The sequence below is a fragment of the Deltaproteobacteria bacterium genome (assembly GCA_019308905.1).
In the GTDB taxonomy this organism is placed as follows: Bacteria; Desulfobacterota; BSN033; order WVXP01; family WVXP01; genus JAFDHF01.
The window spans coordinates 1-57,671 of sequence record JAFDHF010000015.1 but is presented as its reverse complement, the minus strand read 5'-3'; the positions used below and the strand labels follow the sequence as shown (position 1 = coordinate 57,671).

Genomic DNA, 57,671 nt, shown 5'->3' with positions numbered 1-57,671 from the left:
GCTAGCCGTGCTCCATGAAGCCTTTCGCCCGGACAAGTGCCCGCCGTGGCTCGCCACGCGTCTACTTGAGGAGGTTGCTCGCCTGACGGGCGACTCAGATCCCTATGAGGATATCAGACAGAAGGAGATGGCAGCGGCAGAGGAGATTTTCAAGAGAGTCAGGCCCTTGTACGGGGATGATTTCAGATCCTGTGTTGAACTGGCCGTGTTGGGCAATAACCTCGATTTTTTTCGTGATGTCCGGGACCTCGAGGCCACACTGGTCAAAGAGCAGGGCAGGCACCTGAGCTTTGCCGTCGACCATATCGAGAGGACCAGAGCTCTGCTCTGCTCGCCGGCAAATGGAACCGTCCTCTTTCTCGCGGATAACGCTGGAGAGGTGTTCTTCGATATTCCTCTGCTGGAAAAAATCACCTCTCTCGGAGTGAGAGTCGTTTACGGGGTGAAAAAGAACCCCTTTATCAATGATCTGACCTGGGCTGACCTCGAAAGAAACGGTTTGCTGCCACAAATTCCCGGTGCCCTGTCGACCGGCACAGGGGCCCTGTTGGATCTGCCTTCACTTTCGGCGGTCTTCCGTAAAGAACTCGAGGGATGTGATCTGGTCTTTTCAAAAGGCCAGGCCAATTACGAATGTCTGGGCGAGCTTCCTCTCAAGAAGAAGGTCTTCTATCTTCTAAAAGCCAAATGCCGTCCCATAAGTGAAGCACTCGGTGTTCCTCTGGGCAGCTATGTTGCACTGCTGCATGATGGGAGTGAGCCGGAGGGCTCAACTTGAGATGACCAGACGGAGGACGGGCTTGGCCGAGCTCTCCAGGACCCTGTTGGTGGTCTTTTGGGAGAGGGCCTGGGCGAGCCTTCCCCTGCGTTTCACCCCCATGACGATGAGATCGATGCCCTCCTTGTCGGCGTACTGGTTGATGACAGAGTGGGGAGAACCGATTCTCACGGCTGTTACGAAGTCCGAGAAATCTCCCAGGTTTGAGGCGGCGTAAAGGCGAAGCTGCCTGTCTGCACGTCTCTTGGCCTCTTCATGAACCCTATCCATGGCCACGTGGGGCGTGGAAAAGCCTGAGGCCTCTCCAGGCTCGTGGACTGCATAGAGCAGGTGGAGCCTCGCGCCGAATCTCCGTGCCAGTTCCAGACCGTAAGTCACACAGGGGCTCAATATGTCCGAAAGGTCGATGGGAACCAGTATGTTCTTGATCTCTTTCAACGAATCCCCTCGTTGAATCGATCCGAAGGCGCTAGTTACTGCTACCCTAGTAGCGGGTCGGCTGTCAAGCTTTTTCTCGCCTCTTTTGCCCTCTGCCATCCCGGGTTACGTTGATGCAGCCATTCCTTCCCGGCAAGGATGCCGGGGAATCCGGCTGGAGCAATGCCTGGGGTGAAACCAGGGTCACCCGTACCGGCCCAAGGACTGAAAAGCGTGAGCGCCACGAAGTACGGTTGCATCACCGAACTGCCGCCCGATGAGCATCATTCCTATGGGAAGCCCGTCTGACTTTGCGCACGGTACATTCATAGCCGGGTGTCCCGTTATGTTAAAGGGAGCGCAGTTCCAGTGGTGCCTCCAGCCCAATCGGAAGTACTCCTCGGGCGTTGGATTCTCCACGAGGGGCAATGCCTTGCCCTCCGGAGCAACCGTCGGCATCACGAGCAAATCCACCTCCCGGAGGGCCTGGTCATAAGCCTCTCGCAACAGGCGTACCTGGTTCTGGGCCTTGGCATAGTATCGACCGTGATACCGGGTCAACATGTAATGGCCAACGAGAATGACCAGTTTGACAGTATTAGAGAAGTTATCAGCCAACATTTTTCGGGATTTTCCATAGTAGTTCAACATACCTGTCGGATAGTAACCCTTCCAGCCTGTGCCGAATCCGTTGCCGCGGATCATCTGGGCGGCAGCACCTTCTACGAAGATGGGGGAAAAGATATGGATCCCATCTCTATGAAGAGGAATGGAAAGCTCCCTCACCTTCGCTCCCAGCTTCTCAAAGCTGAAAGCGGCATCCTTGACAGCCTGGTCCACATCCGGCCCCGACCCTTCCGGCCAGCCAAACCCTTCTCGGACCACCCCGAAAGAGAGGTCTCTTACGCTTCCGGTGAGTGCCTTTGTGTAGGATATCTTCTTGATTTCTTCTCGCTGCCGGGGATCGAGCGGGTCCCTGCCTGCGATGACCTCCAACAGGAGCGCAACATCCTCAACGGTCCTGGCCATGGGGCCGGTATGATCCAGGGTATTCTCGATGGGGAAGATTCCCGTGTATGGGACCAGTCCATAGGTTGGTTTCAAGCCATAGGCGCCGCAGAGGGCGCTGGGGATACGGATAGACCCCCCTTGATCGCCTCCTATAGCCATGTCGCAATCTTCGTTAACCACCAGAACAGCGCTCCCGCTCGATGACCCGCCTGCTGAGTACCTCGGATTATGGGGGTTGAGAACAGGGCCTGTCACCGAAGTGTGAGATCCACCGGTCAGGCACAGGTCTTCACAGACGGCCTTGCCGATGATCTCCCCGCCTGCATCGAGGATACGGGTCACAATCGTGGCGTCCACGTCTGGTACAAAACCTTCCAAAATGGCAGAGCCGTTCATCATGGGAACCCCAGCCACGCAGACGTTGTCCTTTATCGCAATCGTCTTTCCTGCGAGTTTCCCCCTTGACGCTCCTTTGATGGAGCATCGCCAACACCATGCGTTTAGAGGATTCTCGTCTCGGGGGGGACGATAGCCCGGCACGCGTGGGTACTTGACCTCGGGCCTGGGCTCGGGGAGTTGCCCAACTCTCCGGTATGATGCGAGGGTTCCCTCGATTTCCGCGGCAAAGCCCTCCAGGTCCTCAATGCTCATTGTCATATGGTACTCCTGGGCAATGCTCCTCAACTCCTCGAGCGTGGGCGGTATGATGCCGCGCCTTGTGCTCCCGACCGCTCTTCCCAAAAGCTCTTTAGCCATCGCCGGTGCCTCCTTTCTCGTGAGTCCTGGGTAGCTCTCTCTCGGCCCTTCCCGGTCTAACGACTTTCTTACCGAGACGAGCGGTTGAACCCCCGTTAGCTCTAGCTGCTCGATTCTTTCCGAGTGACCGTTTTTTGGTCTCTCGATCAAATGGTCAGATCTTGCTGGCTTGTTCGAGCGTAAGAGGGCTATCGATCAATTCCAAGATTATTCCTTCAGGTGTGGTCAGGTAAACGACCTTTCCGCCTTTATGGGGTCCAACAGTCACGGATTGCGGAGGAGATTTGAAATTGACGTTTCTCGTTGCCAGCTCTGCCTGGTATCCTGCGAGGTTCTTGACTGCGAAAGCCACATGGGTGAATCCAATGCGTTCCATCTGCCAGGGACGGGCCGGGAGAATTTCTGTGTTCAGGGGTTGAATCAGCTTCAGACAGATGCCGGCAGGGGACTCCAGTAACACCCACCGCACCGGAATCTCAGACTTGCGTGGCTGCACGCCGTCTCTTTCAGGGATAGGAGCTCCTTGGCTGGCTATTCTTAATCCCAGTATGTCCCGGTAGAACCTGACCGAGGATTCCGTGTTGTCAACAATCAACGCCGGGTATAGCAGTGCCCTTTCAGACGAGTCTTGTCTATCAGTCTCCTCCTTGCCCGCCTCGACGACTCTCAGGATCACCCCATTGGGATCGAGCAGTGTGACAACTTCACATTCTCTATAGGGCTCTTCTCCAATATCCAAGATCACGTCAGGTGATGGCCGATCTCTTGCAGTCTTTGTAAGCCCAGCTAACCTTTCCAGGCGCCCTGTTATTAAGATTCCGTAACAGATTCCAACCCGCGGGGCGGTTTCTTTTTCCGCAGGAATCGCCTCTGGATGGTAGAACCCGAATAACTCTAGATGTTGGTACGGTGTCACCGACAGGTACACTGTTCGCGTATGAAAACCCGGTATTCCGGTGATCTTGTCGATCCACTCTCCTTTTCTTTCCGCATCGCTCAATACGTCGAAACCAAAAGCCTCTTGGTAGTACTTTACGGATTCATCCACCTCACTGACGGTCAGAGCGATGTGGCTCAGCCCCAAGATCACGGCCATCTACCTCAAAGGTTTAGGGGTCAGGTACTGTGGATCCTGTAACCCTCGATCTGCATAGCTGACTCCATGAGGATTTCACTGAGGGTTGGATGAGGATGCATCGTAAACGCCATCTCTTCAGCCGTGCACTCCAGATTCATTGCAAGGCCGGCCTCCGCGATCAAGTCGGTGACACGCGGGCCCACCAGATGAACGCCTACGATTCTTTTATACTTCTTTTCGGAGATCAATTTTGCAAACCCGAACCCTCCCAGGATTCGGGCCTTTCCCGTGGCTTGAAGAGGAAAACGTCCAATCAGAATCTCCCCGTACGCCTCCCTTGCCTCCCTCTCTGTCATCCCCACTGAGGCAGCCTCCGGGTAAGTGTAGATGCATCGAGGAACCGCTGTGTAGTTCATGGGCTGAGACTTTCCCAGGATGTTCTCCGCTGCAGTCAAACCCTCCGCCGTGGCAACATGGGCCAGCATTGAACCTCCGGTCACATCACCGACCGCGTAGATCCCAGGGACTGTTGTCTTCATCTGATTATCGACCACGATCCGACCATTCTCTGTTTTAAGACCGACTTTTTCCAGAGCCAACCCTTCGGTATTGGAACGGCGGCCGACCGCCATCAATACGCAAGAAGTCTCTATGGAATAATCTTTTCCTTGAACAGCGTAATGAACGGTCTTGTGCCCCTCAATCCCCGATATATCCCTTACGGTCGCTCCCGTACGAATCTTGATACCCTCCTGGTTGAGAGCCCGAGCCAATGCTCCGGAAACGTCGGCGTCCTCGTTTGGCAGCACCTGATTCAACAACTCGAGTACCGTGACCCCGGAGCCCAAGGCGTGGAAGATCTGGGCAAACTCCAATCCGATGTACCCTGCCCCGATGACCACGATGGAAGGGGGAATCTTCTCGATTGACAGCGCCTCGTTGCTGTCAATAACACCGACACCATCGCTTCCTTTGATGGGTACTGTCGCTGGAACCGATCCAGTGGCAACGACAATCGCATCTCCCTCGATTAGTTCGCCACTCTCCCTGACCCTGACTCTCCGGGGTGTTTCAAAAAAGCCGGTCCCTTTGATGACCCGGATCTTCCTTGCTTCACACAGTCTTTCGACGCCACTTACGAGGGAGCCGACTACCTGATCCTTACGCTTCCTCAACCGGCTGAAGTCCAGCCCTACATCTCGAGCCGTGATGCCGAATTCTTGGGCATTTCTGATTTCCCGTATCAGATTTGCGGCATGAAGCAGAACTTTGGTGGGAATACACCCCCTGTTCACGCATGTTCCCCCGAGCTTATCCCTCTCGATCAGGGTAACCTTCGCTCCTTTTTGCGCCAGTAAGAGGGCTGCGGGGTATCCGCCCGGACCGCCGCCGATGATCACAACTCTCTTGCTCATCTCCAAAGCCTCATCCATGGAATCAATCAGAACAGCAGGTAGGGATTCTCAAGCGCACTCTTGAGATCCCGAAGAAACCGCGCTCCCACCGCACCGTCAACGACCCGGTGATCCACGGCCAGGGTCATCGCGACCATGGGTCGGATGACAACCGACCCATCTCTGACAATGGGCCTGTCCATGGTCTTGCCAATAGACAAGATACCGGTCTGGGGCGGGTTGAGAATGGAGGTAAAAGCGACAATGTCATACATTCCTAGGTTCGATATCGTGAACGTTCCTCGCTCCAGTTCGTGTAAGGACAGACGGCCGTTGCGGGCCCGCTCCACCAAATCCTTTCGTTCAGTGGCAATCTGCCAGAGGCTTTTCCGGTCCGCCTTTTCGATGGCTGGGACAATCAACCCGTCGTCAAGAGCCACCGCCAGACCGATGTTGATGTTTCTGAACACTTCGATCTGATCACCCTCCAATCTGGCATTGAGACGGGGATAGTCTCCAAGCACAGCGGCTACCGTCTTGATGTAGATGTCATTCAGAGAAAGCTTCACACCGGTTTTCCACTCGATCTTCTCTCTCACGATTTCACGCAGCTTTATGGCCTCGGCCATGTCAACTTCTGTAAACAGATTGAAATGAGGAGCGTCATGAGAGCTCTGAGAGAGCCGCTGGGCAATGGTCCGGCGAATGGGTGTCATGGGAATAATCTCTGCGATTTCGCCCGGCTCGTTCGTGGGGGGTGCTCCGGCTCTGGCCTGCTTGAACTCCCTAAGATACTTCTCCAGATCGGCCATCCGAATTCTTCCCGAACGGCCCGATCCCCTAATCAACGAAAGGTCAATCCCCTTATCCCTGGCGACCTTTCTAACCAATGGTGAGGCCGGTACGCCGTTCCTCATTGGCCGCGGAGCGGTCGGGGGAGCCCCCTGGGGTAGTCGAGCCCGGCCGACCTCGACGGCCGGCTTCTCCTTTTCACCGTTCCGGTAGAGGCCAACGTCGATCTCTTCGTCAGCCGCGCCGACGATCGCCACGACGCCTCCCACGGGCACTTCCTCTCCCTCATTCACAACGAGTGCCTTGACGATCCCGGTGGCTGGAGACTCTATGCCATAGGTCACTTTATCTGTCTCGATCTCCAGCAGGGTTTCCCCGGCTTCCACCGTATCGCCAACAGATTTCAGCCATCTCAATATCTTGGCTACGGTCATCGTGTAACCCAGGTTGGGTATGGTTACCTCAGTTGCCATCGCGTACCCCTTCCAACCGCCCTGGTAGACAATCCCACCGAACTTCTGGTTCAGAACGACATCAAGTCCCTGACGACTTCGACCACTCTGTGCGCGTTCGGGAAAACAGAGTCCTCTAAGGCCGAATTGAAAGGAATCGGTGCATCCAAGGCTGCAATCCGGCGGATCGGCGCGTCCAAAGAGTCCAGGACCTCTTCTGCAATCAAGGCAGCGATTTCCCCCCCCACTCCCCCTGTCTTGGGACCTTCCTCAACGATCACGGCTCGATGGGTTTTTGTCACCGATTCAAGGATGGCCTTTTTGTCAAGGGGAATGAGGGTTCTCGGATCCAGGACCGTCGCGGTGACTCCCTCTCTTTCGAGTACCTCGGAGGCCTCCAAGGCTATCCCCACCATGCGGCCGATAGCCACAATAGTCAGATCGCTACCCTCCCGATGAGTTCTCGCTTCCCCAAAAGACACAATGTACTCCTCTTCAGGAACCGGCCCGGGAATCTGGTAAAGGAGCTTTCGTTCGATAAACAATACCGGATCTTCATCCCGAATAGCCGCCTTCAAGAGGCCCTTAGCATCGTACGGCGTTGCCGGCACAGCCACCTTGAGCCCCGGAACATTCATGAACCAGGCATCGAGTGTCTGTGAGTGCTGGGCCGCAAATCCCCCCCATCGACCGGCAGGGCTCCGGACGACCAGAGGGAAAGAGACCTGTCCTCCGGACATGTAACGAAGCTTGGCCGCCTGATTACATATCTGATCCATGCACAGGGGAAGCAGGTCACAGAACTGGATCTCGGGAACCGGCCGCATGCCCATCATGGAGGATCCCACAGCCACGCCCACAATCGTCTGTTCACAAATCGGTGTGTCAAAAACCCGCTCGGGACCAAACTCGTCGATCAATCCCTTGCACACGGTGAATGCATAGCCGAGTTCAACATCCTCTCCGAATACGAAAACCCTTTCATCCCTGCGCATTTCCTCGGCCAGGGCCTCACGGAGCGCCTCTGCATATTTGATCTCTCTCATGACGGGCTACACCTTTCCTGGACATAGATGTCTTCGAGTACCGTTCCGGCATCAGGCTCAGGACTTTTCTCTGCATAGCGGACGGCTTGCTCAATCATTTCGGAAACTTCTTTTTCGACTTCCTTAACATCCTCAGGACTCAGCCGGCCGTCTTTGTTAATGACCAACAGAGGGTCTCTCTTCTTCCACGCTACCAGTTCCTCCTTGGAGCGATATGGCCCGTAGGCCGGATCGCCTCTTGAGTGGCCCAGGAATCGATACGTCTTGCACTCCAGAAGCGACGGCCCCTTTCCACGGCGGGCCCTTCTCACAGCCTTCCTGGCTTCGTCGTATACAGCCAAAACATCCATGCCGTCCACTACAATCCCTGGTATATCATAGGCTTTTGCCTGGACGGCAATGTCTTCGACGGCTGAAGTCTTTTTCAGCGGAACCGACAGACCGTAGAGGTTGTTCTCACAGACGAAGACTACCGGGAGCTTCCACAAAGCCGATACATTGAGGGACTCATGAAATGGCCCCCCGTTGGACGCATTGTCTCCAAAAAAACAGACACAGACCTGCTCCCTTTTCTGCATCTTGAGTGCCAGGCCGACTCCCGCCGCGATCGGCATCCCTTCACCAACAATCCCCATGGCGCCCAACATTCCGCGCTTCGCATCCACAATGTGCATCGATCCGCCCTTGCCCCCGCACAGCCCCGTAGCCTTTCCTAGAAGCTCAGCCATCATCAGCCTGGGATCGGCTCCCCTCATCAAACAATGGCCGTGGCCTCGATGGGTGGCGATCACGAGATCATCCGCGCGTAATGCCTCAGCAACCCCGACCGCCACAGCCTCCTGCCCGACCGAAACGTGGACCGTCCCGTATATTTTCCCCTTTCTGAACAGTTCGTCCACCTTTTCTTCGAATCGGCGAACCATCAATAGCCTTTTGTACAACTCTCGGAGGCGGCTTTCTGATATCTTCCGAATCTCACTCATGTTCCCTCCTGTTCGCCACGGTATGGGTTGCTACGGGTGAGTAGCTTCAAAGCAGGCAACAAAGTGGCCTTCTCCCAATTCCTGCAGTTTAGGAAGTGACTCATAACAATGGGTTTTTGCCAGTGGACAGCGTGGAGCCAAATTGCATCTGTTGTCGGGCAGGTTCACAGGGCTCGGTACCTCTCCCTTCAATACGAATTCCACCTTTTCTTGGTCTGGGTCTGGCAGCAGTCCTGCAGCGAGTAAGGCACGTGTGTAGGGGTGTAGGGGAGATCCGAAAACTGCGTGTGCTGGTCCCTCTTCAACGATTCTCCCCAGATACATTATCGCCACCCGGTGGCTGAGCTCAGATATGACAACCAAGTCGTGGGTGATGAAGAGATAAGAAATGCCTAGTTTTTCTTGTAATTTTTTCAGAAGTACCACGATTTCTGCACGGAAACGTATATCCAACAATGATGTAGGTTCGTCAAGGACGACGACTTTTGGATTTGTGATAAGAGCCCGGGCGACTCCGATTCTCTGTTGCTCGCCCTGAGTTAACTGAATAGGGTACTTATTCAGACGGTCGTCGGTCAGTTCCACCATTTCCAAAGCTTCTCTCACCCTTTCCAAACGTTCAACCTTATCAAATCTCCCACTCACCATCAACGGATCTTCCAGTATCTGTCTTACCTTCTTTCTTGGATTCAAGGCATCGTAAGGCTCCTGAAAGACAATTTGAATTTCGGACCTCAGATTTCTAAACTCACGCTCGGAAACTCGAGTTACGTCCTTACCGTCATAAATGACCCTGCCCTCCGTTGGTTCGATCAAACGAACGATGCATCGGCCTGTTGTCGTTTTACCACAGCCGCTTTCTCCAACGAGTCCGAGAGTTTTCCCCTTGGGGATCGAAAATGTGATACCATTGACCGCACAAACAGCCCCTCCTTTCTTAAGAGGGAACCGCTTATGTAGGTTTTCCACGTTTAGTATATCCGGCAACCTATTTACCCTCCGAAATTCTGTGACATCTCACAAAGTGATCTGGATTGAGGAATGTTTCCGGTGGGTTGACAGACCAACAGAGATCTTTCATCTCTTCCGCGTGGGCGCATCGACCCGCAAAACGACAGCTGTTTTCACTCCTCATTTCCATCTCGCTCCGGGTCGCCACTTTCTTCGAGTCTATTCGAGCGGTCATTCCATGAGAGGCGAACGCGGCCTCCAAAAGGTAGTGGCTATAAGGATGGACTGCGTTTTTGAAAAACTCCCGAACCGGCGCCAGTTCAACGACCTGTCCATTGCACATGACTGCAACCCTTTTGCAGTAGTTAGCCACGATGCCGAGGTCACGTGTCGCAATGATGGCGCTTGATTGAAGGTCCACAAGGAGTCTTGCCATCAAATCGAGAACCTGTTTTTGAATAGTTACGTCGAGACCCATGGTGGGCTCGTCGGCGAGTAAGACCTTGGGCAACATGAATAGAGCTATAGAGATGACAACCCTCTGTGCCATGCCTCCACTCAGTTCATGGGGATAGCTATCCAAGTTTCGTTCGGCGTCGGGCATCTGAACCAATCTGAACGTTTCGATCGCCTTATCACGAGCTTCCTTCGGGGAAAGGCGGGAATGAGCGCAAATGATGTTGGAAAATTGCTCCCCGATCGTCAGAAGGGGATTGAGCCTGTCTCTGGCATTGGGAGGAATAAATGCTATTCCTTTCCCCCAGATCTTTGCCATTTGTTCTTCGTTTTTGTCCAGGAGGTTCTCCATGCGCCCGTCGAGATTCACGGATAGGGTCTCCGCCTCGAACCACAAGGGGGGCTTTAGGTTACGTCCGATTGCGTCGATAAGGACCGATTTTCCCGCACCGGTCTCGCCGACCAGTCCAAGGATATCATTTTCGCTTAAGATGATACTAACATTGTCGAGGATTCTTTGTGCGCCTTTCCCGAGAGAAGAAGGACAAAATGCATTGAGGTTTTTCACAATTAGGATTTCTTGATCCACAAATTATCCTTCCTTCGTCTTTTGTCTCTCAAAATCAGAGGGGTACGGCCCGGCAACTATCCGGATGGCCAATGTTATCTCTTCTTGTATTCATATATACACGGACCATCTTCAGAATAATGAAAAGCAAAATTGAAACCCGCTTCCTTCAACATCTCCTCCCACCACAACGTGCAGTGATAGCAGTAATAGGGGGTGTTATCCTTCCTCCGCTGGGTAATCAAGCCCTGACGTTTCATTCTGTCACCACTCGCGCAATTTACAACCACGAGCCGCTTGCTCTCCTCGTCCTCCTCGACCTTGACTTGGCTACCCATCAAACGGTGAAACATCTCCAACCCGTCTATTACTTTCTCTCCCTCTTTGCCTGCATTCTCAACGACCGGCCTGACCAAGGCGTAGCCGCACTCCCGGAGATACTCGACGGCTGCCCTGTCGCCATACGCTTTTGCTACATATTGGACGCCGGAGTTCCCCCAATTCGTAAAACTCTCCAGAGCTGCATGGACGACTTCCTTTTTGAATGTGTTCTCGCTCATCTTTGCAGTCTCCCTAGTCGAAGATCCTTGCCACGCTGATAGGAGCCCCGGGCTTCCCCACTCCAGATCCCGGCGCTTTTGTGATCCTTCCTGTTAGAGAATCTCATCTCATGCCGGTTTTTGCGGGAGAGCCTTGAGCAACGCGTGTTGCTCCCGTGCCCTCCCGCATGAACGGATGAGTGGCTCCTGGCAGTAAGCGATTAGTGGGGTATCTCTATACTCGGCTGTTGCGCAGCGGGAAAGAGAAAATCATATCTCACGTTGTTACTGACATCCCAATTGAACCCCTTGATATTATCCCTTATCGCACAGGTATAGTTCTGTTCCACAGCCCAAGCTACCGGCACATCCTCCAGTAGCAGCCTTTCCAGTTTCTTTGCATACTCGTATCTCTTCTCCGTGTCGACGATGTCATTGCCTTCCAGCATCATACGGTCGGCCTCAGGGTTGTTGTAATTCTCGTAACAGTGATAGTTGGTACTAAGATACATGAGTATGTAGGAGTAGAAGGGGTCAGCGATGCACGGATAGTCGTTCCAGAGGGAAAAGGGGAACTTCCTGGCCAAGACACCGGCGTTAAAGGAGCCGGCCGGTGTTTTTCGCAAATTGACTTTGACGCCAATTTTGGCGAGGCTATCCTTGATCAGCACCGCGGTCGTCTCATGGGCTGCAAAGTCGGCGTTATAGTACAGATCTACCTGGAATCCTTCGGGATACCCACCTTTCTTCAGGCACTCTTTGGCTTTTTCCAAGTTGTAGGAGTATGGAAAGCCTGAGGTATCGACACCGGGATACATCGATGGAATGGTGGCCTTCCATGGAATAGCCTGTCCATAGTAAGCGAGTTTCACGATGTCGTCTTGAGGCATAGCCCACTGGATAGCCTGTCTCACATGCTTGCTCTTGAACGGCTCAAATGCCTGGTTTGTGATAACATGCAGATCCAGGTTGCCCTGGAGATTAATGACCTTTACACCTGGTGCATCTCTCAGCGCATCGATTTCCCTGGGAGAGAGTTTCATTGCCACATCAATGGTACCATCTTTGACCATGGCTACGCGGCTGGAGCTCTCCGGGATAACCTTGAAGATGAGTTTCTTGAAAGCAGGCTTTCCTCGCCACGCGTGAGGATTGGCTTCTAGAACTATGTGCTGGCCCGCCTTCCAATCCGTGATATAGTAGGTGCCAAATCCATCACCATGTGTGGCGACCCAGTCATGAGCCCACGGGTCTTCCTCTGTTGCGTGTTTCCTGGCCTCTGTTGAATCCCAGATCGGGAAATAGAGGTTGCTCCACATTTCATCTATGAGGTGGGCCGGTCTGTTCGGGGTCACTTTGAATGTGTACTTATCGATTATCTCCAGATTGTTCATGCTGTCACAGTTGATGACCCCTAGCATAAACGCCCCGTTACCTTTCAAAGCGATGTTTCTCTCCGTCTTCCAGCGAATGTCTTCCGTGGTAAGCTCGTTCCCCCAGGCACTTTTCACCCCTTTCCTCAGGTGAAACGTGCAACTGCTGTAGTCAGGTGCCACTTCCCAGCTCTCAATCAACGCAGGCTGTAATTCCGCGTAGAAGTCTGGGACCATGACATCCCCCATTCCGGTTTGAGCCGATGGCGTAAATTTCAGACTTATCCCCCAATCGTAGAGATTTCCCTGGATATCGGAGCCCGCAGGTTCGGCATTGACGTCAGGATCAATGCCAGTCGGTGTTGATGGGACACCGATGATGAGAGTATCCTTGGCTCTTGCCTCTCCCTGTAATAGAGTAAGGCCAGCTATCAAAGCAAGGGCCGTTCCAAGGAAAAAGAATCTCGTTAGTTTCGATCTCGATCTCATTTCTTGCCCTCCCATATTTGTTTCATTTCTTCCCTTGTTTCGGGAAACGACTAAGCATCCCTGTTTGTCCTCGTGGATTTTCTTCCTCGTCACCTCCTTTCTTCATGGGCCACTGATGTCTCTTGCATCGTACCAATGGTCCGTGGGGATAATTGACTTCGAAATCTTTCGGCCCACCTCCTTTCTGAAAACTGTTTTTCTTTCAATAACACGCTGACAAATCTCGGGCGGTTTTTTCTCCCTAATCGCATCAACGTGAAAACCCGAGTTTCACCCGCTCTAACGGATCGAGTAAGGCGGTGATGGCTTGTCCGATCATCGAAAATGCAAAGATCGTGAGTCCCATAACGAGACCGGGAAAGAAAGCAGGCCACCATTGGCCGGTTATCATCGACGACGCTCCTATAGCAATCATCGAACCCCACTCTGGTGTCGGAACCCTTACCCCCGCGCCGACGAAACTCAAGCCTGCGGTCAATAGAATGCCGAACCCCATGACCAGAGATAGCAAAGCGATGACAGGTGTCAGCGCATTTGGCATTACATGACTGAACGCGACTCTGAGCTCTTTATTCCCCGCGGCCCTGGCCGCTTCGACGAAAGACTTCTCCCTCAGCGAGAGTACTTCAGACCTGGCCAGCCGCAGGTTAGGGGGGAGGTTGGTAATGCCGATCAAGAATATTAGGTTCAGAGGGTTCGGGCCGAAACCGGCCACGAGAAGCAGCCCCAAAACGAAGATAGGAAACGCCTGGATGATATCCATGATTCGAAGGATGACCATACTCAGAACACCATACCCCCCTTTTCTCCCGTCGAAAAAACCCGCGAGTACCCCCAGTGGGGCTCCAACCACCAGAGCCAGCAGCGCGCCGCATAGCGATATGAACAAATCCGTGCGAAATGCAGAAACGGTCCTCGAAAAAATGCACATGCCGTTTATGTCTGTTCCAAACAAGTACCGGAACGAGGGAGGAAGTAATTGAGCACGGGGATCCGGGGTCGTTGGCGAATGGGGGACAACTATCGGTCCGATCAAGGCGAGAACGATCGAGAGGATCATATAGCCGGCTGCGAGTAACTGTAGACGGTTATGCTTCAGATATACTAGAACGAAGCTCCTTCTAATATCCCCAAAGGATCCGCGAGATATGGAGATGCTCCCGACATCCATCCATTCCCTCCCTCCACAGACCGTGCGTTTTCGGCTTCAACCAAGGCTCTTTATTCGAGGATCCACCCAAAAATAGACCATGTCGACGAGCATATAGATAAACAGATTCAGTACGGCAGATACCAAAACGACTCCTTGGACCGCAAAATAGTCTGACTGGACAACTGACTGAACCGCATACTGTCCAAATCCTGTCCAGCTGAATACCGTTTCGACAAGCACCGCCCCACCCAGGAGAAACCCGAAAACAACAGCCGTCATCGTAGCCACAGAAGGATAGACTGCTCTATGGACATATTTCTGGATTTTGGCCGGGGGCAGGGCACATACTTTCGCAAAATCGACGAATTCTGATTTTTGGACTTGCATAGCTGAGACAATTGCCACCTTTAGGATAGCCCCGCCGTACACAAAGGCGAGCACGAATACCGGCAGTACCAGGTGTTTTACACTCGAGACGAGAGCGACCCAGTTCCCCGTGACCAGACTATCCAATACGTACATCCCCGTTATACGCGTAGGCGGAAGAATCGCTATGTCCAGCCGGCCTGTGGGGGGCGGAACCCACTTCAAAACCGCATAAAAGACGAAAACCAGGATGAGAGCCAACCAGAAATCCGGGAAGGCGCCGGCTGCCATGCCGTAACCGAACAGTCCCTTTTGTGCAATGTTGCGTATCAGCCCCTTCCCACCGGAAACGGACTTTAGAGCGACTGGCAACATCACCAAGAAAGTGACCAGAAGAGCGAAGACAATAAGTTCAAGCGTCGCCGGCAATCTCAGTTTGATATCATCCATGACCCTGTTGCCCGTGAACCATGACTTACCTAAGTTTCCCTTACAGACATTCGTCACGTACGTGATGAACTGACGATACAATGGCCCGGTTAAACCCATCCGGCGCCGTATTTGTTCTACCCCCTCTTCCGGTGCCAAACCGCCCGCTATCAGTCTTGCAGGGTCGCCTGGAATCATCCGGACAACGATAAAGGTGATGAGCAGGACACCAAAAAGCTGAGGTACCAGGAAAAGGGCTCTTCTCCTTAAATAGCTTAAGAAAAACTTCATTGTTTATTATTCACCTCATCTTGGTTGGAATCTCTTGTGTCTTCCAAATGAGGGCGGCTAGATTCCTATTTTCCCGCGGGCCGGTAACCTAGGAGGCTATCGTAGACGTCCGTGCGTCGGTCGGCCAGCGGACTTGCCAGACTGGTCCAGTGCCGGTAACGGGCCTGTACGACGTTGATCTCTGCGACGATAACCTCCTCCTTTTCAAAACCGGCAGGACCGGAGACAAAGCCGGCGGGCCCCGCAATGCAACTGTTCCCCAGGAACACACAGTCACGTTCCGTCCCGCAACGGTCTGCACAGATCATGAAAACCCCGTTGACGTGGGCACTGGCCATATGAACGTACGCTGAGACGGGGTTTTCCGGGGTTACGATATCTGGAACCAAAACCCAGCATGTTGGATCACAGATAATGTCAGCTCCTTGCAACGCCAAGATGCGGGCGACTTCCGGATGCCACCCGTCGTAACAGATCATGATCCCGACACGACCAAAGGGAAGATGAAAAACGGGTATACCCAGATCTCCTGGTTCAAAAAAGAGTTTTTCCTCGTCCCAGAGATGGAGCTTTCGATACTTGCCGATGAAACCGTCCGGCCCGACGAGGGCAGCACTGTTGTAAAATTTTCCGCCTTCACGTTCGGCAATACCGGCACAGATGTAAACGCCCAACTCCTTGCATGCCTTGATCCAAGCGTGAGAGCTGGGGCCGTCGGGAACCTCTTCGGCGAGTTCGCTGACCTCATCCCGGGTGTTGAATATGTAGCCGGTGTTTCCCAGTTCGGGAAGAACCATCAGGCGGGCACCCTGTTTTGCAGCCTTTTCGATAAGGTCAAGTTGTTTTTGAATATTGTATTCCTTGTCCCCGATATGTGGCTCCATTTGAATAGCCGCCACTTTGATAAGGCTTTCCCTTCCACGTGTCCGTTCTTTACCGTATCGCCGGGTATTGCCGCGCTCCATCTCTTTCTCCTGTTCGTTTGCCGGAGTGGCCTATAGCCTTTTCAAATAAAGACCGCTTCGTTGCCAACGACATGAGGGTATCCTAGAAGAGCCGTTTTGGTTATCAACCTCCAGATACCCCTCTCGTTCTTGTTGTCCTCCAGGACTTCCCGTCCTCTGGGAGATTCAAAATCATTTAGGGTCGCTTCCCAATCTCGCCAGCACAGTTCTGTGAAACGGACGAACCCGTGATCTAATCCGAGGCCATCGGCCGGGGTGCAGGTAACATACCGCACGAGGTTGAAGTTTCTGGCCGCAACGAGGGTATGATGGTTCAAATACCAATCTTCACCTTTCTCCAGGCCCAACTCATTTAGGTAGTTAAAAGCCCAAAGAGTCTTCACATGCGGCTTCCCGTTGAGCTCATTCATGGTCATCTGAAAATTCCCGGTCATTTCGGGATGCAGTACGTTTATCTCTTTCTCGAGCACGGCACGCCTCAAATTGACTATCCGTGGTCCCCTTTTTGGGTCATTCACGTCTTCAGCCAGGTCTCTTCTCTCGTCAGAGGCCTGAGCTATTTCGAAAGATTTCCTATCCGGCCACCAGAGCTCCTCCATACGCTGAAACTGAGGGGCAGGGAAGAAATCGTTCTCAGGGAGATAGAGGGCTCGGTAACTCACATACTTGATCAGATGGGGCAGCTTCTTGGCCAATCGAGAGTGCTGCTCAAAAAACCACCTATCGGTTTCTTCATAGGGTATCGTCTTTGAAAAATCGAAAAAAGATATCTCTTTTATCATTTTTCGGCCTCCCCCCTTTGGGAGTTGAAATCTGTAAGTCCTAACTCCGTTTTGCCTGCACTTTTTTCTTTGGCTCGAAGCACATCGGTGATAAGTTCTGCAGCTTTCTTCAGGTCAAGTGTGAGCCACTTGGTCACCTTTTTCGGATCCCTTTCACGCATACCCTGCAATATTCCTTCATGGTAATGAATTTTGAGGGTCTTGTAGTTCGGCATTTCCGATACATAGATGTGAAGATATGGGCTGAGTCTTCTCCAGAGAGAGTTAATGATCTCTTGAAGGAGCGGCATGTTTGCCTTTTGATATATTGTGTGGTGAAAAAGTTTGTTTTTTTCCAGGAACTCTTCCGGGCTCTTTGCCGATTTCACTCCTTCCATGAGTTGTTCAAGTTCTCTTATTGTTTCGTCTGGGCAATTTTTGACCGCCTTCGTGGCTGCCATGCCCTCCAATTTCAGACGAATCTCGAGGAGTTCGCTCAGATCGGCTACGGAAAGCTCATTTATCATGATTCGTCGGTTTTTGCGGACAGAAACAAACCCGCCGGCCTGCAGCTTCTTCAAGGCTTCACGAACGGGCATTAGGCTCACTCCAAATTGCTCGGCCAGCTGGGTTGTCGTGATCTGCGCTCCCGGAGGCAGTTTAGCCGAGACAATGGCGTTCAGCAGTTCCTTGTAGACTGTTTCATTTATGGTTAGAACATTGAGACGGCCTAAATCGGGATGCATTCGAGACACTATCCATTCTAGATTATTTGACGATTTTATATATTTGATCAAAAATAATATATTGTCAACTCCAGTGGATGGCGATATGGGCTTATCTTCCGCCGGACGTGACAAGAACGGATGCCAGAGCGTTTTGTTTTTTCCAATATCAGCGAATGCCGCGACGAAACTTTGTCTTACAGCTGATTTCTATCTCTCCAAGGTGATAAAGACACTGATCTCCGACGAACTTTCGGCTGGATTCGCATTTTTCGTTTGATTCCTCCAGACGTTCCGCATCCGAATCGCGGTGCAATGAGAGTGGTTTCGAGGCGGCTGAGAATGAGGATTTTGAAAATTCGCCGTTGATTCCCCCGGGCTTCTCCATTGCTGGAAATGAAGCGGTTGGTTGGCCCGTGTCTGGAGCGCCTGAAAATGGCTTGACTTGCCAAGGCAATTTGCTAATATTGGGCTGAAAGGTATGGACGGCGAGCCGATTTCGGGGGGTTTTGAGGAGGATAGAAATGACCATCAGATTTCGATGTGAATGCGGCCGGGTGTTGATGGCCTCGGATGAGCAGGCCGGCATGGAGGGCCAGTGCCCGGCCTGCGGGCGGGTGGTTCAAATACCGGTGAAAGAGACACCGAGTCCCAAGGAGACAACGGGCGACCTCTCGGGGGAGGGTTCCAGGGGCCTGGAGCCCGGCCAGGAGGGGTCTGCAGGGATCGAGGAGTTGGGGGAGCCGGAGGAGCCCGGGGGAGAGGAACCAGAAGGCGAACGTGAAGAGAGAGGCTGGATAAGGTCGTCACGATTCGCCATGCTGGCGAGCATCATCGTGGTTGTGGTTGTTGCCCTTGTGGCCTTCATGGTGGTCAGGAAGGAGAGGGAGCCATCAGGAGGAGTCGCGACGATCGAGAAGAGCGAGCCCATTGCCGAGACGGATGTGGCTCTTGAGGGCGAACCCGTTGGAGCTCGACTGGAGGAGGAAGGAACGGAATCATTGAGCCAGGGAGAGACCGAATCGAGCCTCTCCTCCTCTGTGCAGGCAGAGCCGGGTGTCGGCATCTCCACCGAGGAGCCGGTCCCGGGGGAGACCGAAGCCCTCCCGTCCGAGCCAAAGAAACCGGTTGTCGCCAGCGTGAGACAGGAGACCGGCCCACCGGAGGCGGCCAAGCCGGAAGGTACCTTCACCATCAACATAGCCTCTTTCAGAAAGAGAGAGAGCGCGCTGCGCTATGTCAGGGAACTTAACAAGAAGGGCATCCATGCCTTCGACTGGGAAGTCGATCTACCTCAGAAGGGCAGGTGGTACCGGGTGTCGGTAGGTGGGTTCTCTTCCCGCCAGGAAGCTCAGAGCTACGCCGATGATCTGAAGAGGATGGGAATATCGGATATTTTCATCACCAGAGGGCCCGGGGCCTCATGACAGGTGGTGGAGCGGGATCTGCGGGTTTTCCCCCTGATGGATGCGGAGACATGGCATCGGATATGCAAAGAGCCAGTCACTGCTCATGGGGAGGCAAGAAAGGCGGGATGGAGATAAGAAGGGCGCTGACGATCCTGTGTGTGGGACTGCTGTTCGGGTGCGCCGGCACGCACCCTAGCGGTCATCTGGGGCCGTCTGAAGAGGCCGTGGGCTATTACAAAGAAGGCGTTTCTCTCAGCAAAGAGGGGAGGTCCGAAGAGGCTCTCTCACTCTTGAAGAAGGCCGTGCGCATCTATCCGGATTACGGCGATGCATACTACAATATGGGGATCCTCTATCTGGGCCAAGGTCAGCTTCAAGAGGCAGCTGAGGCGTATACAAGAGCCATAGAGATCAATCCAGGGGATGCGGCTGCTCACATGAACCTGGGGAACATCTACATGCGGCAGGGCCGGCTGAGCGCTGCGATTCATGAACTCGAAGAGGCTGTGAAGCTCGATCCAGCTTACGGGCTGGCCCACCACAACCTGGCGCTGGCATACTACCTTGCCAGAATGTACCACAGGGCGTGGGACCATCTGGATCGGTTGGAGCGTCTGGGGATCCCCCCTGATCCGTCTCTGAGGGACGCAGTGGCTGGTGCACTCCACCCGGGCGGGGGCGGTCCGGGAGATAAGGAATAGCTCTTATCATCGGGAGCTTTGCCGTGATCAATCTCGACATCAAGAATGCCACGGAAACACTCAACATTCTGAGGTCCAAGAGGGGCTACACCCCTCCTTTCGAGATCATCGACCGGTATCGATTGATCGACACGGGGGACTGCCCTGAGGCCACCGTGATGCTGCGAGCCCGGGGAAGGGAGATGCATGAAGCAGACACGGGCGTAGGACCGGTTGACGCTCTGGCTAAGGTCCTGAAGAAATCGCTGAAGAGCATATTCCCGGTCATCAAACGGGTCAGACTCGTTGATTACAAGTCACGGATTTTTGATTCCAAGACGGGTACTGCAGCCAAGGTGGAGGTGGAGATCATATTCAGCGATACCAGGGAAGTCTGGCGGGTGACAGCATTTTCTGAGAATATCAACAAGGCCTCCTTTCTGGCCCTGATCGACGGATTCGAGTACGCGATTCTTAGCTCTCAGCAGGAAAGCTCTCGAGAGGAAAAACCATCAGGCCGACCTGCATGACGCGATTCGGCTCTGTTTTCGTATTCTGGGTTGTCAATCCGATGCGGTTGCGTAGATCCTGTCTCGTTTCAGAACCTTCACGACCACCTTCCGCTCCATGAATCCCGTCTGCTTCTTATACTCCTGAGCCATCTTTCGGGCGATTCTCCGGACGCGTTCCTTGGAGGCGTATTTGTCAGGCGGGAGGCGGACCCAGATCTGCCAATCGGACTTGAACTCGATATAGGTGACCGGGATCTCATCGAGGGCCCAGTTTTGGAATTCAATCTGCCTCTCCTCGAAATCGGGTGGCTTACCTACGAATTTGAGGAGATTTCTGAAGATCCAGGTCTCGCTCACGCCGGAATCCACACCTCCCTTGGTTTTGTGGATCCTGACCCGTTCGAGGGTCTCCTTTCCGATTTCCACCTGGACCCAGAGACCCTTGACCTTCAGGACAGGGAAACGATCCCCCTGCTTCACCCTTGCCACGATTTCGTACCCTGTGCCGGGGCCGCTTCGTACGTTGACAACCGGATGGCTCACGATGACGTCCTGGCAGAGGCCCGTACCGTACCCTGAAAGAATAGTGAGCAGGAGCGTGAGGACGGGATATCTCGTTGCCGCCTTAGCGATCAATCTCTTCTTTCTCCCATGTCATGATCTTGAGCTGGGGCTCTACGATCGTTACATGACTTCCCGGAGGGACGGAACTTGTGAGCCAGACGTTTCCACCGATGATCGATCCGGCTCCGATGACCGTATCGCCTCCAAGGATCGTCGCCCCTGAATAGATGATGACGTTGTCCTCAATGGTGGGGTGCCGCTTGTATCCCCGCTTGAGGGAACCGTCCGGCTCTTTCAAGAAGCCGTGGGCTCCGAGAGTCACTCCCTGGTAGATCCGCACGTTGTTGCCGATTTCGGTGGTTTCTCCGATGACTACACCGGTGCCGTGATCGATGAAGAAGTGTTCTCCGATGACGGCCCCGGGGTGGATGTCGATTCCGGTGACGCTGTGGGCGTATTCGGTCATGATCCTGGGAAGAAGAGGAATGGACTGGACATAGAGTTCATGGGCGATTCGGTAGGTGGTAATCGCCATGATAGCAGGATAGCTGAATACGATTTCGTCGAGGCTCTTCGCAGCAGGATCTCCGTTGTAGGCGGCCCTCACATCCTTCGCAAGGGTCTTCCTGAGAGCAGGGATCTTCTCCAGAAACAGCAGAGCTTCAGCCTGACTCCTGTTCAGGCAATGGGTACAGATGAGGTCGGTTCTATGACACTCGTGCCGGATGGCCCTGGCGATCTGGTGGGAGAGTTTTTCGAATATCCTGTTCAGTTCACTTCCGATGTGATAGGGGAGGTAGTCGCGATCGATTTCCTGGTTGCCGAAGTATCCCGGGTAGAGGAGGTCTCTTATGTCGTCGATCAGTTCGATTACAGACCACTTGTCCGGGATGGCCACAGCAGCGATGTGGTCGATCGTATCCTCCTCCTGACAGCTTTCGACGATCCCTCTGACGATTCGAGGAAGACGGGCCTTGAAGTTCTCGGACGTTTCAAAAGGCGAGTAACACTCCTCTGTCCGTCCCTCCCGGGCTTTCTCTGTATCGGTCATGAATGGCTCCGCTGGAGTCGAGATAGATCCCTGTTGCCGCCTTCAAGTTTATGGATCTTTCTCCCTCTTTGTCAAGTTCGGCGCTGCCCATTAGGTTTGCGGCCACGTGACACCGGCGGCCACCGGTGATTGAAACCACTCCCGGTCTGTGCCATATAATATAGTCAGGATCTGTCGGAAGGGTTTGAGCTCTACGCTCCTTCGCGGGGAGAGGATCTGAAAGGGCGGCCGGGGGGCGTAGGCTCGGGCGTTGCTTGTTCCTCTCCGGTTCGGGAGGGACGACCTGGGGACGGAATCCGGGGAGGCTTTTGTGCCGTGATCAGGGAAACCTACCTTGCAGCGGTAAAAGACGCAGTCTCTCCGGGAGATACGGTATTCGATATCTCTCGGCTGGAAGAGGAGAAGGGAAGCGTAAGTCCTCTTGCGCCCAGCAGGGAGCTTCTGGAGGACTGGAATAGCGGGAGAATCGTGTGGAAGGTCTATGTGGAGAGATACTACCAGGAGCTGAGGGAGAGCAAGGCGGCGAACTCTCTTATCGCAGAGATTGCCGAGTTGGCGGCCCGAAAGGACGTCTGGCTCGTCGGGGAAGAAAAGGAATATCCCTGCCACCGGTTTCTGGTCAAACAGGTCATCGAAAGGATTCTGGTCGCCCGGGGCTTTCTCTCAGGACTGGAAGACTACAGCACCCACTACGATCTCTTCAAGAACCGTACGAGACCGGAGATACTGGCACTGACGAGGCGAAACAGTCAGGGGCCGGCCGGGACCCGCAGGCAGAAGCAAGCCCTTCTCCCCCTTCTTGGGCGTGAAACCGACGAGTGACGCAGTGGGCCCCGAAAGCACGGCCGGGGACCCGATCGTGTCAGGATGCCTCGGCTTTGTGGGAGTTCCTCTTGACGTAGTCGATGAACTCGGTCATGAGGTCTTCGACTACATCCGGGACGTTTTCGTATTCGATTCCCATGCCCTGACTCGGGTCTCCGGGCCGAGTCGACCATGCGACCCTTCCCTGGATGTTGCCTAGCTTGACCGGGATTCCAGTGAAAGAGAATTCCAACCAGATTGGTGTTCCCTCTGGCAGAAGCGAGTCGGTCTGGATGAAACACCCTCCTCTGCTCACGTTCCGTGTCACCGCTGAAAAGACCGCATTCACGTTCCGGTAGTTGACATGGACGCAAAAGCCGTAGCGGGGGTGTCGCCGCCTTTCGCCGGACCCTTGGTACGGTTTGTCTGCCATAGCAGACCCAGACAAAAGCAATTTCCCTGCCAAAGTTTCCAGGGGGCCGGACCTCGGGCGGTGTCGCCTCCTTCCCCCTGGGAACGTATTCCTGGGGAGAGGTGTGCCGGTCTCTTTTCGGGCCTGGAGAACCGGGCGGCCTGAGGCATGGAGGACGATTTGGAAAGCCTGGTTGCGATTATGTCCTGGTGCCTCTTTCGGTGGATTTCTTGCAAGGGAAGGGTGTCTTGACAGAGAGAGAGACTGTGATACTCTACTCCTGGATAGGATGGCGGAGAAGGGGGCTGGCAGAGAATGGAAAGGCTTTTCAGCACAAGAGACATCGAGAGACTCACCGGGCTCAAGCAGGGAAGGATTCGCTATTGGAAAAAGATCGGGCTTATCCGGCCGAGCGGCCGAGCCGGAAACGGACGCGACTGCTATACTTTTATGGATCTGGTCTGTTTCAGAACAGCCAAGGAGCTTTTGGATGAGGGGATCTCTCTGAAGAGGGTGACCTCCGGTCTGAAGAACCTGGAAAGGATTCTCCCCTCTGTAAAGCGACCCCTTGCCCACCTGAGGATTCGACCCGATGGAAAGGGGGGACTGGTGGTGAGCCAGAGAGGGGTCACCTTTGAGCCGGATGGACAGATGCTCTTGGATTTCTGTCACCAGGATCAGAGAGGTGGTCCGCAGATAAAGCCCTTCCCCCGCGGCTTGGGCCCACGCCATTGGTTCGAAAGGGGATGCAGCCTTGATTCGTCTGCCGGAACCCTGGACCGGGCGATCGAAGCGTACAGGAAGGCTCTCGAGATTCGGCCCGATTTCCCCGATGCCCTGACCAATCTCGGCAACATTTACTACCATCAAGGAGAGAGCCAAAAGGCCAAGGAGTGTTACCAGAAAGCGATCCTTCTCGATCCCGGCCACGTGGCGGCGAATTTCAATTTGGGCAACCTCCTCGAAGAAGAGGGGAGTCTGCTTCCGGCTGTCTCCTACTATGAAAAGGCCCTTTCCGCGGATCCCCTCTTTGCCGATGCCCACTTCAACCTGGCACTTGTCTATGAGAAATTGCAGCTCAAGATGCGAGCCAGGCCGCACTGGAAGAGGTTTGTCGAACTCCGCCCAGATACAGAAGAGGCTGCCCTCGCCAGGAAGTTTCTCGACAACTAGTGTGAAGGTATCCGGTTCTTGCTCCTTTCCGTCTTCGATCCGCCTTGCCCATGCCTGACCATCGGGATCATCTCATGGAACCGGGAAGAGCGGATCAATGCAGAGGAGGTGAGAAGGATGAAATCCTGGAGAGAAGAGCTGTGGTTCAACACTCCATCGAGGAGGGATTACGTCAACATAACCTCAAAGGTGGAAAAGATCGTTGAGAAAAGCGGTGTAAGAGATGGGCTCTGTTTGGTCAATGCGATGCACATTACCGCCTCTGTATACATCAACGATGCGGAAAGCGGGTTGATTCACGACTACGACCGATGGCTGGAAGAACTGGCCCCCCATGAGCCCACCTCGCGGTACCGGCACAATCGGAGCGGTGAGGATAACGGCGATGCCCACCTCAAGCGTCAGATTATGGGACGGGAGGTTGTGGTGGCTGTGACGGACGGGAGGCTCGATCTCGGACCGTGGGAACAGATTTTCTACGGCGAGTTCGACGGGGGCAGAAGAAAACGAGTGCTGGTCAAGATCATCGGAGAGTGATCGAGTCCGAACCCGGCAGGTTGTAAGCCTCTCCCGGGTCTTTCTCGACCGGCTATGGGAGGGATGCCCCCAGGGGGCAGGCAGGGGGGGCGTGGGCCTCTTCTCCTCCCTGCCCTCGGGGCTTTACGAAAAGGCTACCGGGCGGGCGTGAAGATCCAATCGTTTCCCTGCTGCACTCGATGGCAATCGATGCAGCCTTTCAACTTGCCGGAAGCCATGGCTTGGCCCTTGGGACCGTACTTGGCCCACCACCAGTCACCCGCCTCGGAGTTGTATCCCTTCATCTTGAACATGGGGGTAACGGCCATCAGGGTCTTCTTGTCCTTCCCGTAGTTCTCCTTGACCAGGATGGCTCCGTCCGGCATGGGCCTTCCCTCCCTGGCTGCCTTCAGGGCAGGGCCGTTGGCATAGATTTTCACATACGCCCCGTGAGGGCTCTTGCCCGGATAGATCCCGTAATGGCCGGGCCAGTAACCCCATCCCGCGTAGGGATCGGTCTCGGTGATGTGGGTCCAGAATTTGGAAGCATACTCCTCCCCTGCGCCCGACAACGCCGCAAAGGCAACCAGGGCAACAGAGACCAGAACGGCAGCCGTGAGACTCTTTTTCATGGGTCCACCTCCTGTGGTTTGAATCGACATTGGTACTCGATACGGGCAGAGACGATCTTTCCGATATTCCCCTTCCTCCCGAGGGGTCCCTCGGCTCTTACGAAGAGCCTTAGTTTAGCATCGCTTTCCGGCAGGGAGGAGTAAATGGGGTGAAGAGTGTATTCGTGTGGTAGAAAGGGTGTATTTGCTCCCTTTGGGTGGCGGGCCACGGAGGTGCCTCGGGCGTGGACGGGGGAGCCGAGCGGGAAGGGGAGAGGTCGTGTTCGTGATTCGTGAGTCGTGTCCGCGAGGAAGGGGCAGGAACTGCCGGCCCGCGAAACCCGAGGGGCCACCACGTGAGCTCAGGAGGTAGGAAACAAGAGGTTCCCCTTGAGAATCGAGAAATATCGTCAGAAATCAAGACACCTTGGAACATGTGCCCCGAAAGGCGGGGGGACCCCTGCGTATTTGGCCCCTTGTCTGGTAGTGCGAAACCCTGTATAAGTATTATGAAGAGTCGGCCCTTGATTGGGTCTTGCCTTGCCGGGAGAGAGCCGGTGCCTCCGTAGCTCAACGGTAGAGCAACTGATTTGTAATCAGTAGGTTGGCGGTTCGAATCCGTCCGGGGGCTTGAGGTGGATACGGGGGTTGCGGGTTTTACCAGCAACCCCCGTTTTTCTCCGGCATGAACGGGAAGGCCTGCTCTGCCAGGGATTCAGGCGACTACCCGCCGTATTCTGTTGATCACTTCATCTGAAAGAGGTGGAGCCTCGCCCGCGACGGCGTTCTGGCGCACTTGGTTCTCCGTCTTTGCTCCGGGAATCGCAACACTCACTGCCTCCTGTGCCAGGATATATTGGAGAGCCAGTTGAGCCAGTGATATTCCGAGGTCGGCGGCGATCGGCTTGAGCCTGTCCGTCTTGTCCACCCACTCGGCTATCTTTTCGGGGGAGAGGGTGTGTGAGCGGTGGTCGTCCCGGCCGAAACGGGTCTCTTTCGTGAACTTCCCTGTAAGGAATCCATAGGCGAGGGGCACGCGCGAGATTATCGCCACCCGGGTCTGGACGGCCCTGGGAAAGAGCTCTCTTTCTGCTTCCCGCTCCAGGAGGTTGTAGTGTGTCTGGATCGAGTCTCCGAAACCGGCTTCGATCTGCTTCAACCCGTCCTCGGGTTTAGCCACCGAGATACCGTAGGCCCGCAGTTTCCCCTGTTCGATCAGCCGGTCCAGGGCCTGGGCAGCAGAGAGAGCCTGCTCGAGCTGATCGTCCGTGCGCGGGGTGTGGAGCTGGTAGAGATCGATATAGTCGGTTCGGAGCCGCCTGAGAGACTCCTCGAATCTGCGAACCAGGAAGTCACCACGGAAGTCTTTACGCCACTCTCCGTTGGCGTCGGTGATATTGCCGCCTTTGGTGGCAATCACCACCTGCGATCTGCGTTTCGCGAAAGCCTCTGCAACGAGTTCCTCACTGTGTCCCCCCCCGTAAGCGTCGGCCGTATCATAGAAGTTGATCCCCGAGTCAAAAGCGGTCTGAAGAGCCCGAAGCGAATCCCCGTCGTCGACTCTTCCCCAACCGATCTGAGTCTTGCCAAGGGCCGCGGGTCCTCCTATGGCCCAGCAACCGAAACCGATCTCGCTCACCCTGATACCGGTCTTCCCCAAGGTCCTGATTCTCATCATCATCCTCCAGCGTCCAGAAATGAAAAGGCCCCAGCCCTGCCGGCAGGTCGACCAACCGGCCCTGCAGCCCTGTTCGACTCCGCTCCGAATCCCGCGGCTTTCCGGTCTTGATGATTGATACTAATTCAATCCCGTCTCCTGGGTCAATAGGTTCCTTTCACGGAGCTTCCTCACTTTCGGAGAACCCCATTGTTCACCTGCGGCCTTGCCGAGGCCGCAGGGTACCTATCGAGTGCCGGCGGACGCCGTCCTGAGCGCGGCCGAAGGGAAGGGCAGAGGAGGGGTCTCCTGTCAAAAAGAGACGACTCGACGGTTGGCTAGTTGCAAGAAGTCTCGATCAACAGATGAGGCAACCCCAGCTTCTTTTCAACGAGTTACCCTGAATGGGGCTCCTGGCTCGGAGCCCATTGACAGGCCGGTCCATATTAGTATATTAGTAATTACTAAATTAGGAGACGGGAGTTGAAGGACGTTGAGAAACTCGTTCGGCTCTTTAAGGCCCTCTCTGTGGACACGAGGGTCAGGATCGTGGCTCTGCTGAGGGAGCGAGCCCTGTGCGTTGGTGCGCTCTCGGCCAGATTGAAGGTCACCCAGGGAGCGGTTTCCCAACACTTGAGGGTGCTTCGGGAGGCGGGACTGGTTCTGCCTGAGAAGAGGGGCTACTACGTCCATTACCGTTTGAACAAGAAGGCCCTTTACAGGTGGAGAGAGGCGGTTGAGCGGCTCCTCGAAGGGGAGGAGGAGACGGCATGCCCTCCTTTTTTGCATGAGGCCCGGAGGGGATCGAAGCGGAGATCCGGTATGGAGAAGAAATGGAAGTAGGAGACAGAGACGAGAGTATCATCGAGGTGAGGGGCTTGTCCAAGCTGTACGGGGAGGTCCGTGCCCTGGAAGATGTCGGCTTCGCGGTGAGGAAAGGAGAGGTTTTCGGGTATCTCGGTCCCAACGGGGCGGGTAAGACGACCACCGTCAACATACTGTGCGGGCTTGTCGAGCGTGACGCCGGGGAGGTGAGGATCTACGGCCTCGACATCCGACGTGACCCTGTGGAGGTGAAGGAGCGCATCGGAGTGGTTCCCGAAGAATCCAATCTCTACCCAGAGCTTTCCTGCCGGAGGAACCTGGAGTACCTGGGCGAGTTGTACGGGCTTTCGCGAAGCTCCCGGCGGACAAGGGCCGGGGATTTGCTCGAGATCTTCGATCTCGCCGACAAGGGCTCGATCCCTTTCCGCTCCTTATCCCGGGGTATGAAGCGGCGTTTGACGGTGGCTGCAGCCCTGCTCCATCGGCCCCAGGTGATCTTCCTGGACGAGCCGACAGCGGGGCTCGACGTGCCAAGCGCCCGGGCCTTGCGCTCCCTTATTCAGAGGGTCAACAGAGAGGGGACCACGGTATTCCTGACCACCCACAACCTGGCCGAGGCCGAATCCCTCTGTAGCCGGGTCCTTATTCTCGTGAAGGGCCGGGTCATGGCTGAAGGGACTGCGGCCGAGATTCGGAGCCATGTGGAAAGGACCAAGGCGGTCTCGCTGGTCTTGTCGGGTCCTGTCGAGGAAGCCTCACTCCGCAAGGCATGCCCGGAGATCAAGGAGGCTTCCTTTACGGACGGTTCGTGGCGGCTTGAAGTGGCCGACATCCATGCCGCTGTGGCCCAGGTCGTGTCTTTTGCCGATCGGCAGGGGGTCAGAATCCTGGAGATCGGATCGAGCGTGCCGAGCTTTGAGGACGTCTTCATGAGGATCCTGAAAGAGAGTACCAGTGGAGGGGGGGCGAATCGGTGAATCAGTTGAGCAAAGCCGTCTCGATCAGCCTGAAGGACATTGAGAGCTACTACGGCAAACCACCCCTGATCACGTGGGGGCTCCTTTTCCCGGCTGTGCTGATGTTTGCCGTCTACGTAAAGGATCCGGCCACGTATCTGGCCGTGGCCCCTGGAATTATCGCCATGACCCTGCTTTTTGGAAATACATCAATGGCAGCCATCGTCGTAACCTTTGAGAAACGGTCCGGCACCTTGCAGAGGCTCCTGCTGGCGCCCGTCACCAACGGCACTATCGTCTTGGGCAAGGCTGCCAGTGCGGCGGCCTATGGCGTCGCCACCTCTCTTGTTATCACGTGGGGGCTTGCCTTTCTGCTCGGCATGAGAGTGGCCAATCCTCTGGTCTTCGGCGCCGGCCTCCTCCTCGGAGCAGGGATATTCTCCCTCATGGGGCTCATCGCATCTGTGATGGTGAGGGAGGTCTTTGAGGCGATGACCCTGATGAACTTCCTGAGATTCCCGATCCTCTTCATCAGTGGTGTCTTCATGCCCCTGGATCTCCTGCCGGCCTGGGTCCAACCCGTCGCCATGGCCTCACCCCTCACCTACGTGGTGGAGCTCCTCCGGTACGGCATCGAGGGACGGTCGTATTTTCAATCGCTATGGATACCCGTTGGAGCCGGGGTGGGGTTCTTGATCGGCACCTTGCTGGTAGCGGGGCCCCTGTTCGGGCGGTATGCAAACAGGTAGTTCGTCCGGCCCGGCCCCGGGTACGACAGAAGGGGGGAGAGGGTTCTCATGGTCTTCTTCTCAGGCAGCCCCTTCCTTGTCCGTGCCGGGCTTGTCTCCTCTCGGTTCGGAGCGGCGCTGTCTCGATCTGTTCTTGTCCCTGTACATCCTCTGGTCGACCAGGCGGACAAAGGCCTCTGTGTCGAAATCCTTCCGGAACTGTGCGACTCCCATGCTGAGGGTCATCCCACCCGGAGATTTCTCTTTGAAGTTCCTCCTTATTCGGTCCCCGATCGATCGGGCTATTTTCCCGTCTGCCTCGGGGAGGATGACGATGAACTCGTCTCCACCGTACCGACAGGGAGAGTCCACGTGTTCTCTGAGGGAGGATCGAAGAACCCGGGCCACGGTCTGGAGAAGGACATCCCCCTTCAGATGGCCGTATCGATCGTTGAATCTCTTGAATCCATCCACGTCGAACATGATCAAGGAGAGCACGCGGCCCTGCCTCTTTGCCCTTTCCATCTCCTGTCTCAGCTTCTGGTAGAAGAACCTCCGGTTGTAGAGACCCGTCAACTCGTCGGTGATGGAACTGAGGTAGAGTTTCTCTTTCAAGGCCTTTTCCCTTTCGATCTTGTAGAGCTTCGCGGCGAGCTGCTCCACGGTGAAGGGCTTGACCAGGTAATCACTGGCTCCTGACCGGACGATCCTGAGAGGGGAATATCTGTCCTGGTACCCCGTAATGATCAGGACGTCCGTGTCAGGATGCTCTCTCCTGATAAGCTCGAGCAGCTCCAGGCCGTTCATCTCGGGCATGGCGATGTCGAGGATGACGATGGGGAAGTGGGTTCGGTCTACAAGCTCGAGAGCGGCCCGGGCCGAATCGGTTTCGCTGCAGGAGTATCCCATCGATTCGACGATATCCCGGATGGTGCGCCGGACGAGCGGTTCGTCATCCACGACAAGGATCTTCTTTCCTGAATTCCCGTCTTTTTCCGAAGTTTCCATGATCCCCCGTGGGCGCCTTTCCCAGCCTGCCTTACTCCCCTGACCAGAGCGAAAAAGAAGGGCTCCCTCTCCAAAGTCACCCTGAGGAGCATGTTGGACTATTTGAGAGCCTCTTTCTTCGAAGCATAGAAATCGCGGTAGAGGCTGAGAGTTTCAAATGTGTCCTCTGCTATCAGCGGGCTTCCGTGGACGATGAGGTGGGCCATGTTTCGGCCTATGCCGGGGCCCATCATGAATCCCTGGCCGCACATGCCCACGGCAAGATACAGGCCCTCCGGTTCCCGCACCTTGTCGCATATTGGGAGGCCGTCCGGCGTCATGGGATAGAGTCCCCGCCATACGCGGCGTACCAGCATGTTCTTCAGGCGGGGCAGCAGACCGATCAACCGCCTGGCAACCACCGGCAGGAACTCGGAGGTCGGCTCCCGGTTGGTTCCACAGACGGGTTCAATGGGAGTGTAGCAGAAGATCAGGACCCCTTCATGATTCTGTGCAAAATAGAAGTTGGAGGTTTTGCCTTCCGGTCCTGGCCGGAGATCGACGACCAGGGGGCCTAAGAACTGTTCCATAGGTGCAGAGATGCCTGCTTCGTGACTGTCCGGCATGACGGGAACGTCGATTCCAGCCAGCTTCCCCACCTCCATTGCACTTGCCCCGGCCGCGTTCAGTACAACGGGGGCATTGTAGGTCTCCCTGTCTGTCGTGATGCCCTTCACCCGGCCCTTCTCGGTCACAAGGGCGACCGCCCTCTCCCCGAAACGATAGGCGCACCCTCGTTCTTTCGACAAACGGAACATTGCGTCTATCGCCAAAAGAGGCGAGACCTGGGCGTCGTCAGGTGAAAAGGTACCCCCCATCAGTCCCTCTGCCCTGATACCGGGTACGACGTCTTCGATCTCCTCCGGGTCGAGCCAATCGATTTTGAGGCCGTAGGATTTCTGAATCGGGAGGAGGCCTTTGAGGGTGTTTTCCTCTTTGTGGGTGTATGCGGGGAAACAGTATCCTCCTTTCTTCCATCCTATATCGTGGCCGTACGTCTCCTCCCACTCGCCAAAGATGCGGAGGCTCTCCTGGCAGAGAAGGATCTTTGCCGCATCCGAGTGGGTGGCCCGGACTCCTCCAATGGCTGCCTTGTTCTGCCCCTGGCCTACCGACGGGTTCGCCTCGACAACCAGGACCCTGAGGCCCTCAAAGGTGAGAAAGAGTGCTGCGGGAACACCTACACTTCCCCCGCCGATGATGATCGCGTCGTAGTTCCTGTTCACCCCTGGTTTCTCTCTCTCCTGGTGTTCGCCCTTTTTTCCGATCTGAGCTTCACTCCTGCAAAAACCCCGAGGGGGACTTCCGTTTCAGGCGGTCGGTGGACCGGCAGGGTCACCTCTTTCAAGTCTATGCCCTCTTCGCGGAAGAGTCGAAGGATAAGTTCCGTGCACGTCTTGCCGCCACAGGCTCCCATTCCGGTACGGAGAGCGGCCTTGATCTGGTTCATGTCGCGATACCCCGCCCGGATCAATGCGAGAATCTCCCCCTTGGTCACCCTTTCACACCGGCAGATAATGGTATCTTCCTCTTGTTCCGGGGGATCGGCCTTTTCGGGTTCGACCGTTTCTCTGAGCCGAACCCCTGCGACCCTGAGGCGATCTTCAAAGGGTACCTCGAGAAGCATCAATCTCCTGCGATCCTGGGAGGGCGCGTCCCGGAAGGCGACGACCCTTCCCGCCCCTACGGGCTCCCCCTCCATCCCTACGGTCCTCACCTCGTCCTCCACGTTGACGGTTCCAGAGGGCATTTCAAAGGGTAGGGTTAGGAGGGCCCGTCTGCGAGCCGGGTCGTAACGCTCGTCCACAAGGACGATCGCCAACCCCGGGCACGCAAGAACACACTGGGCACATCCCAGGCAGGCGTCACCGGTAAATGAGGGGACCCCTGTAAGTGTTCCCTCCTCGATCCTGATGGCGTGTTTGGGACAGGCCTCCGTACAGGGATTGCACGGTATCTCCTGGGTGCAACGTATCAACGGGTAGACCGAGCCTGGAAGGGTGCGGATCTTCAACTCCTTCTCCACCCCCGGTTTGCTCCGCAGGATGGTGAGGATCTCATCCCACTCCCTGGGGATCAGACAGGGCCTGTCGAGTTCCCTGGCGATTCTCCTTCCCTGGATCCGGCCGCTGAACATGGCTGCACTCGCCTCGGCGATCTCTTCCGCGTCTCCGGCGGCCCATACCCTGTATCCATACTCCTTTGCCTTGGTGTAGATCTCGTTGACGGGTGAGAGACCCACGGCGATCAGGAGGGTATCCACCGGGAAAGACCTCTCGGTTTGGGCGATCGGTCGAAAGGACTCGTCTATCCTGCAGATGGTCACCCTTTCGACCTTTCCGTCTCCTTCTGCCCGGAGGATCGTGTGGGACGTGAAGATGGGAACGCCGAGCCTCTTCAATTTGTCCAGGTGGACCTTGTATCCCCCGCACCGGGGGAGGGCCTCGACCAGCCCTACCACGTCGATACCTGCCTGGAGGGCGTGATAGCCTGCGATAAGGCCCACGTTCCCCCCGCCGCATATGAAGAGCCGGTCGGTGGGACGGACGAGATCCCGGTTGACAAGAGTCTGAAAGGCACCGGCCCCATACACTCCCGGCAGGTCGCAACCCGGAAAGGCCAGGGCTTTCTCCCGTGCTCCTGCGGTTACGAGCAAGGCCTCCGGCTTGACCAGGACATACTCGCCCTGTTTCACAACACCGAGCTTTCCATCACAGAAGACCCCCACCACCGGAGAGTCGAGCCAGACCTCCACGAGATCTCGGCCTTCTTCACTCAACCGGTCCGCGAGGAGGGTGGAGATATCGATACCCCGCGTTCCTGCATAACAATCCCTTCTGGAACCGAAGAAGTTGTGGGTCTGAAGGGTGAGCTTTCCGCCCAGTCTCTGTTTGTCGTCTGCAAGGATGGCGGGGACCCCGAATTTGGCGAGTTCTATGGCGGCGGAAAGCCCGGCAGGTCCGCCGCCGACGATGAGGACAGGCACCTCCACGGTGGGTACATCGGCCATTTCCGGCAGCGTGTCGTCCCGGGGGTTCTCTGGACTCCCCTCGCACCTCTGGACCACCATTCCCGGTTTGACCACGGTCATGCAGGCTTTGACCGGCAATCCGTCGGCGATGACCATGCACTGGGAGCACTGCCCGTTTGCACAGTAGATACCCTGAGGCGCTCCGTCCCGGGGGTGACGGCCGAATACCCGGATTCCATGGGCGAACAGGGCCGAGGAGATGACCTCGCCGTGTCTTGCCGTGATGGGGCGCCCGTCGAACACAAATGGGACGTCCCTCCCCTCGGGAATCGGCAGAATCGGGTGTTTTTCTATCCTTCCCATGCCTGTCAATGCAGCCGTGACGCAAGGAGACCAAGGAGATCCTTGACCTCCACAAAGACCTGGCGCCAGGCCTCGGGACGCGTGGCACAGCGGAAATGCAGGATACACTCCCAGCAGGTCGTGACAAGGGACTGAGCACCGGCTGCAGCGGCCTCTCTGAGCCGGTTGACCTGAATCAGTTTGGAATACCCCCTGCAGTTGGTCCAGCAGGATGTTCCGCAACAGAGGGAAAACTCCCTCGTGTTTTCCATTTCAACGAGTTCCAGGCCCGGCACGGCAGAGAGGATCTGCCGGGGTGGCTCGTAGACACCCATGCCGCGGCCCAACCGGCAGGGGTCATGATAGGTCACCCGCTCCTGCCATTCTCCAAACTCCAGCCCTGACAGGCGGCTCGCGAGGATCTCGGTGATGTGAAACACCTCGAAGTCCAGCCCGCCGCAATACTCCCCGTAGCTTTCGGCCAGGGTGTAGTAGTCCTCCGGTGAGGAGACGATCACAACCTTGGCCCCGGACCGCTTGATGGCCTGGAGATTCTGTTCCGCCAGGGTCCGGAACAGCTCGGCTTCGCCGGTCCATAGGAGGTCGTGTCCGGAAAACCGTTCGTCTTCGAGGACGATCGGCTCGATCCCCACCCTGTTGAGCAGGCCGATGGCCGCACGTGCAGAATCCAGCGGTGTTGGTCTCAGGTCCGGCATCACTGCTGCGAAAAAGGGAGCGCCTCCCACCCAATAGAGATACTCCCCTCCCTTCGACCTGACCCTCAGGGGCGGGGCGATCCAGTCGGTCCGGCTGGGTTTCAATCCGGTTCTGGCGTTCAACCGTTGTGCGGTGATGAGAATGCCCCCATGGGTTTCTGTCCCGCGAAATCCCGCCTTCACTGCCATCTGCCGCACATCACGTACAAACCGGGACATGTCCACCTGCCCCCTCGTGATCTCCCGGCAGAGGTGACAGGTGAGGCACTCCCAGACAAGAGGGCTCCGGATAAGCCCCGGCGGGTCCTTTTCCGAAAGGTTGGCGATTCTCTCAGGTGAAAATCCGGGATTGACCCTGGCCACGGGGCAGGCGGCGTTCAGCTTCTCCGCGTCTTTTCTTACAGCCTGGATGTTGCACTGACCGGCAAGGTCCTCTACACTAGTCAATTCGATCCACCCGTGAGATTGGTTCCCAGGCTCGAAATCTCAGAGATGAAATCCTCCACGAGCTCGGCCAGATCCAGGGCTCCTTCGATCGGGGCCTGGACGGTACGAAGGCGGCTGGTCTCTATCCCCAGGAGTGACAGGACCTGGCTGACACGCCGGAGGTTCTCCTCTGCCCTGGCTCTGCCGAACCCGTAGTGGCAGTCCTGCTCGGTGCAACCGATGACCAACACACCCTGGCTCCCCCTTTCGAATGCCCTCAGCACTTCTCCCCCTGTGATCCTTCCAGTACACATGACCTCGATCACTTCGGCCGTCCGTCTGGCACGTTCCAGTCTGAGCGCCGGGTTCCACCGGCACGCAAACACAACGACCGGCCGCCTCCCCTTGCTCTGCTCGATTTGGGCATGGACCAGGCGATCGATTCGGTCAGGGGTGAAGAGGTTTTGCCCCATCGCCCCGGAGGGGCAGACGGCCACGCAAGCCCCGCATCCGCGACACATCTCCTGGTCGACCCTGGCGGTGAAGACCCCGCCGCCCTGGTAGAGCACCCGTGCGGCCCGGTAACCGCAGGTCTCTTCGCACAAGCCGCAGCCCCTGCACCGTTCGGGATCGACCACGGCTGTGAAGACGGACATCTCGTGCGGCCGGGCTCGATATCGAACGGGCACACTGCCCCGGGTCGCAAGTTCTCGGTGCAGCCCCGGTGGCACCCGGACGAGTATTCCCGGCTGCTTCAGCCTCTCTGTTGGGACGAAAGGGGTGGATTCGAGAATCGCCTGTCTCCCCTCACAGAGGGCCAGGCATTCCGTACACTCCATGCAGAGCCCACACCGCATGCACCGCTCGGCTTCGGCTACCGCTTCTGTCTCTGTCAATCCCCTTTCTATCTCTTCAAAGGAGGTCCGTCTCTCCTCGGGGGAGAGCCGGGATCCTGAGATTCGGACGGTCCTTGGCGGGGGTGGAATCTCCAGGGTCAGTTCCTCCGTCTCTGGGGAGATTCTCTCTGAAGGCGATTCGAGGGGAAGCCCCCGGAGGTATCTGCCGATTGAGCGGGCCCCCCGGTGGCCGGAGGCGATGGCCTCCACCACGCTGGCCGGGCCTGTTATGGCATCGCCGCCCGCGAAGACGCCTTCACGGTCGGTGGCCATGGTGAGAGGGTCGGCCACAAGGAGATTCTTCCCCGAGATTCTCAATCCATGCCTCACGCCCAAGAAAGATCTGTCGAACTCCTGGCCGATCGCCGGGATGAGGGCATCGCAGGGGATGACAAACTCCGAGTGCTTGACCGGTACAGGCCGGGGGCGGCCGGTCTCGTCCCTCTTGCCGAGCCGCATCCGGACACACTCGACGCCCCTCAACCGTCCCCCCTCCACCACCAGCCTTACCGGGGCCGCGAGGAAGTCGATCTCGATGCCTTCCGCTTGGGCATCGGCCACCTCCTCTCTGTAGGCGGGCATTTCATCGCGGGATCGGCGGTAGACGATCCTTACCTCCCTGGTACCGAGACGGAGGGCCACCCGTGCCGCGTCCACTGCGGTATTTCCCCCGCCTACAACTACCAGTCTCTCCCCGGGCCTCTTTGCGCACCCGAAGGAGACGTCCCGTAGCAGGGCAGGCCAGTCCACCAGCCCATGGCGGACATCCCTCTCGCCTGGCACGCCCAGCCCCCGCGGTTTCTGGGCACCTGTTGCGATGAACACCGCATCAAAATCCCGGACTATATCATCGAATCCGACCCGTTCGCCCACCCGCTCGTTCAACCTGAGATCAACTCCCAATGCTTCGATAGCCCCGATCTCGGTTCTAAGAATCTCCCTGGGGAGGCGATAGGGTGGAATACCTACAGCCATCATACCACCGGCGACGGGCAGGGCTTCAAAAACGGTCGCCCTGTATCCCTCCCTTGCCAGGTCCGCGGCACAGGTGAGCCCTGCCGGACCGGCCCCTATCACGCCGACCCTGCCACGGTCTTTCTTCTGGGCCCTTAGCCGCGGCAGCAGGCCATGGCGTAGCTCGTAGTCGGCTATGAATCGTTTGAGGGCCGCGATCGACACCGGTGCATCGATCTCTCTCCTGCGGCATTCGTCCTCGCAGGGGTGGGGGCAGACCCTTCCGCAGATGCCCGGGAAAGGATTGGTCCGGCGTACTACTTCGAGGGCCTCGGCAAACCGTCCTGCGGCGATCAGGGATACATAGGCCTTAACGTTGGTTCCCAAGGGGCATTCCACAGAACAGGGAGAGGCCTTGATCGGCTCTACTCGAAAAGGCTTTCCTCCCTTTATGCGGATCGATTCTCCCATCCGGTCAGGCTTCCTGACGGTCCGAATCGGGTTTCACCGTCGGTTATGGGGCCGGCCACGGATCATGTGCCGTGGAAACGGCCTGCCTACTTTTCCTCCATGAACGGGTAGCGATAGTCCAGGGGGGGAACAAAATTCTCCTTTATGGCTCTCGGGCTCACCCACCGGAGCATGTTCCACAGGCTTCCGGCCTTGTCATTGGTCCCGCTTGCACGGCTGCCTCCAAAAGGCTGCTGGCCGACCACGGCCGCCGTCGGCTTGTCGTTGATGTAGAAGTTGCCTGCCGCGTTCACCAGGATCCTCTCGGCCTTTGCAAGGGCCCGGCGGTCCTGAGAAAAGACCGCTCCTGTCAGACCGTAAGGCGAGGTCTCGTCACAGAGACGCAGGGTCTCCTCGTACTTGTCATCCTCGTAGACGTAGACAGTGAGGAGGGGACCGAAGATTTCCTCCTCCATGGTGCGGAATCTGGGATTGGTGGTGACCGCGACAGTGGGCTCGATAAAGAATCCCCTGCTGTCGTCGCAGCCTCCTCCAAAGACGAGATCGGCTTCGCTGGATTTCTTGATCGACTCGATGTAACCGCTGATCTTGGCGAAAGCCCCGCGATCGATGACTGCGGTCATGAAGTTGGTGAAGTCCTCCACGTCTCCCATCTTCACGGTCTTCAGCTCACTGACCATGAAGTCCCTGAGATCCCCCCAGATGCTCCTGGGGATATAAGCCCTCGAGGCTGCAGAACACTTCTGGCCCTGGTATTCGAAGGCACCCCGAATGAGTGCCACGCCCAAGGCCTTCACGTCGGCGCTCGGGTGGGCGACAACGAAGTCCTTGCCTCCTGTTTCTCCAACGATTCTGGGATAGCATCTGTAGCCCTTGATATTCTCTCCCACCGTCTTCCACATGGCCCGGAAGGTCTCGGTGCTGCCGGTGAAGTGGATTCCGGCCAGGTGGGGCGAGGCGAGCACAAGGGGTCCGACTTGGCTGCCGGGCCCTGGCATGAAGTTTATCACACCTTCGGGGAGTCCGGCTTCCTGGAAGAGTCTCATGAGGTGATAGGCGGGGTAGACGGCATTGGAAGCCGGCTTCCAAAGGGAGACGTTACCGACCATGGCGGGAGAAGAGGGAAGGTTTCCTGCTATCGACACGAAGTTGAAGGGGGTCACGGCGAAGACGAATCCCTCCAAGGGGCGGTATTCCATCCGGTTCCACATTTCCCGGGGAGAGTATGGAGGCTGCTCTTCAAAGATCTGCATGGCATAGTAAGCGTTGAATCTGAAAAAGTCGATCAGTTCGCAGGCGGAGTCGATCTCGGCCTGGAAGACGGTCTTGCTCTGGCCGAGCATGGTCGCAGCGTTGAGAACCGCCCGCCACGGCCCGGAAAGAAGGTCGGCGGCTTTTAGAAAAACGGCGATTCGATCGTGCCAGTCCATGGCCGCCCAATCCTTTCGGGCCTTGATGGCAGCCTCGATGGCCATCTCCACCTCTTTCGGCCCTGCCTGATGAAAGGTTCCTATCACGGTCTTGTGGTCGTGGGGGAGGAGGCATTCGGCCACTCTCCCGGTCCTCACCTCCTTCCCTCCGATCAAGAGGGGAATCTCGATGTGCTGGTTTCTTAGTCGCGCCAGTGCGGCCTTGACCGCCTCCCGTTCGGGCGTGCCAGGAGCATAGGTCCCAACCGGCTCGTTCGGCGGCATGGGTATGGTGTATTTCGCGTTTGCCATGGCAAGCTCCTTTCCCTGGAATCTTTACACCCGGGTCGAGCCTTCCGGCTCCTTCCCGGCGAACCTCCCGGCAAGAGTCAGGAAGGGCGAGACTCGGATTCCATGAATCTGTTGAACCGTTTTACGTGCTCCTGGGCAAGAAGGCGGGCCTTTGTCGCCTGCCTCTCTTCCACAGCCTTAACGATCTCACATAGATCCTGGTAGTTCTCTTTCATGTTCTTCTCGCTCTTTGGCAGGTAGCGTTCGTAGTACTGGTTGATATTCTCATGGACCGTCTGCAGGACCGATTCGTATACCGGGTTCCTGGCTATCCGGGCGAGCTCGAGGTGCAGGGCATTGTCGACCTGGATAAACTCATCCCACTCGGAGACTCCCCCCTCAAGGTGGGCCTTTGCCTTTGCCAGCAGGTCTCTCAGATGCTCTATGTCTCTCTGTTCGGCCCTTTCCGCGGCAAGGCCGGTAACGATTCCCTCCACACCCTCTCGAAATTCGGCGAGGTCTCTAAGGGAGACCTTCTGGTATCTCAGCAGTAGGGCCAGACTTTCTGTCACCTGGCGGGTGGTTACGGCCTTCACGATGGGCCCGCCGCCGACGCCGGTCTTGATGGTGATGAGTCCTTTCTGCTCCAATACCCGCAGGGCCTCCCGAAGGGTCCCCCTGCTGGTCTTGAAGGCCTCCTTCAGTTCCCGCTCCCCTGGCAGCCTGTCCCCGGCCTTGAGCTTGCCCTGGAGGATGGCTTCCTGGATCTGATCGATTACGTTTTGGAAGGCCCGACTCTGCTTGGCCTGATGAAAGATCTGATCTGCCGGTTTCATAATGGTTAAACCATTATAATCCCGTCGCCGGTTTTGTCAACTCATGTCGAGTCGCGAGCGCCGGGCCGAAACTTTCCTTCGGATTTACCTACAGGCGGCGGGCCTCTTTCCTCAGGAGTGTCACGCGAGGAGCACCGGTTACCGGGTTCTGATCCACCAGGACCGGGGTTCCGTAGACCGCCTCTATGTTTGCCTTTGTGATTACCTCTCCGGGCTTTCCAAGGGCGAAAATGCTCCCCTCGTTGATGAGCAACACGGTCTTGGAGAATTCTGCTGCAAGGTTGATATCGTGGCTCACTATTACGACGGTGATCCTTCTCTCCAGGTTGAGGGTGGTTGTCAAGTCGTAGAAGGCGATCTGGTGGCGAATATCCATGTTTGCGGTGGGCTCGTCGAACAGGATGATGTCTGTCTGCTGGGCCAGGGCGCGGGCAATAAAGAGGCGCTGTTTCTCACCTCCGCTGAGTTGGTTGAAAGGCCTGTCGGAGATACGGATGGTATCGGTCGCCTCCATGGCCTTTGTGGCGATCTCAAAATCCCTCTTGCTCTCGAATTGAAGCCCCTTCAGATGGGGAGACCTCCCCATGAGTACCACTTCAAGCGCCATGAAGGGGAAGTTGATCTGCGTTTCCTGACTCACGACGGCGACCTTCTTGGATATCTCCTTTCTTCCCATCCTTTCCAGATCGACCCCGTCGATGATCACCCTTCCCTGCTGGGGCCGCATCAATCTGTAAAGGAGCTTCAGCAGGGTTGTCTTGCCCGTGCCGTTGGGGCCTACGATCCCGAGGAAGTCCCCCTTCTGGACCGAGAAACTGAGATTCCTCAGTACCCAATCCTCGTTGTACCGGTATGAGACGTTCTCCACCTCAATCATGGCCGATCAGATGCTTCGAGTCTTCAAGAGGTATATGAAAAAAGGAGCGCCGAAGGCCGAGGTGATCACCCCTACGGGAAGCTCTATGGGAGCGAGAATCGTCCGAGCCAATGTGTCGCAGATCACCAGAAAGGCGGCACCCCAGAGGCATGATGCGGGGATGAGGAGCCGGTGATCAGGCCCGAGAACCAATCTGACCATGTGAGGGATCATGAGACCCACAAAGCCGATCAACCCGCAGACAGAGACAGCCGCGGCGGTGATCAGAGACCCCAGCACGTAGGCCGACTTCTTCACCCGTTCCACGTCCACGCCGAGTTGGATCGCCTCGTCTTCGCCTGCAACCAGGAGATTGAGTCGCCTGGCGAGCAGATAGGCCAGGGAGATTCCTGTTACGACATAAGGAAAGATCAGAGTTACGCCGGCAAAGTCGGCAAAGCTGAAATCCCCCATGAGCCAGAAGACTATCGTGTGGAGGGCTTCATGGCGGGAGATGGAGATGAGAAACATGAGCACGGCCCCGAAAAAGGCATTGATGATCACTCCCGCGAGAAGCAGGGTGTTGGTGTGGACCCGCCGGCCCATCCTGCCCACGTTGAACACGAGGAGCACGGTTCCAAGTGCACCTGCAAAAGAGGCCAGGGGGAGCCCCAATGACATGGCGCCCAAGCCCAGCATCATCGCCAAGACCGCCCCAACTGCTGACCCACTCGACACCCCTAGAATGTACGGATCGGCCAGAGGGTTTCTCAAGAGAGCCTGGAAGATCGAGCCGGCCACGGAGAGGGCTCCGCCCACAAGTGCGGCGAGAAGCACGCGGGGCAGCCGGATTGAGATGATGATGGTATCGCGGATGCTAGACTCTCCCCTGCCGGTGAGGTTCCATACAAGGGCCCTGAGAATTTCGCCCGGGTCGATGGGAATCGTACCGAAACACAGGGAGGCCGTCATGACGAGAGCGAGGGCGGCTCCGAGAACAAGGGTGACAGAGATGGACCTTCTCAGGGTGACGATCATTCTCTTCCCAAGATTTTCCCTTCATCGGGCCGGAGGGGAGGTTCTCCGGTCGCAGTGAAGCCCGGGTATTGCCGGCTGGTCTTGTTCTGATCGGACGGCTCTGGAGGAAACGCCTCTGGATGGATCATCCTTGCCATCTTCTCCAATCCCACCACGATACGCACCGACGGCCGGTCGACCAGGTCCGAGTCGATGGTGTAGAGCCGGTTGTCCTTCACGGCTGGCAGGACATCCCACCTCTTCCACTCTTCGAGCCACCCGGAGTGGTCGGTGTCGACATACATGGAACTGACGATAATGACCTCGGGGGCCTTGAGGATGACCTCCTCGAGGTTGTAGCTGGGGTAGGGGATACGGGCGTCCTTGGCTATGTTGTCTCCCCCGGCCAGGGATATGAGATTGTCGGCGAAACTTCCCCTGGATACGGTGAAGATGGGATCCCGGCCGATCTGGAAGAAGACCCTCGGCCTGTTGAGTCCTCTTACCCGGTGAGAGATCCTTTCGATCCTCTCCCTCATGTCTCGGACGATAGCCCCGCCCCTCTCGCTTCTCCCGACGATCTCGGCGATACGCCGGATGGTTGCCAGTACCCCATCGGTGTCTTTGGGATAGACGACATAGACAGGGAACCCCATGTCTTGGAGCTTTCTCGCCTGGATCTGAGGATTTCCGGCGGCAGTGGCCAGAATGAGGTCTGGTTTCAGGCTTACGATCGCCTCGATATTGAGATTCACGTACGAGCCGACCCTCGGCTTTTCCACCGCAGCCGGTGGAAAGTTGCTGAAACGGGTGACCCCGGCGATCTCGTCTTTCAGGCCCAGGGCGAAAAGAGTCTCCGTGATAGCAGGAGCGAGAGATACGATCCGTTCGGGCGGATAGGCGATGGTCACGGCCCTTCCAAGGGCGTCCGTGAAGACCCGCGTCCCGGCGGCCGCGTGGGCCGCTCCAAAAAGCAGAGCCCCCAAGACGAGGAAAAGCCCGCCTGCGCGGATCCGGCCTTCCCCTTTCCTAGCCATCCTTCCCCTTTCCCAGCCTGAAGACTATCGGCACCTTCACCTTCATTGCAACGGTCTTTTCCCCCCTCTTGCCGGGAATGAACCTCCACTTTCGAACCGTTCTCAGAGCCGACCTGTCGAGTATCCCGTGTCCCGAGGATCCGACAATCCTGATCTCCCGGACGGAACCATCTTCGAGAACCTCCACCAGGAGGGTTACCGTCCCCTCATAGCCCCTTTGGATAGCCTTGCTCGGATACCGGGGCTTGGGGTTGACCGCGTAGTCAGGGGCTGCCTCTACAAGGGGGGCTCCCTCCCCACGGGATGTGAGAGCCCTGTTCTCTTTTTCAGGGTCCTTCCCCCGGCCATGAGGAATAGCCCTCGTGGCGAGAATGCGTTCCAGTGGAAAAATCGGGTCGTTCCCGGCAGGCCCGGCCAGGGGAGGAGACGTCTGGGTGGGCCGTTTCATGGGGTCAGGGAAAGGCCTTTCTACATCAAGAGGACCGCTCTTCTTTATCAGGGTAGGGGGTAGTTTCGGTCTGAGCGGTTGTTTCCGGATGAGGCGTCCGGACCGGAGGCTGCTTTGGATCTCCGGGGTCCTCAGGATCGGCTCCGGGAAGGAGATCCTCTCCTCTGGCGGTGTGGCCTCCGTTGCCGCCCCGGTCTTGACCGTCTGGTAGGTTCGTCTCTCCTGCCCGGGAAGAGCCCTCTGCAAGGTCCTCTGCGCCCGAGTTGAGACTTTCGGAGTCTTATTGGGGGTAGGCTTTCCTGGGCCGGCGGATACCTGTACATAGAGGCTCAGCGAGGTGGGAAGAGGTTCCGGGGACACAACCCGGTGGCCGGCATGACCCGCATACCACAGGAAACCCAGATGGAGCAGCAGGGAAAACAGGAGCCCTGAGAAGAGATCACGTGCCATCACGCTTTTCCTGTGTGTCCAGTGAGACCCGGCTCAGTCCTGCCGAGCGTACCGCGTCGAGGGCCGCAATGATCACCTCGTAAGGGACCCTCCTATCCGCATTGATGAAGACCGGCCGGCCGGGATGAGCCCTCTTTATTCTCTCGAGCCGGGTCTGGAGATCTGGAAGAGAGACCTCCCGCTTTCCCAGAAATACCCTCTCGTCTTCGGTAATAGTAATCGCCACATAGTCTCTCTTGTCGATTTTCCCGGTTCTGGCTTCAGGCAGATTGACCTGGATTCCCCGGTGGACCGTCATGGAAAGCATGGAATAGATGAAGAAGACGAGAAGGAGGAACATGGAATCGATGAGAGGAATCATCTCGATCCGTGCCCGCTTCCTCACGTTCCGCTTGATTCGCATCTAGGTCTCTCCTCCGGCCTCGCAGTTCTGTCTCCGGCTCTGGTTCTTCTCAAAGGCTATCTCGAGACTGCTCGCAAATAGTTCCATCTCCTTTGAGAATCCCTCGATGCGGGAGAGAAAGTAGTTGTGAGCGATGAGGGTGACGATGGCCACGGCCAGCCCGGCAGCGGTGGTGATCAGGGCCTGGGCGATCCCCTTTGTCACGACCTGGGGTTGGGCGATCCGCGCAAGGCCCAGAAGGTCGAAGGAATTGATGATACCCAACACCGTGCCGAAGATGCCCAACAGAGGGGCCACGGTGACTATCGTATCGAGAACATCCAGATAGCGCCTCATCCGCTTCAGGGCTTCATCCGCGGCCATTTCGAGGGCCCTCGGCAGGGAATACTCCCTGTGGGCGATACCGTTGATCAACATCTTGACCACGTAGTCCTTCGAGTTCTTTCCCAAGCTGTAAGCCTCGCCGTAGATTTCCTTCTCGGCGAGCTCCAGGATTCTGAAGGCGAGCCTCCTGTCGCTGTTGTGCTGGATCCTGAGCCAGAAGACCGCGCGCTCGAAGATGATGGCAACCGCCACGATCGAGCATGCCAGAAGGGGATACATGATCGGCCCCCCCCGGGACATCACGCTGAACATCACCACCTCCGCACAAACAAGCCGGTCCACGCAGGGTGACCGGCTCAAGGAGTTACTTAACCCTTCACTGTCTTGCCCCTCGAAGACATTCGTGAAGTATCTCCAGGCAGGTCTTCTGGCTCTCCCAGGTCCCTTTGCCGGCCTTCCCATCCCCAGCGGAGACAGTGACTCTCCCTACCTTGGTGAGCGTTTTGCAAAGGGAACACCCTCTCCCGAATCATCACGGAAGAGAGGGGATCACAGCGGCGGGTCCGCGACGGATTCTCACCGTCTTCCCTTTTCGGTTTCTCCTCGAAACACCTGGAGACAGTGCGCTGTCTGTTTCAGATCAATAAGTATATAGGTCCACAAAAAAGGCTGTCAAGGCCGTTTCTCTCCTGTCTCCGCGATTCGAGCGGATTCCCGCACGTCCGAGCGGGATTCTCACTACGGTTCTTGAGAGGGAAAGGTGTTATCTCTAAGCCAGGACGCTGGGACGCCGCCGGTCTGGGCCCGTTCAAAGTCTCCTGTAAATCCCGATCACCCTACCGAGTATACGGAGATCCGGAGAGTCTTCCCCGAAGCGGAGGCTCTTCCAGGCAGGATTCTCGGGTTCCAGGAGGATAAATCGATCCTCTCTCCGGAGGCGCCGCACCACAGCCTCCCGGCCGGCCAGGGCCAGCACCACGTCTCCCCCCTCCACGGTGGTTTGGGAGCTCACCAAAACCAGATCTCCCTCCAGGATGAAAGGTGCCATGCTTCCCCCTCGAACCCTGAAAAGGAAGACTTCCCCGTCCCCTGTCCACTCTCTGGCAACGGCCACCGTGGCCTCGACGTCTTCTGCGACGAGGAAGGGTCTTCGAACCGCCACCCTTCTGAGGAGAGGCACCTCTCGGGTGTCTGGCCGGAGAGGTTTCTCCGGGAAATCGACGACTTCGATAGCCCGGCTCTTTGCTGCCCTCCGCCTGACAAAGCCCTTCCTTTCCAGGGCCCGCACATGATCAAGAACCGCACGGGGGTAGATGCCGAAATGCTCTCCTATCTCCCTTATCGACGGGGGGAATCCCTGTCTGGCGATTGACTGTTTGATGAATTCAAGTACCTCCCTCTGGCGGCGCGTCAGCTTCATGTACATACCTCTACCCTTAGTTTACTATACAGGTGTTGACCAGATCAATCGGTCGGATAATTGGAGTTTTTTTTTCTGTTTTGGCAGGAGAACACCCTTGTCCCCTCGCTCCTGAGCTCACGCGGTGACCCTATCAAGGTTCGCGGGTGGGGAATTCCTGCCCCTTCCCCACGAACACGACTCACGAATCACGAACACGACCTTTCCCCTCCCCGCTCACCCTTGATGGGTACCCCACCGCTTCCGCAATGTCGCTCTGAGGCAAGGGTGTTCTCCAAAAGTCAGGAAACTCCAGGTCGGATAACACTGGAGTCACGTGCGAGTGGAGGAGATATCTGCCCTGGGGCGCCCAGAGCAAAATCAACAGGCCGCCTCCGAGGTTGACGCAGCCCTGGCCGGCCCCCCTTGGATGAGCGCGCGATTTTGGAGGCGCCATGCCGAGGGTCAAAGGGCCTGGAAAATCAACATCTTGTGTCTGACGCAGAAAAAAATACAATATCTAGTTAAATTGGCTTGACATGGGGGGTGGATGGCGCTACTTATATTCTATGAGAGTTTCCCGGTGATCCTTGTCGAATTCCATCAGGAGGTGACCAATGAGTCAGGGGAAGATGGGGGAGCGAGATCCTCAAAGAGAGGAACCCGAGCAGGATGCGGGTCTTTCCGAGGAGAGGGGGAGGCGGGGAATCGTCCGCCGCTATTTCACGAAGAAGGGCGTCTCTCCCTTTGACACCCTCGAGTGGGAGCGGAGGAGCGCTGCCATCACCAACGAGAAGGGGGAAAAGGTGTTCGAGCAGAGAGACCTGGAGTTTCCCTCTTCATGGTCTCAGATGGCCGTAAACGTGGTGGCTTCCAAGTACTTCAGGGGTATACTGGGCACTTCTGAAAGGGAATCCAGCCTCCGGCAACTCATCGGGAGGGTCGTTGAGACCATCACACGCTGGGGAGCATCACAGGGATACTTCACATCCGGTGACGACCGGGATGCCTTCCAGGACGAACTCTCTCATCTCCTTCTTTACCAGATGGCCTCCTTCAATAGCCCTGTCTGGTTCAACTGCGGCATAGAAGAAAAACCGCAGTGCTCGGCGTGTTTTATCAACTCGGTCCAGGATTCGATGGCCTCCATCCTCGAACTGGCCAAGGTTGAAGGCATGCTGTTCAAGCACGGTTCCGGCACGGGTACAAACCTCTCCTTCCTCCGCTCTTCAAGGGAACATCTGTCAGGAGGTGGAACGGCCTCGGGTCCTGTCTCCTTCATGAAGGGATATGATGCTTTTGCAGGCGTTATCAAATCCGGAGGCAAGACCCGAAGGGCTGCAAAGATGGTGATCCTAAATGCAGACCATCCCGATATCATAGAATTCATAAATGCAAAGAAGGAGGAAGAGAAGAAGGCATGGGCCCTTATCGACGCGGGGTACGACGGTTCCTTCAACGGCGATGCTTACGGTTCCGTCTTCTTTCAGAACGCCAACCACAGTGTGAGGGTTCCGGACGATTTCATGAGGGCCGTCGTGGAGGACGGCACCTGGCAGACCCGTGCAGTCACCACCGGGGAGGTGATGGAGACCTATCGGGCCAGGGAAGTCCTCCGCCTTATCGCGGAGGGGACCCATGTGTGTGGTGATCCCGGCATGCAGTTCGATACCACGATAAACGGCTGGCACACCTGCCCCAACAGCGGGCGGATCAATGCCTCGAATCCCTGCAGCGAGTATATGTTTCTCGATGATTCGGCTTGTAATCTGGCCTCCTTGAACCTCCTGAAGTTCCTGAACGAGGCGGGGGAGTTTGACGTGCAGGCCTTCTGTCACGCCGTAGAGGTCATGATCCTCGCCCAGGAGATCATCGTGGACAATGCCGGCTACCCCACCGAGGCGGTCGCAAGAAACAGCCGCGTTTTCCGCCCTCTTGGACTCGGCTACGCCAACCTGGGCGCCTTGCTGATGGCCCGGGGCCTTCCCTATGACAGCGACTCGGGAAGGAGCTATGCCGCGGCGGTGACCGCCCTTATGACGGGGCAGGCCTATTTGACCTCTGCCAAGATTGCGGGGAGAATCGGACCCTTTGAAGGGTTTGAGGTGAATCGCAAGCCCATGCTCGAGGTGATTCGGAAACACCACCGGGCGGTTTCCAAGATAAACTCCGCCTATGTTCCCCTAGAGTTTCTCGGGGCCGTCCACGAGGTGTGGGAGAAGGCGATAGAGGAGGGGGAGACCCATGGGTATCGAAATTCTCAGGTCACGGTTCTGGCTCCGACAGGAACGATCGCCTTCATGATGGACTGCGACACCACGGGGGTCGAGCCTGATATCTCTCTGGTCAAATACAAGAGGCTGGTGGGTGGAGGGGTTCTCAAGATGGTCAACCGCACCGTCTCCCTCGCTCTCGATCGCCTGGGTTACTCTCAGGACGAGAAGAAGGAGATCCTCGAATTCCTCGACAGGAAGGAGACTATCGAAGGGGCACCCTATTTGAAGGAGAGGGACCTGCCGATCTTCGACTGCGCCTTCAAGCCCCTCAATGGGAGTCGATCGATCAGCCACATGGGCCATATAAAGATGATGGGTGCTGTCCAGCCTTTTATTTCAGGCGCCATATCCAAGACCATAAACGTGCCGAATGAGACCACGGTAGATGAGATCATGGAGGCCTATATTCGATCGTGGGAGCTGGGCCTCAAAGCGGTTGCCATCTATCGAGACGGGTCCAAACGGACCCAGCCCCTGAGCCAGAGAGAGAAGGAGAGCCTCGAGAGAAAGGGGGCTCCGTACCGCCGCCGTCTTCCTGACGAGAGGAGAGCACTCACCCACAAGTTCAGCATCGGGAACCACGAGGGCTACATAACGGTGGGCATGTACGACGACGGGACGCCAGGGGAGATCTTTGTGGTGATTGCCAAGGAAGGGAGCGTGGTTTCCGGTCTGATGGACTGTTTCGCCACAGCGGTTTCCCTGGCCCTCCAGTACGGAGTTCCCCTGAAGGTACTGGTGAACAAGTTCGCCCACACGAGATTCGAACCATCTGGATTCACGAAGAACCCTCAGATCCCCATTGCAAAATCCCTGAGCGACTATATCTTCCGCTGGCTGGCCTCGAGATTCCTGACCATGGAGGAGCAGGCGGAAGTGGGGATCCTGGCCAATCCCCCGGCCGGGGGGCGGCAAGGGGAGGCAGAAAGGGAAAGGGAGAAGGGTTTTGCCTTTGCTGCCCAGGAAGACGCTCCCCCCTGCCCGGAATGCGGGTCGATTATGGTCCGGAACGGCTCGTGTTACAAGTGCCTGAACTGTGGTGCCACCAGCGGGTGTTCGTAGCCGTAATGGATGGATCTTCCGGTTTAATTCAGAGACTTCCGGGAATTTATGAAGGTTATAGAACCCTGTTTCGAGATTCTTGATCCACTGGACGGAGATTCGATTCTCCGCAAGATCGAGCAGGCCGGGAGAACCTGCTACAGGTCAGAGGATCGGATAAGTGCAGACTCGGCTCCGGCTTTTGTGAGGCGACTTATAGCCGCAGGCCACCACAGCGTGCTCGAGCACGTCTCCATCACCGTGAGGTTTACATGTGACAGGGGAGTGACCCATGAATTGGTCCGGCATCGTATCGCCTCCTTTAGTCAAGAGAGCACCCGCTACGCCAATTACGGCAAGGATAGATTCGGAAGGGAGATCACCGTAATCAAGCCGCCTTTCTGGCCTGAGGATTCTCCTGCTTACAGGGAATGGTACGAGGCGATGAAGGCGGCCGAGGCTCACTACATGCGGCTCCTCGAACAGGGGGCGACGCCCCAGGAGGCACGAGCCGTTCTTCCGAATTCTCTCAGGTCGGAAATCGTTATGACCTGTAACATCCGGGAGTGGCGGCACATCCTGGCACTGAGGTCCGGTCCTCAGGCACATCCTCAGATGAGACAGATCATGGTCCCCTTGCTCGAAGAGTTCTGTCGAAGGATCCCGGTTCTCTTCGACGATCTGCGACCGGTCCGTAAGGGGAAGTCTTCATAGAAAAAGGCCGTCTCCTGGTTGGACCTGGAGCCCAGGATCTCCCCTGCAGAATGACATGAAGAGAGTGCCCCAAAAGACCGTTACCTTCCGATTCGAGGAGCATACTCTCCCCAATGGCCTCTGTGTGCTCGCCCTGCCCGACAGGACCGTCCCTGTGGTGAGTTTTCAGATTCATTTCGCCGCGGGCTCCCGGAACGAGAGACCGGGAATCACCGGTATCAGCCATCTTTTCGAGCACATGATGTTTAGAGGGTCGAAAGAGCTCGGCCCTGAGGAGTTTTCGAGAATAATTCAGGCAAACGGAGGAACCACCAATGCCTTCACGACCACTGACAACACCTCGTACTTCGAGAATCTTCCTGCGGGGAAACTAGAGCTGGCCATGCACCTGGAGGCAGAGAGGCTCGAAAACCTCAGGATCACCGAAGAGAACCTTACCACGGAACGAGAGGTGGTCCGGAGCGAGAGGAAGTATCGGACCGTCAACAGCCCTTTCGGCCTGGTCATGGAGGAGCTCTTTGCAGTGGCCTTCCACATCCATCCGTACCGCTGGCCCGTGATCGGGTGGGACCAGGACATAAGGAATCTCACTCTCCAGGACTGCCTGGAGTATCATCGAGTACACTATGCCCCCAACAACGCCGTTGTTGCCATGGTGGGGGATCTCGACCCCGACAGGGCCTTTTCCATGATGGAGAAGCATTTCGGCCATATCCCCTCTCAGCCTCCTCCCGTTCCCCTTCAGGTCAGGGAGAATCCACAGAGAGGAGAGAGGCGGACGATCTATAAGAAGGTTGCCCAGACTCCTGCTTTTTTTGCGGGTTTTCATGTTCCTCCCGTTACCGACCCGGATATTTTTCCCCTGCTGGTTCTCACCTCGTTGCTCTGCCACGGCAAGTCGTCCCGCTTCTATCAGAGGTTCATCAAGACCGGGAGGGCTGTGGAAGCCAAGGTGGAGCTTGGTCCGCCCCCCTTTCTCACCATGGACCCGGGGCTCCTTGTCACGGCCGTTGTGGCTTCGCCGGATGAGGATATCCAGATGTTGGAACGCGATGTCTGGCAGGAGATAGAGTCCGTGAGGAGAGACCCCGTCGACGAGGCGGAGCTTGACAGGAGCAAGAAGAAGCTGCGGTCATCCTATCTCATGAGCCTCCAGACTCACTTCTACAAGGGAATTACTGCTGGGATCTACAGGATTCGGGCCGGGGATCACAGCTGGATTAATCGTGTTGAGCCGTCCTATCTCTCTGTGACGGCTGAGGATGTAATGAACGTGGCGAACCGGTACCTGCACGAGGACAACCGGACGGTGGTCACCCTGGTTCCTGTTTCTCCCCGGGAGAGTGAGAAGTGGGGAGAATACGAATGATGAGGCCGAGGTGCAGGCCATGCTTGAAGGAACCTTGCTGCCGAACCTCTCCCATGGATCCGTGATGACTGAGAGCTTGCGTGATGGAATCGGTCAGGCTTCCTGAGATTCAGAGTCAGACCCTTGGTAACGGGATGCGGGTGCTTGCCGTACGGGACCGGAGGCTTCCCCTTGTCACTCTCGTCTTGATGGTCAAGAAGGGAGCTGAGGCGGACGAGGAGGGCAGAGCAGGACAGGCCGATCTCGCCCTGGAAATGCTGACTCTCGGGACGGAGAAGCGGACGAGCCAGCAGATCGCCCTCGATGTCGACTCCCTGGGGGCGCACCTCGCATTCTACTCGGGTTGGGACGCGAGTTTTGTCGAGATCGAGGGTCTCTCAGAGGATCTGCCCTCCTTGGTTGAGATTATTTCGGATCTGGTCCTCCACCCGACGTTCCCGGAGCCTGAGTTCGAGCAGCTCAAGAAGAGGCGCATTGCGAGTCTTATCCAGGATCAGGACGAGTCGGAGATCGTCGCCGACGACCAATTCACCGAGTTGGTCTTTGAGGGGACCCCTTACGGTCATCCACGCCGGGGCACGGTCGATTCCCTGAGGAGGCTCGCTCTGGATGACCTTGAAAGGTTTCACCGCAGACATTTCGTGGCAGACCAGTGTGTGCTCATGATCCTGGGGGATATCGACTTCGAGGAGTCCTTCATGAGGACCGAGGAGTTCATGGGTCCCATGGAGAGCGGTCAGGCCTCATCTGAGCGGAAGGCTTTCCAGGTCCCCCACAGAGCCCAGCGGAGGATCCGGATCATCCACCGCCCGGACCTTACGCAGAGCCAGATCCGGATGGGCCATCCGGGCATCGAGAGGACCAGCCCTGACTTTCACCGTTTTCAGGTGGCCAACTACATACTGGGAGGGGGTGGGTTTTCCTCCCGCCTCATGGAGAGGGTCCGCTCCCAGAAGGGGTATACCTACGGGATATCGAGCAGTTTCAAGGCGAGGAGGTCTCCGGGACCTTTCGTGATCTCGACCTTCACGCCCAATGAAAACACAGGGGCCGTGATGCTGGAGATTCTCGAGGTGGTCGAGGCCTTTGTCCGGGAGGGTGCAAGGCAGGAGGAACTCGAGGGAGCGAAAAACTACTACCTCGGCAGCTACCCCTTCAGATTCGAAACCCCGGCCAAGATCGCCAGGGAGATTCTGGAGGTCGAACTGTACGGGCTGGGCCTTCAGAGCCTTTCCAACTATCCCTTGAGGATCTCAGAGGTCACCCTGGCAGACATCAGCCTCACGGTCAAGCAACGCCTTTTCCCTCAGGGCTTTTCGGTGGTGATCGTGGGCAATGGCGATCTATTCAAGCGGCAGGTGGAAGCGATGGGGGATGTTGAAATCATCGACTTTCAGAGACTCGTCGCGCACAGGAGCGAGGGGTGAAAGGGCCGTTGTGGTCGCTCTCGCAAGGCCCTCGATGGGGATTCCACAGGGAAGGTTTCATCCCGTCGGAGGTCGGCGGATGGCCCTTCTTGCCGGGCCTCGGGCCGGATGGGATGTAAGACCGATCAACCCGGACCATCTGCTTCAAGACCTGTACTTCAAAGCCTCACGGACCACGAGGATGAGTTTCTCGGTATTGAAGGGTTTGAGGACATAGTCGTAGGCGCCTTCCTCCAGGGAGTGGATTCCATTGTCCACGGTTGCGCAACCTGTGAGGATGATCACGGGGAGGTGCTTCTTCAGCTGATGGGTCATCTTTAGGAGCTCCAGTCCGTCCATCTCCGGCATCTTCATGTCTGTGATCATGAGATCGAAGTGACGAGCCGTGGTGAGCAGGTCTATGGCCTGTTTTCCATTTGCGGCTGTCTCCACGTCGAACCCCGCAAATACCAGGAGGTCTCGGAGGACCGAGGCGATCTCTGGTTCATCGTCTACAACCAGTATCCTGGCCTTTGATTTGTGAATGCCCGACTGTCTCATCATACTGCGGATCACTCCCTCACGGGGGATCTCTCTTTCTCTTCTAAGGATCTGGACCTGTTCCATCTTGCCGCCTCCATTGGGTTCGCCTGTGAGAAAGCAATTTCTGTACCAGGGGGACAGAAATCTTCTTGTACGACTAACTTGTTGAATTGAAAGGGATTATTCTTTGTGCCAGGGCTTTCCGGACAATGGGGCTCCGGGAGGACCCCCCGGTCTTGCCGAGAATTGGTACTCCCTCGCCGAGAATTGGCACCAGGCGGTGCTGCAAGCTGGAAAATCAGAGAGACGAGTCTTCCGGGGGAGGACTGGCTATTTCTTCTTTTCCGAGAAGAAACCCCACCTCGATTTCTTTGGGTGTTCCACCTCGGGTTCCTCCTCGCTCAGCTCTGCAAACTCCTTGAGCAATTGTTTCTGCCGCTCGGTGAGATTGGTCGGAGTCTTGACCACCACCTGAATGATCTGGTCTCCCCGGCCGGGTCCCCTCAGGTGTTTGACCCCTCCTCGCCGTATCCGAAACACCTCTCCCGAGTTTGTGCCTGGTGGAATGTCGATCTGTTTCGTTCCTTCCAGCGTGGGAACCTCGACCCGGGTTCCCAGGGCGGCTTGGGGAAAGGAGATGGGAATCTGGCAGTAGATGTCGTCTCCCTCTCTCTCAAAGAATTCATGGGGTCTGACGTGGATGATCACATAGAGGTCGCCCGGCGGTCCTCCATGGATGCCTGGTTCCCCTTCACCTTGAACCCTCAGCCTCGATCCCGTATCCACACCTCCCGGGATCGTGAGATTGATCTTCCGCTTCCTCTTGATTCTCCCCGTTCCCCGGCATTCCTCGCAGGGCCGCGTGATGACGCTTCCCTCTCCTCCGCAATGACTGCATGTACTGCTGATAGTCAGGAAACCCTGGGAATGCGTGATCTGCCCGGTGCCGTGGCAGTAGGGGCATTGAGAGCGTGATGTTCCGGGTGCAGCTCCGGTGCCTTTGCAGAGCGGGCAGCTCTCGGTCTTCGGAATCTCGATCTCTACCTCTGTTCCGAACGCGGCCTCTTCAAAACTGATGGTCAGATCGTACCGAAGGTCCGCCCCTGCCTGGGCATAAGTACGGGCCCTGCGGCGAGCCGTGCTGCTGATTCCGAAAAAGTCTTCGAAGATATCGCTGAAGCTCGAAAAGATGTCCTCGAAACCCCTGAATCCGGTGAAGCCGGTCCCTTTCAGGCCTTCGTGGCCGTAGAGGTCGTAGAGCTCTCTCTTCTGGGGGTCCCTCAAGACCTCATAGGCTTCGGCAGCTTCTTTGAACTTCTCTTCGGCTTCCCTGTTGCCTGGGTTGCGGTCTGGGTGATACTGGAGGGCGAGTCTCCGGTAGGCCTTCTTGATCTCATCCTCGGTGGCGTTTCGTGAGACACCAAGGATCTCATAATAGTCTTTTTTGACCATAAGCTAGTGCTTTGGAGCAAGCCCGGGTATGGGCAAGAGAAACAAGGTGGACCGCTTCCCACCCTGGTCCACCTTGTCCCCTTTCCTCCCTGGGGAGTGTTGTCTTAGTACATTCCGCCTCCTGGAGGCATGGGCGGGGTAGGAGCCTTTTTCTCGGGCTTTTCGGCCACAATAGCCTGGGTTGTTATCATCAAAGAGGCTACACTGGCAGCATTCTGCAAGGCCAGCCGGACCACCTTGGTAGGATCGATGATCCCTGCCTTGACCATATCTGTATACTCCTCCTTTGCCGCATCAAACCCGAAGGCGCCCTTTTCGCCCTTGAGTTTCTCGACGACCACAGACCCCTCCATCCCCGCATTCTCTACGATCTGGCGGACCGGCTCCTCCAGCGCTTTCTTGACGATATTGATCCCCGTCTGCCTGTCGGCATCGTCCGTCTTCATCTTGTCCAGAGCCTCCAGGCACCGCAGGTAGGCCACCCCGCCTCCGGGAACGATCCCCTCTTCGACGGCCGCTCTGGTGGCGTTGAGGGCGTCTTCAACTCGGGCTTTCTTTTCCTTCATTTCCGTCTCCGTCGCAGCGCCCACGTTGATTACGGCGACACCACCCACGAGTTTGGCCAGCCTCTCCTGGAGTTTTTCCCGATCGTAGTCAGAGGTCGTCTCCTCTATCTGGGTCCTGATCTGTTTGACTCTTCCTTCCAGAGCCGAGGCATCTCCCTTGCCCTCGACGATCGTGGTGTTATCCTTGTCGATGTTGATCCGCTTGGCCTGTCCGAGGTCGCTCATCGAAACGTTTTCGAGCTTGACACCCAGGTCCTCGGATATCACCCTGCCCCCTGTGAGGATGGCGATGTCTTCGAGCATTGCTTTTCTTCTGTCTCCGAAACCGGGGGCTTTGACTGCGGCACACCTGAGGGTGCCGCGGATCTTGTTGACCACCAGGGTGGCCAGGGCCTCTCCTTCAACATCTTCGGCGATGATGAGGAGGGGCTTACCGGACTTGGCGATCTGCTCCAGGATGGGCAGCAGATCCTTCATATTGCTGATCTTCTTCTCGTGGAGCAGGATGTAAGCATCTTCGAGTTGAGCCACCATCTTCTCGGCGTCGGTGACGAAATAAGGGGAGAGGTAGCCTCGGTCGAACTGCATTCCCTCGACGATGTCCAGGGTGGTCTCCATGGACTTGGCTTCCTCCACGGTGATGACCCCCTCTTTTCCGACCTTGTTCATGGCTTCGGCGATGACGTTTCCGATGGTCTCATCGTTGTTCGCCGAGATCGTACCCACCTGGCTGATCTCCTTCTGCTCTTTGGTCGGCTTGCTGATCTTCTTCAGCTCCTTGACCACCTCCTCGACGGCCATGTCGATTCCCCGTTTCACGTCCATGGGGTTGGCCCCTGCCGCGACCACCTTGTAACCTTCCCGATAGATGGACTGGGCCAAGACCGTGGCTGTCGTGGTTCCGTCCCCGGCAGTGTCGCTGGTCTTGCTCGCCACCTCTTTGACCATCTGGGCTCCCATATTCTCGAACTTGTCTTCAAGTTCTACCTCTTTGGCAACAGTAACCCCGTCCTTGGTCACCGTCGGGGACCCAAAGGACTTCTCCAGGATGACGTTTCTCCCCTTGGGCCCGAGGGTCGCCTTGACCGCGTTGGTCAGGATGTTGACGCCTTCAAGGATCTTGGTCCTTGCGTCTTGGTCAAATTTGAGTTCTTTTGCCGCCATTGTCAAACCTCCGTTTCTGTCGGATAAAAAGTGGAGTTCCTACTCGACTACACCAAGGATGTCGTCCTCTCTCATGATGAGGTGCTCTTCCCCCTCTATCTTGACCTCTGTTCCTGCGTACTTACCGAAGAGGATCCTGTCGCCTTCCTTCACATCGAGGGGCTGCACCGTCCCATCTTCCCTGACTTTCCCCTTACCAACGGCGATAACCTTACCCTCAATGGGTTTCTCCTTTGCTGTATCCGGGATGATGATGCCTCCCTTGGTCTTCTCCTCCTCCTCGACCCTTTTGACGATTACCCGATCCTGCAGTGGCCTGATTTTCATCGCCTACATCTCCTTTCTAAAAGGTTTGTTTCCCGAACGCCGTAAGAGGCTCGAATTTCTCAAAAGCTAATCATCCCCTCCGACCTTGTCAAGTTTTCCACGCTCAGACATCCCTGTATCCCGCCTTCTTGTAATTCTCCATGGCCCGGGCTTTCAGGTCCTCCCTATGGGTTTTTTCCGCCTCCTTGTCGGCCAACTCCGCCGCGTGACTGTACATCCCCTCCTTTTCATACTCCCTGATCCGGGTTTCGACCGTGCTCGGTCCTCTATCGACCATCCTGAAGCTGACCGGCGAAAAAACCCGCCCCACAGGAGAACTACAGAAGGGGCAGAACCTCAGCGGATCATCATGAATCGGCTTGATGACCTCGATTCCTTTTCGACAGCGACGACAGCCCCTGTGGCCGTCGGCAACCCTGTACTCATAGATAGGCATGAGCCTCCTCTCAGAGAAGCAACAGCCCGACGAGCCACCGACCGTGAAGAAATTAATCACCGCCCCGGCTTTTGTCAAGGAAACGGGAGTCTCGCATTCCCGGACCTTTGCAGCACGTCGATGTCCCCTAGCGAAACCGGGGGAAAAGGCGAGGTAACCCCGGTGAGCCACTTGGTCGAATGGAAAACCTCTTGTTGCTCCGCTCCTGAGCTTGCGCGGTGACCCCTCGGGTCTCCCGGGTGGGGGATTCCCGCCTTTTCCCCGTGAACACGACTCACGAACACGACTCACGAACCACGAACACGCCCCACGAACACGACTCACGAACCACGAACACGCCCCACGAACACGACTCACGAACCACGAACACGAATCACGAACACGCCCTCTCCCCTTCCCGCTCAACCCCGACG

54 protein-coding genes, 1 tRNA gene and 1 riboswitch (1 of these 56 running past the window's edge) are annotated in these 57,671 nt (G+C 56.6%); of the genes, 15 read left to right on the top strand and 40 right to left on the bottom strand.

All coding sequences use genetic code 11. The annotated features are described in order from the left end of the window. Positions 1-778 carry the 3' portion of a DUF89 family protein gene (locus JRJ26_07340; protein ID MBW2057295.1) on the top strand. The gene continues 107 nt to the left of window position 1, outside the view, so only the last 778 of its 885 coding nucleotides appear in the window; the start codon falls outside the window, past its left edge; it ends in the stop codon at positions 776-778. On the opposite strand, the gene JRJ26_07335 is transcribed toward JRJ26_07340, so the two are convergent. From JRJ26_07335 to JRJ26_07260, 16 genes are all read right to left on the bottom strand, one after another. Next, entirely contained in the window at positions 770-1,216 is a 447-nt protein-coding gene (locus tag JRJ26_07335) for a universal stress protein (GenBank protein MBW2057294.1), read from the bottom strand. The two genes, JRJ26_07340 and JRJ26_07335, sit on opposite strands and share 9 nt — an antisense overlap. Positions 1,217-1,399: 183 nt before the next feature. Further along, positions 1,400-2,962 (bottom strand): amidase, encoded by a 1,563-nt coding sequence (locus tag JRJ26_07330; protein MBW2057293.1) that lies wholly within the window; start codon positions 2,960-2,962, stop codon positions 1,400-1,402. A gap of 154 nt (positions 2,963-3,116) precedes the next feature. Further along, positions 3,117-4,058, bottom strand: coding sequence for a VOC family protein (locus JRJ26_07325; GenBank protein MBW2057292.1), 942 nt, complete (start codon positions 4,056-4,058; stop codon positions 3,117-3,119). A gap of 20 nt (positions 4,059-4,078) precedes the next feature. Further along, the gene (gene lpdA, locus JRJ26_07320; GenBank protein MBW2057291.1) at positions 4,079-5,455 is read right to left on the bottom strand and encodes a dihydrolipoyl dehydrogenase; all 1,377 of its coding nucleotides are present in this window, start codon (positions 5,453-5,455) and stop codon (positions 4,079-4,081) included. 26 nt (positions 5,456-5,481) lie between these two features. After that, on the bottom strand, positions 5,482-6,699 hold the full coding sequence (locus JRJ26_07315; GenBank protein MBW2057290.1) for a 2-oxo acid dehydrogenase subunit E2: 1,218 nt from the start codon (positions 6,697-6,699) through the stop codon (positions 5,482-5,484). A gap of 50 nt (positions 6,700-6,749) precedes the next feature. Continuing rightward, positions 6,750-7,724 carry an alpha-ketoacid dehydrogenase subunit beta gene (locus tag JRJ26_07310; protein MBW2057289.1) on the bottom strand — a complete coding sequence of 325 codons (975 nt, stop codon included), beginning with the start codon at positions 7,722-7,724 and terminating at the stop codon, positions 6,750-6,752. Beyond that, positions 7,721-8,707 (bottom strand): pyruvate dehydrogenase (acetyl-transferring) E1 component subunit alpha, encoded by a 987-nt coding sequence (locus JRJ26_07305; protein MBW2057288.1) that lies wholly within the window; start codon positions 8,705-8,707, stop codon positions 7,721-7,723. Before JRJ26_07305 ends, JRJ26_07310 begins: the two co-directional genes overlap by 4 nt. A gap of 30 nt (positions 8,708-8,737) precedes the next feature. After that, on the bottom strand, positions 8,738-9,694 hold the full coding sequence (locus JRJ26_07300; protein MBW2057287.1) for an ATP-binding cassette domain-containing protein: 957 nt from the start codon (positions 9,692-9,694) through the stop codon (positions 8,738-8,740). Position 9,695: 1 nt separating this feature from the next. Next, positions 9,696-10,703 (bottom strand): ABC transporter ATP-binding protein, encoded by a 1,008-nt coding sequence (locus JRJ26_07295; protein ID MBW2057286.1) that lies wholly within the window; start codon positions 10,701-10,703, stop codon positions 9,696-9,698. Positions 10,704-10,777: 74 nt separating this feature from the next. Further along, positions 10,778-11,242, bottom strand: coding sequence for a hypothetical protein (locus tag JRJ26_07290; GenBank protein MBW2057285.1), 465 nt, complete (start codon positions 11,240-11,242; stop codon positions 10,778-10,780). A gap of 200 nt (positions 11,243-11,442) precedes the next feature. Continuing rightward, positions 11,443-13,083: an ABC transporter substrate-binding protein gene (locus JRJ26_07285; protein ID MBW2057284.1), complete on the bottom strand. Its 1,641-nt coding sequence runs from the start codon at positions 13,081-13,083 to the stop codon at positions 11,443-11,445. A gap of 250 nt (positions 13,084-13,333) precedes the next feature. Continuing rightward, entirely contained in the window at positions 13,334-14,254 is a 921-nt protein-coding gene (locus JRJ26_07280) for an ABC transporter permease (protein MBW2057283.1), read from the bottom strand. A gap of 36 nt (positions 14,255-14,290) precedes the next feature. Next, a complete protein-coding gene (locus JRJ26_07275) occupies positions 14,291-15,322 on the bottom strand; it encodes an ABC transporter permease (protein MBW2057282.1) in 1,032 nt (343 codons plus the stop codon). 65 nt (positions 15,323-15,387) lie between these two features. After that, positions 15,388-16,287: a nitrilase family protein gene (locus tag JRJ26_07270; GenBank protein ID MBW2057281.1), complete on the bottom strand. Its 900-nt coding sequence runs from the start codon at positions 16,285-16,287 to the stop codon at positions 15,388-15,390. A gap of 41 nt (positions 16,288-16,328) precedes the next feature. Then, on the bottom strand, positions 16,329-17,069 hold the full coding sequence (locus tag JRJ26_07265) for a hypothetical protein (protein MBW2057280.1): 741 nt from the start codon (positions 17,067-17,069) through the stop codon (positions 16,329-16,331). Beyond that, a complete protein-coding gene (locus JRJ26_07260; GenBank protein MBW2057279.1) occupies positions 17,066-17,794 on the bottom strand; it encodes a GntR family transcriptional regulator in 729 nt (242 codons plus the stop codon). The genes JRJ26_07265 and JRJ26_07260 overlap by 4 nt, the downstream gene beginning before the upstream one ends. A 503-nt stretch (positions 17,795-18,297) precedes the next feature. Between JRJ26_07260 and JRJ26_07255 the strand changes: the two genes are divergently transcribed. From JRJ26_07255 to JRJ26_07245, 3 genes are all read left to right on the top strand, one after another. Beyond that, complete coding sequence (locus JRJ26_07255; GenBank protein ID MBW2057278.1) at positions 18,298-19,200, top strand: SPOR domain-containing protein; 903 nt, start codon at positions 18,298-18,300, stop codon at positions 19,198-19,200. A 107-nt stretch (positions 19,201-19,307) separates the two neighbouring features. Then, complete coding sequence (locus JRJ26_07250; protein MBW2057277.1) at positions 19,308-19,883, top strand: tetratricopeptide repeat protein; 576 nt, start codon at positions 19,308-19,310, stop codon at positions 19,881-19,883. Between the two features lie 23 nt (positions 19,884-19,906). Beyond that, the gene (locus tag JRJ26_07245) at positions 19,907-20,392 is read left to right on the top strand and encodes a hypothetical protein (protein MBW2057276.1); all 486 of its coding nucleotides are present in this window, start codon (positions 19,907-19,909) and stop codon (positions 20,390-20,392) included. 33 nt (positions 20,393-20,425) lie between these two features. Here the strand turns inward: JRJ26_07245 and JRJ26_07240 are convergent, their stop codons facing one another. Together JRJ26_07240 and JRJ26_07235 are read right to left on the bottom strand one after the other, a co-directional pair. Further along, complete coding sequence (locus tag JRJ26_07240; GenBank protein MBW2057275.1) at positions 20,426-21,010, bottom strand: SH3 domain-containing protein; 585 nt, start codon at positions 21,008-21,010, stop codon at positions 20,426-20,428. Then, complete coding sequence (locus JRJ26_07235; protein MBW2057274.1) at positions 21,000-21,989, bottom strand: serine acetyltransferase; 990 nt, start codon at positions 21,987-21,989, stop codon at positions 21,000-21,002. Before JRJ26_07235 ends, JRJ26_07240 begins: the two co-directional genes overlap by 11 nt. 315 nt (positions 21,990-22,304) lie before the next feature. On the opposite strand from JRJ26_07235, the gene JRJ26_07230 reads away from it, so the two are divergent. Beyond that, a complete protein-coding gene (locus tag JRJ26_07230) occupies positions 22,305-22,811 on the top strand; it encodes a DUF488 family protein (GenBank protein MBW2057273.1) in 507 nt (168 codons plus the stop codon). Positions 22,812-22,851: 40 nt separating this feature from the next. Here the strand turns inward: JRJ26_07230 and JRJ26_07225 are convergent, their stop codons facing one another. Then, positions 22,852-23,226 carry a PilZ domain-containing protein gene (locus JRJ26_07225; GenBank protein MBW2057272.1) on the bottom strand — a complete coding sequence of 125 codons (375 nt, stop codon included), beginning with the start codon at positions 23,224-23,226 and terminating at the stop codon, positions 22,852-22,854. Positions 23,227-23,520: 294 nt separating this feature from the next. Between JRJ26_07225 and JRJ26_07220 the strand changes: the two genes are divergently transcribed. After that, entirely contained in the window at positions 23,521-24,378 is an 858-nt protein-coding gene (locus tag JRJ26_07220; GenBank protein MBW2057271.1) for a tetratricopeptide repeat protein, read from the top strand. Between the two features lie 117 nt (positions 24,379-24,495). After that, the gene (locus JRJ26_07215) at positions 24,496-24,915 is read left to right on the top strand and encodes a YjbQ family protein (protein MBW2057270.1); all 420 of its coding nucleotides are present in this window, start codon (positions 24,496-24,498) and stop codon (positions 24,913-24,915) included. A gap of 134 nt (positions 24,916-25,049) precedes the next feature. On the opposite strand, the gene JRJ26_07210 is transcribed toward JRJ26_07215, so the two are convergent. Then, positions 25,050-25,526 (bottom strand): cytochrome P460 family protein, encoded by a 477-nt coding sequence (locus JRJ26_07210; GenBank protein MBW2057269.1) that lies wholly within the window; start codon positions 25,524-25,526, stop codon positions 25,050-25,052. A gap of 538 nt (positions 25,527-26,064) precedes the next feature. Here JRJ26_07210 and JRJ26_07205 point away from each other — a divergent pair. Further along, a tRNA-Thr gene (locus JRJ26_07205) sits at positions 26,065-26,136 on the top strand. Between the two features lie 84 nt (positions 26,137-26,220). Here JRJ26_07205 and JRJ26_07200 read toward each other — a convergent pair. Then, positions 26,221-27,186, bottom strand: a complete 966-nt coding sequence (locus JRJ26_07200; GenBank protein ID MBW2057268.1) for an aldo/keto reductase — start codon at positions 27,184-27,186, stop codon at positions 26,221-26,223. A gap of 459 nt (positions 27,187-27,645) precedes the next feature. On the opposite strand from JRJ26_07200, the gene JRJ26_07195 reads away from it, so the two are divergent. From JRJ26_07195 to JRJ26_07185, 3 genes are read left to right on the top strand one after another with little or no spacing between them, the layout of a single operon-like run. Continuing rightward, a complete protein-coding gene (locus tag JRJ26_07195; protein ID MBW2057267.1) occupies positions 27,646-28,005 on the top strand; it encodes a winged helix-turn-helix transcriptional regulator in 360 nt (119 codons plus the stop codon). Then, a complete protein-coding gene (locus JRJ26_07190; protein ID MBW2057266.1) occupies positions 27,996-28,964 on the top strand; it encodes an ABC transporter ATP-binding protein in 969 nt (322 codons plus the stop codon). Before JRJ26_07195 ends, JRJ26_07190 begins: the two co-directional genes overlap by 10 nt. Beyond that, positions 28,961-29,692 (top strand): ABC transporter permease, encoded by a 732-nt coding sequence (locus tag JRJ26_07185; protein ID MBW2057265.1) that lies wholly within the window; start codon positions 28,961-28,963, stop codon positions 29,690-29,692. Before JRJ26_07190 ends, JRJ26_07185 begins: the two co-directional genes overlap by 4 nt. Positions 29,693-29,752: 60 nt before the next feature. On the opposite strand, the gene JRJ26_07180 is transcribed toward JRJ26_07185, so the two are convergent. The 14 genes from JRJ26_07180 to lexA all read right to left on the bottom strand — a co-directional run bounded on the left by JRJ26_07180 (position 29,753) and on the right by lexA (position 45,985). Next, positions 29,753-30,679, bottom strand: a complete 927-nt coding sequence (locus JRJ26_07180) for a diguanylate cyclase (GenBank protein MBW2057264.1) — start codon at positions 30,677-30,679, stop codon at positions 29,753-29,755. A 98-nt stretch (positions 30,680-30,777) separates the two neighbouring features. Continuing rightward, the gene (locus tag JRJ26_07175) at positions 30,778-31,944 is read right to left on the bottom strand and encodes an FAD-binding oxidoreductase (GenBank protein MBW2057263.1); all 1,167 of its coding nucleotides are present in this window, start codon (positions 31,942-31,944) and stop codon (positions 30,778-30,780) included. Further along, complete coding sequence (locus tag JRJ26_07170) at positions 31,941-34,052, bottom strand: FAD-dependent oxidoreductase (protein ID MBW2057262.1); 2,112 nt, start codon at positions 34,050-34,052, stop codon at positions 31,941-31,943. The genes JRJ26_07175 and JRJ26_07170 overlap by 4 nt, the downstream gene beginning before the upstream one ends. Positions 34,053-34,057: 5 nt before the next feature. Beyond that, the gene (locus tag JRJ26_07165; protein MBW2057261.1) at positions 34,058-35,194 is read right to left on the bottom strand and encodes a (Fe-S)-binding protein; all 1,137 of its coding nucleotides are present in this window, start codon (positions 35,192-35,194) and stop codon (positions 34,058-34,060) included. Further along, positions 35,191-37,494, bottom strand: coding sequence for an FAD-dependent oxidoreductase (locus JRJ26_07160; GenBank protein MBW2057260.1), 2,304 nt, complete (start codon positions 37,492-37,494; stop codon positions 35,191-35,193). The genes JRJ26_07165 and JRJ26_07160 overlap by 4 nt, the downstream gene beginning before the upstream one ends. Before the next feature lie 86 nt (positions 37,495-37,580). Next, on the bottom strand, positions 37,581-39,215 hold the full coding sequence (gene pruA / locus JRJ26_07155; protein MBW2057259.1) for an L-glutamate gamma-semialdehyde dehydrogenase: 1,635 nt from the start codon (positions 39,213-39,215) through the stop codon (positions 37,581-37,583). A gap of 77 nt (positions 39,216-39,292) precedes the next feature. Then, a complete protein-coding gene (locus JRJ26_07150) occupies positions 39,293-40,012 on the bottom strand; it encodes a FadR family transcriptional regulator (protein MBW2057258.1) in 720 nt (239 codons plus the stop codon). Between the two features lie 106 nt (positions 40,013-40,118). Further along, positions 40,119-40,907, bottom strand: a complete 789-nt coding sequence (locus JRJ26_07145) for an ABC transporter ATP-binding protein (protein MBW2057257.1) — start codon at positions 40,905-40,907, stop codon at positions 40,119-40,121. Between the two features lie 6 nt (positions 40,908-40,913). After that, positions 40,914-41,924: an iron ABC transporter permease gene (locus JRJ26_07140; protein MBW2057256.1), complete on the bottom strand. Its 1,011-nt coding sequence runs from the start codon at positions 41,922-41,924 to the stop codon at positions 40,914-40,916. After that, the gene (locus tag JRJ26_07135) at positions 41,921-42,940 is read right to left on the bottom strand and encodes a cobalamin-binding protein (GenBank protein MBW2057255.1); all 1,020 of its coding nucleotides are present in this window, start codon (positions 42,938-42,940) and stop codon (positions 41,921-41,923) included. The genes JRJ26_07140 and JRJ26_07135 overlap by 4 nt, the downstream gene beginning before the upstream one ends. Next, positions 42,933-43,838 carry an energy transducer TonB gene (locus JRJ26_07130; GenBank protein MBW2057254.1) on the bottom strand — a complete coding sequence of 302 codons (906 nt, stop codon included), beginning with the start codon at positions 43,836-43,838 and terminating at the stop codon, positions 42,933-42,935. The genes JRJ26_07135 and JRJ26_07130 overlap by 8 nt, the downstream gene beginning before the upstream one ends. Then, positions 43,828-44,241, bottom strand: coding sequence for a biopolymer transporter ExbD (locus tag JRJ26_07125; protein MBW2057253.1), 414 nt, complete (start codon positions 44,239-44,241; stop codon positions 43,828-43,830). Before JRJ26_07125 ends, JRJ26_07130 begins: the two co-directional genes overlap by 11 nt. Beyond that, positions 44,242-44,877, bottom strand: coding sequence for a MotA/TolQ/ExbB proton channel family protein (locus tag JRJ26_07120; protein MBW2057252.1), 636 nt, complete (start codon positions 44,875-44,877; stop codon positions 44,242-44,244). 87 nt (positions 44,878-44,964) lie between these two features. Further along, positions 44,965-45,196, bottom strand: a riboswitch (cobalamin riboswitch). 177 nt (positions 45,197-45,373) lie between these two features. Next, complete coding sequence (gene lexA, locus JRJ26_07115) at positions 45,374-45,985, bottom strand: repressor LexA (GenBank protein MBW2057251.1); 612 nt, start codon at positions 45,983-45,985, stop codon at positions 45,374-45,376. 596 nt (positions 45,986-46,581) lie between these two features. Between lexA and JRJ26_07110 the strand changes: the two genes are divergently transcribed. The 4 genes from JRJ26_07110 (at position 46,582) to JRJ26_07095 (ending at position 52,791) form a co-directional block, all read left to right on the top strand. Continuing rightward, positions 46,582-49,302 carry a vitamin B12-dependent ribonucleotide reductase gene (locus JRJ26_07110; GenBank protein MBW2057250.1) on the top strand — a complete coding sequence of 907 codons (2,721 nt, stop codon included), beginning with the start codon at positions 46,582-46,584 and terminating at the stop codon, positions 49,300-49,302. A gap of 48 nt (positions 49,303-49,350) precedes the next feature. Beyond that, positions 49,351-49,995, top strand: coding sequence for an FAD-dependent thymidylate synthase (gene thyX / locus JRJ26_07105; GenBank protein MBW2057249.1), 645 nt, complete (start codon positions 49,351-49,353; stop codon positions 49,993-49,995). 55 nt (positions 49,996-50,050) lie between these two features. Continuing rightward, positions 50,051-51,364 (top strand): insulinase family protein, encoded by a 1,314-nt coding sequence (locus JRJ26_07100; GenBank protein MBW2057248.1) that lies wholly within the window; start codon positions 50,051-50,053, stop codon positions 51,362-51,364. Between the two features lie 83 nt (positions 51,365-51,447). Beyond that, positions 51,448-52,791 carry an insulinase family protein gene (locus JRJ26_07095; protein MBW2057247.1) on the top strand — a complete coding sequence of 448 codons (1,344 nt, stop codon included), beginning with the start codon at positions 51,448-51,450 and terminating at the stop codon, positions 52,789-52,791. A 144-nt stretch (positions 52,792-52,935) separates the two neighbouring features. Here JRJ26_07095 and JRJ26_07090 read toward each other — a convergent pair whose 3' ends face one another. From JRJ26_07090 to JRJ26_07070, 5 genes are all read right to left on the bottom strand, one after another. Next, positions 52,936-53,397, bottom strand: coding sequence for a response regulator (locus JRJ26_07090; GenBank protein MBW2057246.1), 462 nt, complete (start codon positions 53,395-53,397; stop codon positions 52,936-52,938). A gap of 246 nt (positions 53,398-53,643) precedes the next feature. Continuing rightward, the gene (gene dnaJ / locus JRJ26_07085) at positions 53,644-54,765 is read right to left on the bottom strand and encodes a molecular chaperone DnaJ (GenBank protein MBW2057245.1); all 1,122 of its coding nucleotides are present in this window, start codon (positions 54,763-54,765) and stop codon (positions 53,644-53,646) included. A 104-nt stretch (positions 54,766-54,869) separates the two neighbouring features. Beyond that, entirely contained in the window at positions 54,870-56,495 is a 1,626-nt protein-coding gene (gene groL / locus JRJ26_07080; protein ID MBW2057244.1) for a chaperonin GroEL, read from the bottom strand. Between the two features lie 39 nt (positions 56,496-56,534). Continuing rightward, on the bottom strand, positions 56,535-56,822 hold the full coding sequence (groES, locus tag JRJ26_07075; GenBank protein ID MBW2057243.1) for a co-chaperone GroES: 288 nt from the start codon (positions 56,820-56,822) through the stop codon (positions 56,535-56,537). 103 nt (positions 56,823-56,925) lie between these two features. Beyond that, entirely contained in the window at positions 56,926-57,258 is a 333-nt protein-coding gene (locus JRJ26_07070) for a zinc ribbon domain-containing protein (protein MBW2057242.1), read from the bottom strand. Positions 57,259-57,671 lie beyond the last annotated feature (413 nt).

Coding starts and splice junctions, on each gene's coding strand:
- JRJ26_07330 (MBW2057293.1), bottom strand. CDS start 2,962: ATGGCTAAAGAGCTTTTGGGAAGAGCGGTCGGGAGCACAAGGCGCGGC.
- JRJ26_07325 (MBW2057292.1), bottom strand. CDS start 4,058: ATGGCCGTGATCTTGGGGCTGAGCCACATCGCTCTGACCGTCAGTGAG.
- lpdA (MBW2057291.1), bottom strand. CDS start 5,455: ATGAGCAAGAGAGTTGTGATCATCGGCGGCGGTCCGGGCGGATACCCC.
- JRJ26_07315 (MBW2057290.1), bottom strand. CDS start 6,699: ATGGCAACTGAGGTAACCATACCCAACCTGGGTTACACGATGACCGTA.
- JRJ26_07310 (MBW2057289.1), bottom strand. CDS start 7,724: ATGAGAGAGATCAAATATGCAGAGGCGCTCCGTGAGGCCCTGGCCGAG.
- JRJ26_07305 (MBW2057288.1), bottom strand. CDS start 8,707: ATGAGTGAGATTCGGAAGATATCAGAAAGCCGCCTCCGAGAGTTGTAC.
- JRJ26_07290 (MBW2057285.1), bottom strand. CDS start 11,242: ATGAGCGAGAACACATTCAAAAAGGAAGTCGTCCATGCAGCTCTGGAG.
- JRJ26_07285 (MBW2057284.1), bottom strand. CDS start 13,083: ATGAGATCGAGATCGAAACTAACGAGATTCTTTTTCCTTGGAACGGCC.
- JRJ26_07280 (MBW2057283.1), bottom strand. CDS start 14,254: ATGGATGTCGGGAGCATCTCCATATCTCGCGGATCCTTTGGGGATATT.
- JRJ26_07275 (MBW2057282.1), bottom strand. CDS start 15,322: ATGAAGTTTTTCTTAAGCTATTTAAGGAGAAGAGCCCTTTTCCTGGTA.
- JRJ26_07270 (MBW2057281.1), bottom strand. CDS start 16,287: ATGGAGCGCGGCAATACCCGGCGATACGGTAAAGAACGGACACGTGGA.
- JRJ26_07265 (MBW2057280.1), bottom strand. CDS start 17,069: ATGATAAAAGAGATATCTTTTTTCGATTTTTCAAAGACGATACCCTAT.
- JRJ26_07260 (MBW2057279.1), bottom strand. CDS start 17,794: ATGCATCCCGATTTAGGCCGTCTCAATGTTCTAACCATAAATGAAACA.
- JRJ26_07255 (MBW2057278.1), top strand. CDS start 18,298: ATGACCATCAGATTTCGATGTGAATGCGGCCGGGTGTTGATGGCCTCG.
- JRJ26_07250 (MBW2057277.1), top strand. CDS start 19,308: ATGGAGATAAGAAGGGCGCTGACGATCCTGTGTGTGGGACTGCTGTTC.
- JRJ26_07235 (MBW2057274.1), bottom strand. CDS start 21,989: ATGACCGATACAGAGAAAGCCCGGGAGGGACGGACAGAGGAGTGTTAC.
- JRJ26_07225 (MBW2057272.1), bottom strand. CDS start 23,226: ATGGCAGACAAACCGTACCAAGGGTCCGGCGAAAGGCGGCGACACCCC.
- JRJ26_07220 (MBW2057271.1), top strand. CDS start 23,521: ATGGAAAGGCTTTTCAGCACAAGAGACATCGAGAGACTCACCGGGCTC.
- JRJ26_07215 (MBW2057270.1), top strand. CDS start 24,496: ATGAAATCCTGGAGAGAAGAGCTGTGGTTCAACACTCCATCGAGGAGG.
- JRJ26_07210 (MBW2057269.1), bottom strand. CDS start 25,526: ATGAAAAAGAGTCTCACGGCTGCCGTTCTGGTCTCTGTTGCCCTGGTT.
- JRJ26_07200 (MBW2057268.1), bottom strand. CDS start 27,186: ATGATGATGAGAATCAGGACCTTGGGGAAGACCGGTATCAGGGTGAGC.
- JRJ26_07190 (MBW2057266.1), top strand. CDS start 27,996: ATGGAAGTAGGAGACAGAGACGAGAGTATCATCGAGGTGAGGGGCTTG.
- JRJ26_07180 (MBW2057264.1), bottom strand. CDS start 30,679: ATGGAAACTTCGGAAAAAGACGGGAATTCAGGAAAGAAGATCCTTGTC.
- JRJ26_07170 (MBW2057262.1), bottom strand. CDS start 34,052: ATGGGAAGGATAGAAAAACACCCGATTCTGCCGATTCCCGAGGGGAGG.
- JRJ26_07160 (MBW2057260.1), bottom strand. CDS start 37,494: ATGGGAGAATCGATCCGCATAAAGGGAGGAAAGCCTTTTCGAGTAGAG.
- pruA (MBW2057259.1), bottom strand. CDS start 39,215: ATGGCAAACGCGAAATACACCATACCCATGCCGCCGAACGAGCCGGTT.
- JRJ26_07145 (MBW2057257.1), bottom strand. CDS start 40,907: ATGATTGAGGTGGAGAACGTCTCATACCGGTACAACGAGGATTGGGTA.
- JRJ26_07140 (MBW2057256.1), bottom strand. CDS start 41,924: ATGATCGTCACCCTGAGAAGGTCCATCTCTGTCACCCTTGTTCTCGGA.
- JRJ26_07135 (MBW2057255.1), bottom strand. CDS start 42,940: ATGGCTAGGAAAGGGGAAGGCCGGATCCGCGCAGGCGGGCTTTTCCTC.
- JRJ26_07130 (MBW2057254.1), bottom strand. CDS start 43,838: ATGGCACGTGATCTCTTCTCAGGGCTCCTGTTTTCCCTGCTGCTCCAT.
- JRJ26_07125 (MBW2057253.1), bottom strand. CDS start 44,241: ATGCGAATCAAGCGGAACGTGAGGAAGCGGGCACGGATCGAGATGATT.
- JRJ26_07120 (MBW2057252.1), bottom strand. CDS start 44,877: ATGTTCAGCGTGATGTCCCGGGGGGGGCCGATCATGTATCCCCTTCTG.
- lexA (MBW2057251.1), bottom strand. CDS start 45,985: ATGAAGCTGACGCGCCGCCAGAGGGAGGTACTTGAATTCATCAAACAG.
- JRJ26_07110 (MBW2057250.1), top strand. CDS start 46,582: ATGAGTCAGGGGAAGATGGGGGAGCGAGATCCTCAAAGAGAGGAACCC.
- thyX (MBW2057249.1), top strand. CDS start 49,351: ATGAAGGTTATAGAACCCTGTTTCGAGATTCTTGATCCACTGGACGGA.
- JRJ26_07100 (MBW2057248.1), top strand. CDS start 50,051: ATGAAGAGAGTGCCCCAAAAGACCGTTACCTTCCGATTCGAGGAGCAT.
- JRJ26_07095 (MBW2057247.1), top strand. CDS start 51,448: ATGGAATCGGTCAGGCTTCCTGAGATTCAGAGTCAGACCCTTGGTAAC.
- JRJ26_07090 (MBW2057246.1), bottom strand. CDS start 53,397: ATGGAACAGGTCCAGATCCTTAGAAGAGAAAGAGAGATCCCCCGTGAG.
- dnaJ (MBW2057245.1), bottom strand. CDS start 54,765: ATGGTCAAAAAAGACTATTATGAGATCCTTGGTGTCTCACGAAACGCC.
- groL (MBW2057244.1), bottom strand. CDS start 56,495: ATGGCGGCAAAAGAACTCAAATTTGACCAAGACGCAAGGACCAAGATC.
- groES (MBW2057243.1), bottom strand. CDS start 56,822: ATGAAAATCAGGCCACTGCAGGATCGGGTAATCGTCAAAAGGGTCGAG.
- JRJ26_07070 (MBW2057242.1), bottom strand. CDS start 57,258: ATGCCTATCTATGAGTACAGGGTTGCCGACGGCCACAGGGGCTGTCGT.